The sequence below is a fragment of the Yeosuana marina genome, from assembly GCF_011762485.1.
Taxonomy (GTDB): Bacteria; Bacteroidota; Bacteroidia; order Flavobacteriales; family Flavobacteriaceae; genus Yeosuana; species Yeosuana marina.
Window position 1 is genome coordinate 57,672 of record NZ_JAAKGI010000039.1, and the last position, 57,671, is coordinate 115,342.

Sequence of the window (57,671 nt, forward strand, 5' to 3'; positions counted from 1 at the left end):
GTGTCAAATGCTTTATAAACAATGTCCAGATCATCAGGATGCGTAAATTCATGTCCAAAATGGCCAATTATTTCATTTTCTGAATACCCAAAATGGCGGAACGCATTTGGACTTGCATAAATTAACCTACCATCTATGTCATTAATTGCAACGCCATCAGGAGCATTTTCTAATAAAAATTTAAATCGCTTTTTACTCTCCGCTTCTTTTTCTTTGGCTATTTTTAAAGTTTGCTCATCTATTTTTTTCTGTATGACAAGTCCTGCTTGTTTTACAAATACTTCAATAAAGTTGCCATCTGAAATAACCTGTTCGTTGAAAGTAAAGAAATGAATGACCGCTAATAATTCATCATCTTTATTTATACCAATGGTATAAATTTTATGCAGACTAATTAATTTTTCAATGGAATTTGCAGCGAATGCAGGAAGTTCTGAGGCCGAAAATTCGGCCAAACCACCATCAAATTCTATAAAATTACCAGATTTGAAAAAATCATTGTGAATCTCGGTGAGTTTGTACGTTCTGCCAACGGGGTTAAATCCTAAAACTTTAATAGCTTTCTTTAAAAGGCTGTTGTTTAAACCCGAAATATTTTCAAGCCTCGACTCATGGTTAGATTCGTCAACAGAGCTAGTAAGGATAATAGTATTTGGATAATGTTTCTGTAAATTTTCGGCAATAAACTTATAAATACTCTCTATATCTGGCAGCAAAAGCATTTCAGAAGTTAAACGATTAAGGAGTTTGAATTTTTCTTCCTTTTCTTCTGCTTTTTCTTTGGCTTTGTGTAGTTCAATTTCAGCTAATTTACGTGAAGTAATGTTACTGCCGAAACATGAGCCTCCAATAACTTTTCCATTTTTTATAATGGGATTAAATACAACTTCAATATATAATGTTCCGTTTTCGGTTGGAACGGCATCTTCTATTTTATATTGCTCGTTATTTAAAACCCTGTCGTATCTTGGTATCCAAAAGGGTTGCAATGGTTTTGGAAGTGCTTCTACTAGATTCATTCCGGGTTTAAGGAGAACATCAAAGGATTTAAAAAACTCTTGTTGAAATGTGTTATTAATATATAATAGCTCGTAGTTATGATTAAATGCCCAAATACTATCACTAGTGCCCTCAATTATGGCCGTAATATTTGCTTTACTTTCTTCGGCTTTTTCTTTGGCTTTGATTAATTCGAATTCAATTTTCTTGGGTTCAGAGATATCGACAATTATCCCTCTTAGACCGATACTTTTGCCGTCTTTGTTAATTGGAGTTGAATAAATTAAAACAGGAAATGTGGAACCATCTTTCCTAACCAACTTATATTGATTAGTTACATTTTTTTGATCGCCATTTAATTTACGGGATATGTTTTCTATTGCTTTTTGTTTGCTTTCAGGAGTAAAAAAATCAAGTGGACTTTTATCTAATATTGAATAATCTTTAGGATATCCAAGTAAATTAAAAGCATTTTCATTCACATACGTTAAATTCCCATTTAAATCGGATTCGAAAATTATCTGAGGCATCAAATTAGCTGTTTCCTTAAATTTTTCTTCGCTTTCTTTTAAGGCATCTTCCGCTTTCTTGCGTTCTGTGATGTCTGTATGAAAGGCGATAAACTGGTTATCTGTAAGAGGGACAGCATCTATTCTTGCAATAATAATTGTTCCATCCTTTTTCTTTAATTTAATTTCATTACTTAATTTTCCTTCGTTCTTTAACTTTTTAAAGCTATCGATATTCTTTTCATTAGCTAAAACATCAGGAATTGAAAGTTTTAATAATTCATTTCGTGTATATCCAAGCAATTCTGCTGCTCCCAGATTAGCATCAATGTATTCGCCTTTATCATTTGCAATAAAAATTCCAAATGGTGCATGCTCAATATACGTTCTGTGTTTTATTTCAGAATCCTGAAGAGCTTTTTCAGCATTATATCGTCTCAGTGAAACCGATATTAAGTGGGCATAAGACTCGAGCAGCTCGATTGATGGAGAAGTCTGCCCCTTTTTAAAGCCAAGCATGGTAGTGCCGTATAACTCACCTTCTATAACATGTGCTATAGGATACAAACGGTCGATACCGGTTGTTATACGTATTGCCTTGTCAATAAGTTTAGGAATGGCACCAAATGTAACTTCGGTAAACGTATTGTATGTTCCAACCAGGCTTTTTATAATCAATGCATAGGTCTCATCATCAACTGGTGATGCAGTTTTGGCTATTTTGTTTCCTACAGTTTTCAGCACGGTTTTTAAAACACCATGTTCTGCTTCAATATGGAGAAGTTGTAATTCTTTTTTGTTGGGTAAATACAAGCTAAAAGTTGCCAGATTAGCTCCTGTATAATCTTTTACAGCCTTAAGTAAAACCTTAGTAAATTCACCAACGGTAGATTTATCCGCCGAAGGAATGGCCATTGAATTTATAAATTTTAAAATTGAACTCTGTTGATTGACTATATCTTCGGCTGATTGTAATTCCTTAATGATATTATTAGATTTGATTAAATCCTGCTCGAGTTTCGCAATTTTCGATACTAATTCATCCTTATTTAATTTATCATACCTCATAATAAGTTAATTTAAGGTTAGAAACATTAACATTGTTTTCTTGTGAAGGATAAGATAAAATTCGATTTTGAGAATTTTTGAACAGACAGTAATGACGCGCAGTATCTACTAATAATTGCTGTATTATTTTTTGCAGAAATGTCATCTTTTTCTAGTTGGAGCTAACAATTGAATATAGACAACTGTCCATATTTAGCTGATAGTTACCCAAATATAGGTTATGGATTAAATTTATTTTATGATAAAAGTCACTTAATATGATGATTTTCTTTTTCTTATAAAAACTAATCATTGCAGCGTGCCTTGAGAATTAAAATTTTTAGCCAAGCTTAGGCAGCAAAGTTATTCAAGGTAGCATTTGAATCTATAAAAATTATTTGATTGTGATATTTAAACGAATTAATTACATTTTAAATAAAATGGATACAATTTCTTGATAAAATCAAACTGTTCGAACAAAAAAAATGTTGTGCTGGCTATGATTTAACAAAGCTTTGGGATGTTTGTTTTTCATTCCGAAATCTAAAGACAGGAAAGTTAAAAGTATGACTCTATTTTATGGTGATGCCTAAAATAACCCAAGAGAAGGTTTATTATGAACGCTGGTTTAATATTTTTTAATAAAAATCTATTAATTTATTTTGTTATGAACGTAAGTTCATTATCTTTATGCAAAATTTTAATTATGGATAGTTCAGTACTTTTAAAATACGTCTTTTTAATACCTTTATTATTGTTTGTTGATTATCTCCTTATGATTCTGTTTGGTTGCGCAACATGGTTTCTTGGATGTGGTAACGATTTCTATTGTGGCACCTACTGTCTGGTAGGAAAAATAGTTTTAGGAACAACAGCAGTTCTTATTATATTTCTTATTTTCACAGATATAAAATCAGTACTTAAAAAGTTATAAATGCCACGTCCTAAAAAAAAGAGAAAAGTTAATAATCCACCCAAAATGCTGGGTTTTAAACCCTTTGGTATTGCATTCTGTGAAACCGAAAATATCATGATGCAATACGATGAATATGAAACGGTTAAACTAGTTATCTATGATGATATGCCGCAAGATGAAGCAGCTGATAAGATGGAGGTTTCAAGACCAACGCTTACCAGGATTTACAATAGCGCCTTAAAAAAAATAGCACAAGCGTTTGTGGAAGGTAAATCTATTATGATTAAAGGTGGGAATTTCGAATTTGAAGATGATTGGTATAAATGTAAAAAATGTTTCAAATTAATTATGGGAATTGAAAATCACACGAAATGTGGAGATTGTCCTTCTTATAACGATGATGAATTAGTGAATCTAAATAAGTAATTGAACAGTTTTTTGAATGGAGGCGGAATTAAAAAAACATCAAAATAATATTGTAAGATTTAATTTGTATAATCATGAAAAAAATAGCAGTTCCAATAACAAGTAACAATACAATTGAGGAACATTTTGGGCATTCTCAGTTTTATGAAATCTATACATTTTCTAGTACAAATGAAATTTTGGACTTACAATTATTAACCTCAAAAAAAGGTTGTGCTTTTAAAACGAATCTTGTTAATCTTTTAGCAATTAGAGGGGTTTCATTTATGTTATCTGATAACATTGGAGATAAGGCAGTTAATAAATTAAATAGTGCTGGTATTGATGTGGTACGAGGGTGTTCTGGTGATTCTGCAGATGTTATTTTGCAGTTTATTGAAGGTAAAATTTCAGATAATGGTATAAGTTGTTCGCAGCATAACCAAAACCACAATAACGAGTATGATCATGGATGTATTCATTAGTCTAAATTCATGAGATGAGCATTTCTAACAGCTATATGTTTGGGTTTTATGTCATGAATTTAATCATAAAATTAGAAAATAAAGATAAAATAACATTTATTGTTTCTATTCTATTGGTATCAGAGTATTTAAAGCGCTTATTAATAAAGTTTAATCATTTTTAGTGGTCTCGCGTTAAATAGAAAGTAAAATTTTAAATAATGAAGAATAGAGATATTGATATCCTACCTGGAGAAAGAGTTAAACTTCCAACTAAATATGGTCATTTTGAACTGATTCCCTTTCAAGAAAAATCTAGTGGTCTTGAGCATATGGCACTTATTAAAGGAGATTTTACATCTAATGATATAGTTCTAACACGAATTCACTCTGCATGTGCCACAGGAGATTTATTTGGATCATTAAAATGTGATTGTGGAGAACAATTAATTCAAGCTATGAAAATGATTGAGTATAACGGAAATGGAGTAATTGTTTATTTGCAGCAAGAAGGAAGAGGAATAGGTCTTATGAATAAGATAAAGGCTTACAAACTGCAAGAGGAAGGTATGGATACTATAGAGGCAAATGTGCATTTAGGTTTTGCTTCAGATGAGAGAGAATATCAAATAGGAGCAGGAATTCTTAGTTTTTTAGGTATAAATAAAGTGAAGTTACTGACTAATAATCCAGACAAAATTCTAGGATTGGAAGAGCATAACATACAGGTTGTTAAACGTATTCCGCTTATTATACAATCAAACCCATTCAATAAACACTATTTAGATACTAAGGAAATCCGAATGGGACACCAGCTTAGTGAAGAGAAATCAAAAATTTGAGGCTATGATAACAGACATATTTGAATTAAGGCCTCGTTACGGAGAGGTTGACCAAATGGGATATGTGTATCATGCCAATTACCTTACCTATTGTCATCAAGCTCGTAACGAATTGTTACGTAAAATGAACATAGATGAGATTAATCTTGAAAAGAACAACATAATATTACCCGTAATTTCTTTTGAAATTAATTACAAGAAGCCTGCTCATTACGATGAGCTTATTACAATAAAAACAACAATTAGAGAACAACCAAAAGTTAGGTTTAGTTTTGAATTTGAAATAAGAAATCAAGAAAAAATGCTTTTAAGTGAGGCTAAATCGACTGTTGTTTTTGCAGATAGTGAGTCACGTTTGCCAATGAGCACTCCTCATTTTATTGAAGATATACTTAAAGATAAGTTTAAAAGTGATATTTCATGTGGTGCCGAAGGCTCTTCTTCTCCTAGTGTTCGTGAAAATTTTAATACCGGACCATTAAAATTAGGTACTATTTAAATTTTTTAAAATGGAATCTAAACAAATAATCATAAACACAATTGGTATAATTCACACACCGTTTAACAGTATTAAAGGAATGCCCATTCAACCTTTTGCCGCAGAGGGAGTTAAAGGTCATATTGAGATATTTCCAGAATACACAGAAGGTCTAACCGATTTAGAAGGATTTTCGCATATTACGCTAGTGTATCATTTGCATGAAATAAATGGCTACGACTTAATGGTAAAACCTTTCATGGATAATAAAGAACATGGTATATTTGCTACAAAATCACCTAAAAGACCAAATGCAATAGGAATTTCTACGGTTAAAATTTTAGAAATTAAACATAATGTTATTCATATTGAAATGGCCGATATGTTAAATGGAACACCCTTGATTGATATAAAACCGTTTTTCTCAAAGTTTGACAATAGAACAGACACTAAATCTGGATGGTTAGATAATCAAGGAGATATTCCTATTACAAAACTTCGTTCTGATGAACGTTTTAAATTATAATACCTATGACAAATAATATTCTTATAGAAGATCAGTACAAAAGAACAAGTTTATTTGAAAAAGAAAATGTGAATTATCTGGTTCGTGTTTTAAAAAGATTTAATACAGTACCAAAAATAAATAACATAAATATTATTACGTCTACTAGTGTTCCAGATGTATTTAAAATTGTGCCAAATAAATCGATTATAATTGGTTCACTATTTTTAAACGAACCTGTTTTAGCTTTAGTTTATTTAAGATATGGTATTGAATGGCAACTTTGGTATAAAGCCTTGAGTGATGAAAAAGATGACACCGTTTTATGCGATATAGCTGCACTTGAAGTCACTCGAATATTTTATAAATTATTACCTAAAGATGATAGAGAAAAACTAAAAGACCTTGATTATTTTTTAATTAATTTGATTAAAAACGATAAGGATTTGGATACTGAATCGTTATTAAAACATGAAGAGTTACAAGCTTTTCATGGATTAAATAGTGCAAACAAAGTATTTCAAGAATCATGGAAACCTATTGTTGAAAATCTAGCAAAACCAACTGAATATTTATTAATGTCTGGTGGCGATCTTAGATTGAATATAGATGAAATTGATTTGTTAAATAAATATGGATGCAGACCATTTCCAAGACCCGATGCATTTACTTTTGCCTCATCGACAGCAACAAGTGTGTCAAATTTTGCTTTTGATAAAACAGATAAAGTTAGAAGCATATTAATTAAGAATAGCTTGAAAAATGGTTTCAAAAAGGCTACTATTGAGTTTTCTGAATTGCTAAAAAATAACCTTAAAAAAATATTTAAGCTAAATGATGAATGCGAAATAATTTTTTCACCATCGGGTACAGATTCTTCCCTTCAAATAGCAGCTATTACTCAAATTATTTCTGACAAGGATATAACACATATTTTAGTAGCTTCTGATGAAACTGGTAGTGGTGTGCCTTCAGCATTAAAAGGATGTCATTTTGAAAATACAACAGCGCTCAATTACCCAGTTAAAAAAGGAGATAAGATTGAAGGGTTTAGAGATATCGATTTGATTAAAATTCCTTTTAGAGATGAAAATGGACAATTAAAATCATCTTTACAACTAGATAACGAAGTGTTTAATGCTATTTCAAAAACTAACGAACTAGGACGGCATGTTGTATTGCACATTATGGATCAATCAAAATTAGGCTATCAATCACCTAGTGAAAAAACCATAGAAAATTTAAATTCTCTAGAAAATCTGTCTATGCAAATAATTGTCGATGGTTCGCAACTTAGATTAGATCCTAAAGAAATACAAAATTATTTAAATAAAGGATATATTGTTACCATAACAGGAAGTAAATACTTTACAGGTCCTCCTTATTCAGGAGCATTAATTCTGCCTAAAAATGTGAGTCAATTAATCCATTCTGTAAAAAATAAGTTACCTGAAGGACTAACCAAATATTACAATCATTCAGATTGGCCAAAGTCGTGGTGCTGTTCTAATGATTTATCCGATGGATACAATTATGGCTCCTACATGCGTTGGAATGCTGCTATAGTTGAAATGGATAGGTATTACAAAACACCAATTCTATATAGAAATATGGGTATTGAGATGTTTTGCAATTTTGTTGAAGATTCTATACATGAAGCCGCTTTTTTAGAACCTATTTATGGTGATGAAACAAAAACCAATAGTTATAATAGTAAAGAATTTGGAATAAGAAATATCCGTACAATATTTCCTTTTTTTATTCTTAAAGACAATAAAGTTTTATCTGTTGATCATGTAAAAAAACTCTATGTTTTGTTAAATTCAGACTTATCCAATCATTTTGAAGATTCACCTTTAGAAATTATTAGACTTGCTGCTCAAAAATGTCATATAGGACAAGCCGTTAATGTAAAATATGGGAATGATTTTCAAAGTGCTGTTTTAAGAATTAGTTTGGGTGCACGTGTTATCTCAGAAAGTTGGATTAACAGAGATATAAGTATTTATTTTAGAAATATAGAAACACAAATGAATCAAATTACGGTCATTATAAAGAAAATAGATTTGATACTAAATCATCCTGAATTGTTGAACGAATAGAAGACAATAACAAGAGCATTGATAAAAGACTTTTCTTTATTTAAGAAAGGTCTTTTTTGTTGGAAGAGTGTCTCACTATTAAATCCGCATTTAAAATTATTTTGTTTAATGTTTGTGAAGTCGACTTCTTTTTAACATGGGCTAAAAAGGTTTTTGCAGCTTGTTTTCCAATTTCAGAACTGTGTTGGTCAATACTGGTAATTGTTGGAGTTACCATATCTGTAAAGGGTTCATTTCCAAAACCAACTAAGGCTATATCTTTAGGGATGTTAATATGTTGTTCGTTAAGCACTTGTAATGCTCCTAGAGCAGCATAATCGCCGGCAACATAAACTGCATCAGGCCTGTTTTTTAAAGCTAATAACTGTGTCATTTTTAATCTACCATCTTCAATAGTTAGATTACTTTCTATTAAAAGCTCATTATCTAAAGGTAAGTTGTGTTTTTTTAAAGCATCAATATAGCCTCTAATTCTGTTGTTAAAAATACGAGTGCGCTTGTATCCCCCAATATGAGCAATTCTTTTACACCCTTGTTCTACAAGATGTTCAACAATCATGTGGCTACTATCATAATCATTAATACCTATATAATCTACATTTAAATCATTTTCTCCACGATCGAATAAAATTAAAGGAATACCCTTAGATTTAATTTTTTCATAATAGTCTAAATTAACAGTTTCATTTGCCATAGAGGCAATAATACCATCAACTTGAGTAAATAATAAGGTGTCTATATTGTCACATTCTTTTTTGTAAGATTCATTAGATTGAGTTATTATTATATGATAACCTTCTTTGTTTAAAACAGCTTCAATATTTTCAATAACAGAAGAAAAAAAGTTACTATTTGTTCTTGGAACAATAACACCAACCAAGTTACTTTTTCCTTTACGCAAAGCACTAGCTAGATGATTAGGTTGGTAATTAAGGTCTTTTGCAACTTTTTTAACAGCATCCTTTGTTTTTTTGCTAATACGAGAATCATCGTGCAACGCTTTAGACACTGCCGCTGGTGATATATTGAGTGCGCTAGCAATATCTTTTATGGTTGTTTTTTTTTTGGTATTCAAATTTTTTATATATTTGCTTAAACGTTTAAGCAAATATATTGTAATAGTTATTATAATCAAAACAAGACATATAAAATATGTAGTTTTGATTTTATTTTAAAAACTAGGTTAAACGTTTAAGCAATATTGAAATTAACTTTAAATAATAGTACAAAGTATGAGTAGAGTAGTGACATTTGGAGAGATCATGTTAAGGTTAGCTCCACAAGGTTTTTTAAGATTTTCACAAGCTGATAATTTTGATGTCGTTTATGGAGGAGGAGAGTCGAATGTAGCCGTATCCTTAGCAAATTATGGTATATCGGTTGATTTCGTAACGCGATTACCAAAAAATGATATAGGGCAATGTGCCATGATGGAAATGCGCAAACGAGGCGTTAATGTAGATAAAATTGTTTGGGGAGGGGATCGTTTAGGGATTTACTTTTTAGAAACAGGAGCGGTAAGTAGAGGCAGTAAAGTGGTCTATGACAGAGCACATTCAGCCATAGCAGAGATTAAGTCAGGTATGATTGATTGGGATGCCGTTTTTGAAGGTGTTGAGTGGTTTCATTGGACAGGTATTACCCCGGCCATATCACAAGGGGCGGCAGATGTTTGTTTAGAAGCCGTTAAAGCTGCCAGTGCTAAAGGAATTACTATTTCTACAGATTTAAATTATAGAGCTAAACTTTGGCAGTATTGTGATGCAGCACACAGAGAATCAGTTATGACAGAGTTAACATCGTATTGCGATATTATATTAGGAAATGAGGAAGATGCAGAAATGCACTTTGGAATTAAACCAGAGGGTATCAGTGTGCAAACACAAGGGCACGATGTAAAAGCAGAAGCCTTTTTATCCGTATGTCAACAAATGATGGAAAAATTTCCAAGAGCCAAAAAGGTGATTACAACGCTAAGAGGTTCTATTTCAGCATCACATAACACCTGGGCAGGCGTCTTGTATGATGGAACGAAAATGTATGAAACACGTCAGTATCAAATCACTGATATTGTTGACAGAGTAGGTGGAGGTGATAGTTTTATGGGAGGTTTAATCTATGGATTATTAACCTATCCAGAAGATGATCAAAACGCATTAGACTTTGCAGTAGCGGCATCCTGTTTAAAACACACCATCAAAGGAGATGCAAACTTAGTGACAGTAGATGAAGTTAAGAAGCTAATGGGAGGCGATGCTTCAGGTAGAGTAGCAAGATAAAAATTTGATTAATTAGTTTGAGTTTAGTAGTTATAATAACTGGGGCTAGTATTTTGAGTTCTAGCCCTTAGTTTTCATTAAACCAAAAAATAGAAAAATAGAATGGCACAATTTACAAGAATAGAAGTAGCAAACGCTATGAAAGAAACAGGAATGATTCCTTTGTTTTTTCATAATGATATTGAATTAAGTAAGCACATTTTGAAAGCCTGTTATGATGGTGGTGCAAGATTGATGGAATTTACTGCAAGAGGTGATTTCGCTCATGAGGTTTTTGGAGAACTTACTAAATATGCAGTTAAAGAACTTCCAGGAATGATTATGGGAGTAGGCTCTGTAACCGATGCAGCAGCAGCATCGTTATATATGGCATTGGGAGCAAATTTTATAGTGACTCCAGTACTTAGAGAAGACATAGCCATTGTGTGTAACCGACGTAAAGTTTTATGGTCTCCAGGTTGTGGAACCTTGACAGAAATAGCCAAAGCAGAAGAATTAGGATGTGAAATCGTTAAACTTTTTCCAGGTGATATCTATGGTCCACAGTTTGTGAAAGGGATTAAAGGTCCACAACCATGGACGAGTGTAATGCCAACTGGTGGTGTATCTCCAACAGAGGAAAACTTAAAAGGATGGTTTGATGCTGGAGTAACCTGTGTTGGTATGGGATCGCAATTGATTTCAAAAGATATCATAGCCAATAAGGATTATTCAAAACTTAAACAGAAAGTAAAAGAAGCTTTAGAGATTATAAAGACAGTAAGAAAGTAAATTAATCTTTTTCCAAGAGTAAAAGCCGCATCATTTATTTTAAATGATGCGGCTTTAGTTTTATAGTCGTGATTTCTTGCATATACTTCTGATTAAAGAAATATATTTTTTTTGTGTTCTAAATATTATAAAAGAAGTTTACTTATTGTTATCCATAACATAATCTAGCACTTTTGTCATTAAATGTACTCTGTCTACACCTATAACATTGTGAGGATGCATTGGGTAGGTGAAAAAATCAACTTGTTTTTTGCTTTTTATAAAGGCATCAAGTAAAGTCATGGTATGTTGTGGCACAACAGTAGGGTCTACACTTCCAATAATTTCTAGAAGTTTACCATCAAGATTTTGTACATAATTATGAACTTTAGATTTTTCAAATCCTGCTTCATTTTCTTGCCATCTATCCATATAACGTTCGCCATACATAATTTCATACCACTTCCAGTTAGTCACGGGGCCTCCAGCAACGGCAGTTGTAAAAACACCTGGGTGACGCAACATGAGTGAATTAGTCATAAATCCACCATAACTCCAGCCATGAATTGCTAATCTGTTACCATCAACAAATGGTAACGATTTTAAATAATCTACTCCCAATAACTGGTCTTTCATTTCATATTCGCCCACTTGTCTGTGGATAACACTTTCAAAATCAAAACCACGAGACGCCGACCCGTGATTATCTAATGTGAAAATAATATAATCTTTTTCGGCAGCCATCCATTGCATCCATAATCGTGAGCCTCCTAACCAAGAATTTGTGACTAGTTGTGCATGTGGTCCGCCATAAACATATATTAAAACAGGATATTTTTTTGATGCATCAAAATTTGCAGGCTTAATAATTCTTCCGTATAAATTCGTCCCGTTTTCATCTTTAAGAGTAACAAACTCTGTATTCCCTAGTTGATACTCTCTTAACGGATTATCTGCTGAAAAAGCAATGTACTCTTTCTTTTTATTAATGGCTTTTATCTTTGTAATACTAGGGATATTAATACTTGAATATGAGTCAATAAGGTAATTTCCATGAGGGCTTAGAGCCAACCTGTGTGTGCCGTCTTCAGAAGTTAATTCATCTGTTTTCCCATTTTTAAGAGACACTTTAAAGGCTTTGTTTTCACGAGGATCGTTTCCTGTTCCAGAAATTATCACGTGTTTATTACTATCATCAAATCCAATAATGCTTTTAATAACCCATTTGTAGTTTGTTAATTGCTTAATAAAACCCTTGTTTGTATCATATACATATAGATTCATATAGCCATCGCGCTCGCTTAGCCACAAAAATTCTGAATTACTTTTTGGTAAGAAAACAGCCGTATGTTCTGGTTCTACCCATTTATCATTTTTTTCTTCAAATATTGTTTTGACTTTTTTACCAGTAGATACATCATACATGTTAAACCACATGTGATTTTGGTCGCGATTAAGTTCAGCTAAAAACACGAAGGCATTATCAGGCGACCATGATAGGTTAGTAAGATAATGCTCATCAGAAGTATCGATATCCAGATAAATAACTTTTTGTGCATTTAAATTGTAGATGCCAACTTTAGGAATCTCACTATCCATACCATTCATAGGATATTTTATATTATCTAAAGAGGCAGGAGTAGTTGTTATATCTACTAATGGGTAGTTAGTAACCTTGGTTTCATCTTTTTGATAGAAAGCTAAAGATGCTCCGTTTGGACTCCAAAAAGTGCCTTTTGTAATTCCAAATTCTGAGCGGGCAATAGCTTGTCCAGAAACAATGTTTTTATCTTGATAGTTGGTAATAGCTATTTTAGGATTACTGGTGGTTGCCAGAAATAAATTATTTTCGATGGTATATGCAACAGCCTGTGCATCATCATTAAAATCAGTGTTTTTAGATTCAGTAGGATATTCAATTGTTTTTGAAATAGCTTTGTTTTTATAATTATAACTTACAATTTTATTGTTATGATTAAAAGTCACTTCTTCTGGAGTAATCTTTAAAAAAGTATTTGGAAGTCTTTTTAAATCAGGTAACACGTTTTGAAGTTCATGCATTTGAAGCACTGGCATTTTTTTTCCAGAAACAAAACTTGATTCAACAAATAAAGTATCATTTTCATTATAAGCAAAGGAGTCTGTATTAGAAACCCATTGCATATTCAATTGTTTTGGATAAAGCCCTTTATAATAACCTAAAACAGCATTTTCTAATGTTAAATGTTTAGATTGTTGAGCGGTTAAAATGGATGTAAATAAAAATAAAAATACGATTATTAATTTTTTCATGATAAGGTTTAAATTATACTCAAATTTAAGAAATTCGTTGCTCATTTTCGATTGAAAGTAAGATTGAATTTAAAAAATAAAACCCGCTTAATATGGCGGGTTTTATTTTTTTGATATTAAACAGTTTCTGCTACTCTCCTAAAAACGGATATCTGTAATCTGTTGGTGTTACAAAGGTTTCTTTAATTAATCTTGTTGAGACCCAACGCATTAAATTTTGAGCACTACCTGCCTTATCATTCGTTCCTGATGATCTTGCTCCACCAAAAGGTTGTTGGCCAACGACGGCTCCAGTAGGTTTGTCATTTATATAAAAGTTGCCTGCACTATTTTGAAGCGCAGTAGTAGCTTTAGTGATAGCGGTTCTGTCTGTTGCTAAAATAGCTCCTGTTAAGGCATATTCACTGGTTTCGTCTACAAGTTTTAAAGTTTCAGAGTAAGTATCATCCTCATAGATGTAGATAGTTATTATAGGTCCAAACAACTCGGTGTACATAGTCTTGTATTGTGGATTTGTAGTCACTATCACCGTTGGTTCAATAAAATAGCCTTTACTCTTATCATAACCACCACCTACAATAATTTCAGCATCACTGTCAGCTTTTGCCTGATCGATGTATTTAGCTAATTTATCAAAAGAGCCTTCATGAATCACAGCAGTAATAAAGTTACTCATGTCTTCGGGAGATCCCATTTTAAAAGACTTAACATCTTCAATCACATATTTTTTAACATCACTCCACAGACTTTTTGGAATATACGCTCTTGAAGCAGCACTACATTTTTGTCCTTGAAACTCAAAAGCACCCCTAACAATGGCTGTTGCAACCTGTTTTGGATTCGCTGTTTTGTGGGCAACTATAAAATCTTTACCACCAGTTTCTCCAACAATTCTTGGATAGGTTTTGTAATTGTGTATGTTCATGCCTATTTGTTTCCATAATTCTTTAAAAACAAATGTAGAACCTGTAAAGTGTAAACCAGAAAAATCTGGACTTGATAATACTGTTTCTGTTATCATAACTGGATCGCCAAAAACGACATTAATAACCCCTGCAGGTACGCCAGCTTCTTTAAACACATCCATAATTACTTTAGCAGAATATACTTGACTATCACTTGGTTTCCAAATGACAACGTTGCCCATTAATGCCATACAAGCAGGTAAGTTTCCTGCGATGGCAGTAAAGTTAAACGGTGTAACGGCATATGTAAAACCTTCAAGAGGTCTGTACTCAACTCGGTTCCATGCATCATTCGTGCTTTCTGGTTGTTCCATGTAAATATCAGCCATGTATTGCACATTAAAGCGCAAGAAGTCAATCAATTCGCATGCGGCATCAATTTCAGCTTGATAAATATTTTTTGATTGCGCTATCATAGTAGCTGCATTTATTTTGTCTCTATAAGGACCAGCAATCAATTCAGCAGCTTTTAAAAAGATAGCCGCTCGTTGTTCCCATGGTAATTGTGACCAGCTTTTTCTTGCTTCTAAAGCGGTTGCTATAGCCTCTTCAACATGACTTTTGTCAGCTAAATGGTAGGTACCAACTTCATGTTTGTGGTCATGTGGAGGCGACATGGTTCTGGTATTTCCGGTTACAACATCTCTACCATTAATATATAAAGGAACATCTATCTTGCTATTGTACATACTTTTGTATGCTTTAAGAACAGCATCACGTTCTGGTGATCCTGGAGCATATCCTTTAACAGGTTCGTTTACCGCAATTGGTACATTAAAAAATCCTTTTCCCATGTCTTAGTTTTTTATTAAAAATTGAATTGTAAAATTACAAATTTTTTAACGATCCTTAAAGCGGACTCGTATTAAATACGCGTTAAAATTTGTTTATTTTTTGTAAGTTGGCATGTTGTTTACAGACTATGTTTTTATGTGTACAGTTACAATTATTCCAAAGGGAGATAAAGATTTTGTTTTGACGTCAAATCGTGATGAAGCACCAAGCAGAATAGCACTTGCTCCAGATTTCTATACTATAGAGCACTCAAAACTATTATATCCTAAAGATAAGCGTTCTGGAGGCACATGGATAGGTTTAAGTGATAAGAATAGATTGGTTTGTTTGCTTAACGGCGGTTTTGAATTGCATCAGCGCAAAGAAACCTACAGATTAAGTAGAGGTGTTGTAGTTAAAGATTTTTTGATTTCCGGTACCATTACAACGGTCATGCAGTCCTATAATTTAGAAGATATTGAACCTTTTACAATGGTAATTGTAGATTGGAATTCTGAATTAAAATTTTATGAATTGATTTGGGATGGTAGTGAAAAGTATATTTCAAAACTACCCTTAGAACCAAAACTATGGTCGTCTTCAACATTGTACAGTCAGCCTATGAAGATTGAACGTAAAGCGTGGTTTGAGAGCTATAAAAAAGACCATGAGTTAAATGCCAAATCGTTAATGCAATTTCATAAAACAGCTGGAAAAAATAATGATGAGTATGGTGTTATTATGAATAGAGGTTTTGTTAAAACAATGAGTATTACCCAAGTTGAAAAAACTGGAGAAGATATTAAAATGACATATGAAAATTTATCAACCAACATAGTAACTACAAAACAGTTTAAAACACCTCAAATTATTAATGAATAATACAGGAATCATTCTTACTTTGGCATATCCAGAGACCATTGTTATGGTTTCCAAGGAATGGTTTTCTCCTTTTTTGAGGTTTTTTGGTATTGGAAAAAAGAATTATGTTAAGGCCGGACATGCAGGTTTAGTATTGATAAATAAAAAGACAGGAGTTTTAGAATACCATGATTTTGGAAGATACATTACACCAGAACCTTTTGGAAGAGTTAGAGGTGGTGATACCGATAACGAACTAAAATTTCCTTTGAAAGCAGATATTGTAGAAGGAACTATTATTAACTTAAATGAAATTTTACAATTTCTGGCAACTCATCCTAAACTAACACATGGTGATGGTAAGCTGGTAGCCTCAGTTTGTAGCTCTATAAACTATGAAAAGGCTAGAGCACATATCACCATGATGCAGGAAAAAAATTTTATAAGATATGCCGCATTTATTAAAGGGGCTTGTAATTGTGCTCGTTTTGTAACCGATGCTTTAATTGCTTCTGTCACAGATGTTGCAATCAAAAATAAGCTAATTAAATCTAAATGGTTTACACCAAGTACGGTTGGTAATGTCCTTTTGTCTAGTACTGAAAAACAAATTTTAGAGGTGTCTGAAACAGGTATTATTTCAGAATTTAAAGGAACTCAAATGAGCGAAAATAAGCGTTGTTTTTTAGATACTCTTAAGCATCATAAACCAATTTCAATAGGAACATTACAACCTAAACCAGTAGATAATTTACACACAAAAGCACAATGGTTATCTGGTATTGCGGCTGGAGCTTGGTTTGAATTGCAACATATTGGACATCATATAGAATATCAATTTAAAAGAATTTCACCCCATGGGAATATTGATGTTCACGATGTTTTTATTCTAGAAGACGAAGGTTTTAATTATCATGAGCACTTTGAATTTATACATTATTCCAATTGCAGCTTTTTTCATATAGAGCAAGCCGGAAAACGCTATAAATTTTATAGAAAAAATTCAGCTAATTAATAGCAAAAGTGGCGCTTAATTTAAAAGTAGGGATAATCACTTTAAAGCTTTTGGTAGTGGTAAGGTTTATCATATCATAATGACCTTCCATAGCTCCAAAAGGCGATGTTAATAAGCAGCCAGACGAATATGTGTGTGATTCACCAGGTTTTAAAACAGGCTTTCTACCAATAACACCTTCGCCAGAAACTGTTTCAATATTATTTAAGGCATCGTATATTTCCCAGTGGCGCGCATTAAGCTGAACAGAGTCTTTACTTTGGTTCTCAATAGTTACTGTGTATCCAAAAGCGTAGTGTATTTTATAATTTTTATAAAACGAGCCTTCGAAGGTAGTATCTACCGAAATTTTTATGCCTCTTGTTACTTGTTGAACCATGGTATCTATTGATATACAATGTATTTAAGATGCAAAAATAAGGTTTTTTTTTAACTCAATTTAATAATACTAGATTATTCCGATTAATTGGAGATATTTATCGAGGATCCCTGACCAAAACCAATTATTCTATCATATCGCTTGCCTAAATCACGATAATAAGCAATTACTTTATAGTTGTTCTCTGTTTGATAAAAATTGCCACTTACTGCGCCTTCGTTAAGAGTTCCGTCTTTTTCAACGACTACATATTTATAATTATAGAATCCTTGTTTTAATAAGAGTGCGCATTTGTAAACATTGTCGTAATCGTCATAGGTCATTTTATTGCTATCACTTAAAGCATAATTGTTGTAATTACCATAAACATAAATAGACTTTCCTTTAAAGGTAGGTTCTGGAAGCAAAGAAAAATGAACCCAAACATAATCAGCTTCAATATCAGGATTATCAGCATCGATATTTGTAACCAAAAAGTTACCATTAATGTCGGGATTATAGGTGTAAGGGCGATTGGCTCTTGAATAATTTGTAAATAAATAATTATGATATAAGTCTTTTAAGTCTATATATTGTATGCCTGTATTTGCAGCTCTTATATCTTTATTTTCGAAGAATAAGTACTCATTTCCAGCCCAAAAACTCGATTCAGAATCATACCTATAGATTAGTTGATTGCCAATAGTGTATTGAGGAATTAAGTTGGATATTGCAGTGTTTAAATTGTTATTTTGAACTACCAATAGTTTCACATTTTGTTTTGGATTATTAAAATGAGAACTTTTTGGTGTAACCGTAATGTCTACTTTTTGTTTCGATTGGATGAAAGAAATATCTCGGGTTCGCTTGATGCTGACTCCAATAGTGGACATATCTTCATAAATCATAAATTTTCTTGAAAAAACGAGTTCATTGTCATTATTGAAAATATTAATCATATAATTTCCAGAAACTTTTAGGCGTTTTGTTTGCTCATTCGGAATAGTAAGTTTGTAGTGTGAATAGATTTGATAGGTGTTAAAAGAGTTTTCGTATGTTCTGATACGTTGATTGTCAATACCGTCAAGATACTCCGATTTCATTAGCTCAGATGGGGTCCAATCAAAATTAAAATAGTCAATGGTATAATAATAATCGTCTTCATTACCATTTAAAGCATCAAACTCTAAATCTATGTAATCACCAAGTTTTAAAACAGGGAGTTGACTTTCGGGAGTATTGCTTTTAAAACCAATTGTTTTTATGTAATTGGGTGGATTTATTTCTTTAACTTGGCTATAAATTAAGCTTGAAATAAAGATTAATAGAAGTGTAAAAATAAATTTAATGTGCATTTTATGCGCTTTTTTTGTAAATATAATCAATTTTTATACCCAAAAATGAACTTATAGAAATGGGAGTAAATTTCTATGTTAATATTATGAAATCTGTATTATTAATTTGTAAATTTGCACCGTTTTTAGACAACTAATCTCAATAAATAAAATATGTCAAACGACATTCGTATCAAAAAAGGTCTAGACATTAAACTTAAAGGTGAAGCGGAAAAAACCACGGAAAAGGCCATTTTCAGCAACTTTTACACGTTAAGACCAGAAGATTTTCACGGCGTTATACCTAAACTAATTTCTAGAGTTGGAACAAAATTAAAAGCAGGCGAACCTGTATTTTATGACAAGTCCAATGAAGACGTAAAATTTGTTTCTCCAGTTTCTGGTGAAATTATAGAGATTGAGCGAGGCGAAAAACGCAAGATATTATCTATTAAAATTCAAGCTGATAAAACAGAGTCTTATCTGGAGCATGATATTTTAAATTTGGAAAAAGCTAATCCAGAAGATGTAAAAACACTTCTTTTAGCCTCTGGATGCTGGCCTTTTATAAAACAACGCCCATATGACGTTATAGCCAAGCCTGATAAGGAACCAAAGGCAATTTTTATTTCAGCGCATGCATCTGCGCCTTTAGTGGCTAATTTAAACTATACGCTACAAGGTAAAGAAAAGGAATTGCAAGCAGCTGTAACAGCTTTAGGTAAATTAACTAAAGGTAAAGTTCATGTATCTGTAGGGAAACATGGTAAGTCGCCAATGGAAGGTTTGTCGGGGATTACCTTGCATAAAGTGTCTGGTCCACATCCGTCAGGAAACGTGGGTACACAAATCAACAAAATAGATCCTATTAACAAAGGAGAGATTGTTTGGACTGTAAGTCCGCAGGATCTTGTTATTATGGGAGAGTTATTGTTAACAGGTAAGTTTAACGCAGAACGACTTGTTGCTTTGGTGGGTTCTTCTGTAGAAAAACCAAGATATTTTGTCACTAAATTAGGTTGTGAATTAGCTACTATGATTTATGATCACGGTATCAAAAAAGACGCACATGTTAGGATTATTTCTGGAAATATTTTATCTGGTAAGACAGTAAAACCAGATGGCTATTTAGATTATTACAGTAATACAATTACAGTAATACCTGAAGGCGATGATTACGAACTTTTTGGTTGGACAACCCCAGTTTTTAACAAAGTTTCAACGACTAGAGCTTTAACTTTTTCATGGTTGTTTCCAAACAAAAAATACGATTTAAATACCAATACAAACGGAGAACACAGAGCGTTTGTAGTAACAGGTAATTACGAAGAGGTTTTCCCATTGGATATCTATCCTATGCAAATATTAAAATCTTGTATGTACCAAGATTTGGACGAAATGGAAGCTTTAGGAATGTATGAAGTTGCACCTGAAGATTTTGCTTTAACCGAGTTTGTTTGTGTTTCAAAGCAACCACATCAAGATATTATTAGAAAAGGATTAGACTTAATGCTTAAAGAAATAGGATAATGAGTTTAAAAAATAACTTAGATAAATTAAAACAAAAGTATAAAGGCACCAAAATGGCTACGGCTTTTGGTGCGTTTCATACGTTTTTATATACGCCAAATGATACTACCCATAACGGGACTCATATAAAAGCAGCGGATGATTTAAAGCGAACCATGAACACGGTTATTTTAGCTTTAATCCCATGTTTAATATTTGGGATGTTCAATGCAGGTTATCAACACTATTTGGCGGCAGGAGATATTGATGCTGCAACAGGTGGGTTTTTTAGTAGCCAATTCTGGACGCTTGATAATTTTTCACTAGGCTTTTGGAAAATAATTCCATTAGTTATTGTGTCGTATGGAGTTGGTTTAGGAATAGAGTTTTTATTCGCAACTATTAAAAACCACGAAGTAGAAGAAGGATACTTAGTAACAGGTATGCTTGTGCCACTTATTGTGCCAGTTGATATTCCTTTATGGATGCTGGCAGTTGCCGTAGCATTTGGAGTTGTTATTGGTAAAGAAGTCTTTGGAGGAACAGGAATGAATATATTAAATCCTGCTTTAACCATAAGAGCCTTTTTGTTTTTTGCTTATCCAACATGGATGAGTGGCGATAAGGTTTGGGTTCAAGGAGCTGTTGAAAGTATAGGTAAAGTTGATGCAATTTCAGGCGAAACTATGTTAGGAAGTTTAGCTCAAGGCAGACATTTAGGGTATTCGGTTTGGGATATGTTCTATGGTTTCATACCTGGTTCAATTGGAGAAACATCGACCTTGTTGATTATTTTAGGTGGATTGTTCTTAATTTTTACAAAAATTGGAAGTTGGAGAATTATGTTGTCTTCTGTAGTTGGAGCATTAATCATGGGACTCATTTTTAATTACCTTGTTGATGTAAATGTTATTTCAGAAGGTAGCAAGTTTTATGGATTAATGAGTACTCCTTTTTGGGAACACTTAATAATTGGAGGATTTGCTTTTGGTACAGTATATATGGCGACAGATCCTGTTACTGCATCGCAAACCAATAAAGGAAAGTGGATTTATGGCTTTTTTGTTGGTTTCCTTTCTATCTTAATTCGGGTATTCAATCCAGCTTATCCAGAAGGTGTAATGTTAGCAATATTGTTAATGAATGTTTTTGCACCAACCATTGATCATTACGTGGTTAAAGGGAATATAAAACAGAGACTAAAGCGTTTAAAAGTTAAAACTGCTTAATGATGGAAAATAGAACAGATAAAAATTCTTATACAATATTATTTGCCATAGGTATGGTATTGGTTGTTGGTGCCTTGTTAGCTTATGCATCTGAAGCCTTGAAACCAAAAATTACTGAAAATAAACGCCTGGAAATACAACAGAACATATTATATGCTATGGGTGTTAATGATAATGAAGATGGAAGTGTAAACTTTATTCCAACTAACAAAGTGGCTAGTGTGTTTTCAAAATATATCAAAAAGCAATTAGTTATAGAAGGCGATAAGGTTATTGAAGATGATAATGCCTATTTGATTGATTTGAAAAAAGAAGAAGCAAAGGCTGCAGATCCAAATTACACAAGAAGATTGCCATTATTTGTAGGAGAGAAAGACGGACAAACATTCTATATTATACCTATGAGAGGAAAAGGATTATGGGATGCTATTTGGGGCTATATGGCTGTTGATAAAAACTTAATTGTAGATGGTGTGTATTTTGATCATAAAGGAGAAACGCCTGGATTAGGAGCCAATATCAATCAGCGATTTTTTATGGACGATTTCAAAGGGGAAGAAATTATGAACGGAAATTCTTTTGTAGGAATAGACGTTACAAAAGGTAATAACGATCCTAAAAACGATGATAAAGACGACCATGAAATAGACGCGTTGGCTGGAGCTACAATAACGAGTAATGGAGTAACCGCAATGATTAAAAAAGGAGTAGGTATGTATATTCCTTATCTTAAAACATTAAAGAATTAGAATATGGGACTTTTATCAAAAAAAGACAGTAAATTAATATTAGATCCATTAGCAGATAACAACCCAATTACCATTCAAGTGTTGGGAATTTGTTCTGCCTTGGCAATTACAGCTGAGCTAAAAGCGTCTATCGTAATGGGGCTTTCGGTTATGGCAGTATTAGCTATTGGTAATGTGGTTATCTCATTAATGAGAAACATCATTCCTTCAAAAATCAGAATTATTGTTCAATTAGTAGTTGTAGCTGCACTTGTAATTATAGTTGACTTAGTTTTAAAGGCGTATTCGTATCAGTTAAGTAAAACCTTATCCGTTTTTGTAGGGTTAATTATTACAAACTGTATTATTATGGGACGTTTTGAAGCGTTTGCTTTGGCAAATGGGCCTTGGCGATCATTCCTTGACGGAATAGGAAATGCTGCTGGTTATGCTTTAATATTAGTAATCGTTGGTTTTTTTAGAGAGTTATTAGGCTCAGGAACCTTGTTAGGATTTAAAGTATTAGGAGATCCTATTGAAAAAACAGGATTATATGCTTTAGGTTATGAGAATAACGGATTTATGTTATTATCGCCAATGGCGTTGATAGTTGTAGGAATCATTATTTGGGTGCAACGCAGCAGAAATAAAGCATTAATTGAAGATCATTAAAAATTAGTAACCACCAGTTGACAGATTCATTATACTAGTAATGATTACTGAAAACTAAATACTGAATACTAGAAAAAATGGAATATTTAGAATTATTTTTAAAATCAATATTTATAGATAACATGGTGTTTGCCACATTCTTAGGGATGTGTTCTTTCCTTGCTGTATCTAAAAAAGTGTCAACTGCTGTTGGTCTTGGAGCTGCTGTTATCTTTGTAATGCTAATTACAGTGCCTTTAAACTGGTTGTTAGATCATTACTTATTACAACCTGGTGCTTTATCATGGTTAGGAGAAGGATATGCTGATTATGATTTGAGTTTCTTATCATTTATCATGTTTATCGCTACAATAGCTACTATGGTGCAATTAGTTGAAATTGTAGTTGAAAAATTTTCACCTTCGTTATATAATTCATTGGGTATATTTTTGCCACTTATTGCAGTTAACTGTGCTATTTTGGGAGGGTCATTGTTTATGCAATCGCGAGAGATTCCTACGTTAGGTTTAGCAACTGTTTATGGTATAGGGTCAGGGATAGGATGGTTTTTAGCTATTCTTTCTATTGCTGCTATTCGTGAGAAAATTAGATATTCAAATGTACCTGCTCCACTAAGAGGTTTAGGAATCACATTTATTATTACTGGGTTAATGGCTATTGGGTTTATGAGTTTTGGAGGTATGTTAACTGGAGGTGATGAAAAGCCTAAAGAAGAACAAAAAACTGCCATGCAAATAGAAGAATCTAACACAGCAACACCTAGCGGTATTGAGAGTTCAGATAAGAATGCAAAAGAAAAAGTGTTAGCTAACAACTTAAAAGTAAATGAGTAACATGATTTTAGCCGTAAGTACATTAGGAACCATAGTAGCAACAGTAGCTACTTTTTTAATCATTACATTGTTATTGGTTATTTTACTATTGGTTGTAAAACAAAAATTATCACCATCTGGTCCTGTTAAAATAACAATTAATGGTGAAAAAGAAATCGAAGTAGCCTCAGGCGGATCGTTGTTATCAACCTTAGGGAATAAAAAAATATTTTTGCCATCAGCATGTGGTGGTGGTGGAACATGTATTCAATGTGAATGTCATGTATTATCCGGTGGTGGTGAAGCGCTGCCTACAGAAACTCCTCATTTTACAAGAAAAGAATTGCAACATGGAGCTCGTTTAGCATGCCAGGTTAAAGTAAAACAAGACATGAATATCACCATTCCCGAGGAAGTGTTTGGTATAAAAAAATGGGAAGCGACGGTTGTTAGAAACTATAATGTAGCATCTTTTATTAAAGAGTTTGTTGTTGAAATTCCCGAGGATATGAATTATAAGGCTGGTGGCTATATTCAAATTGAAATTCCAGAATGTGAAGTTAAGTATTCTGATATTGATATTACAGCACATCCAGAAGAACACGAAACACCAGATAAATTTCAAGATGAGTGGGATAAATTTAAATTATGGCCATTAGTAATGAAGAATAACGAAACGGTTGAGCGTGCATATTCTATGGCTTCTTATCCAGCTGAAGGTAGAGAAATTATGTTGAATGTACGTATTGCAACACCTCCTTTTGATCGAGCAAAAGGTGGTTGGATGGATGTAAATCCAGGGATAGCATCGTCTTATATTTTCTCAAGAAAAAAAGGAGATAAAGTAACTATTTCTGGTCCTTACGGTGAATTCTTTATTAATGAGTCAGATGCAGAAATGTTATATGTTGGTGGTGGAGCAGGTATGGCACCAATGCGTTCGCACTTATATCATTTGTTCAAAACTTTGAAGACAGGTAGAAAAGTAACCTATTGGTATGGTGGACGTTCTAAGCGTGAATTGTTTTACTTAGAACATTTCCGTGAATTGGAAAAAGAGTTTTCAAACTTTAAATTCTACTTAGCCTTGTCAGAGCCATTGCCAGAAGATAACTGGAAAGTAAAAGAAAATATTGATGCTCCAGGAGATGGTTTTGTTGGATTTATACATAATTGTGTAATTGATAATTATTTAAATCATCATGAAACACCAGAAGACATCGAATTGTACTTCTGTGGTCCTCCGTTAATGAACCAAGCCGTTCAAAAAATGGGCGAAGATTTTGGGATTCCAGATGAAAATATTCGTTTTGACGATTTTGGTGGATAATCAAAATATAAGTAATAAAAAAAGCCAACTTTTAAAGTTGGCTTTTTTTATAGTTTCAAATAATAGCTTTTACTTTATTCAGGCTACAGCTACCAATTCCTTTTTCTGCTCTTCGTATTCAAACAATTTTGTGTAATCCTCTAAAGCATCGGGGATGTTGTCAAGCTCACAAAGAAACTTTACTACAGCACACAAGCCATAAAATAAAACCTCTTTATCGGTCGGGTTTTCTGGTTTTTTGTTTTTATGATGAAGCGGTAACGTATAACCACAAGCTTTTAAAAAAGTAGCTTCAATTTTCAATAATTCGAGCGGAGAATAGCCATTAAACTTGCGTCCAATACTTTGGTGTACGTTTCCAATATAATTTAATTCGACAGAACCATGATGGTCTGAAAGGTGTTTCCAGCTATCAGTATTATCCAAGATATTGCCAACAGCACATTGATTGCAGCATTCAGGATGTAATTGGTTTTCGTGAAATGCGACATATAGCTTTTTTAATGCCGCGTCTATTCTATTTGCATTTCTCATGACTTAGAATTTTTATTTCTAAGATATTAAAAATATTTAACTTTTTAAAAGTAGAAATACTTATCCTATTTTTCCTAATAGATGTTTTTTTATGTTTTATTCAATGAAAACAAATTATTTCACCATTCCTGGTGGATATTTTTTCATGATTTCTGCAACAAATTCTTTAATACGCTCTTCTTTTTTATCTATGTTTCTTGATAGGTAACCAGTTCCCATTCCTTGCCAAACAAGTTCTTTTTTATTAGCGTCAATAAGATCGATGTATAAAGTACCTTCGGTAGATGTAGAAACATTAGGCTGATTCCAACCCCAGCCCCAGCCTGGTCCAAATCCTCCCCAGCCTGGTCCAAATCCTCCCCAGCCCCAGCCGCCATAACCCCAATAGTTGTTATAGACGTCTACACGTTGATTTGATTTTGTAAAAAGACTTACTAATAAATCTGGTTTATCAGATTTAGTATATCCTTTTGCTAATAATTCAGATTCAATTGCGCGAAGGATTCTTCGTTTATCTAAGTCGCTTATTTCTGCCTTATCTATACCTGTTTTAAAGAAGGCAAACGTTTTGTAGTCGTTAAAGTTTGCATTTCTGTCATAATCAGCTGCAACTCTCACAGAGGTGCAGGATGTTACCACTAATAGTATCACTAAAAGGGGTGCTAAATTTAAGAGTCTTTTCATTTTCATTTTTTTTAATAGTTATAACTAATTTAAGAAATTATAGTTTAATATTCCTCTAAGTCGGATTCTAAATATGTCACTTTCTTTAAGGTTGAAAAATAATATTAAATCAATGCTTTATGCTATTTTAAGCATCAAGAATCATACCAAATAACAGGTTATTTAGCCTTGTAATATATTACTCTTAATTAAGTTATAAAAACTAGGTTTGTCTTTAATTAGTCAATAATTTTTTCCTTTTTTAACATTGTAACCATAAGGGCAATGCCTACAATTACTTTCGCAACAATAGCCACGTTTTAAGTGGTATTGTTCAGTAAAACAACGATAACCTTCGGGCGTTAGGTAATAATCACCTTCTTCAATGGGGATAATTTTCTTCATAGATAAACAAAGATAGTGTAATTTGGATTGATTTTTGAGTGCTTATTGCTATGATTATATGTTATAAATATGCAGTTCCAAAGGGATATATTGGTTTAACTATATTTCCTTTTATATTCTTAAAGCACAAAAAATTTAGGAAGAATAACGCACTGATAAATCATGAACGTATTCATTTGAAACAGCAGTTAGAACTTTTTATTTTGCCCTTCTTTATTTGGTATGGAATTGAATTTTTAATTCGATTGCTTTATTATAAAAAATGGAATATGGCGTATAGTAATATATCTTTTGAGCGAGAAGCATATCATAATGAATCTAACTTAAACTACTTGAATGAAAAAGGATTTTGGAAATTTTTAAAGTATCTTCGCAACTATGATTTTCAAGCTAAATAGAAGTATTAACCAGACTATTAGTTTACCTAAGAAATACGGTGTTGAGTTGCTTTTAAAGCGAGAAGATGAGATTCACCCATTTATTTCTGGTAATAAATACAGAAAGTTAAAATATAATATTGAAGAAGCTAGAAAATTAAATTATAAAACCTTGTTAACCTTTGGAGGCGCCTATTCCAATCATATTGCAGCAGCAGCATTTGCAGGCAAAGAATTTGGATTTAAAACTATTGGAATCATAAGAGGCGATGAATTGCGAGATAAGATTAATGAAAATCCTACGTTATCATTTGCAGAGGCTTGTGGGATGCAATTTAAGTTTGTATCAAGAGAGTTATTTAGAACAAAACATACAAAAGAATTTATTGAAAAATTAAAGGAAGAGTTTGGTGATTTTTATTTGTTGCCAGAAGGCGGAACGAATGTCTTAGCTATTAGAGGATGTGAAGAAATATTAACTGATGAGGATGCTTCTGTTGATTATGTATGTTGTGCTATAGGAACAGGTGGTACCATTTCCGGACTTATAAATAGTTCGCAACCTGATCAACAAGTATTAGGATTTCCTGCTTTAAAAGGTTCTTTTTTAAAAGAAGATATTAGTAAATTTGTAAGCAAGCAAAATTGGAGTCTTATTACAGAGTATCATTTTGGAGGTTATGCAAAAATAAATACAGAATTGATTGATTTTATAAATCAGTTTAAACAAGAAAATAACATTCAGTTAGACCCGGTATATACAGGAAAGATGATGTTTGGTATTTTTGATTTATTAGAAAAAGGTTATTTTTCCAAAGGATCAAAAATTTTAGCGATCCATACAGGAGGCTTGCAGGGAATAGCCGGAATGAACAATATTTTAAAACAAAAAAAATTACCAATAATTGAATAGAATAATTAAAAGAATAGTCCTGATATTGTTTTTGAGCAGTTTGGTTTTTAACTGCGGATCAAGAAAATCAACAGCTAGAAAACGTCATTCTAAGACAGAACATGTTGTAATTGGTCAAAAACCAATAGAGTCACCAAGCATAACTAAAGGAAAGTCTAATACAATAGAACCTGCAAAGATTACGTCAACAGAGCAATACCTTGCTACGTATAGTGCTATAGCACAGCAAGAAATGCGATTATATAAAATACCGGCCAGTATAACATTAGCGCAAGGTATATTAGAGTCTAATTCAGGCAGAGGACGACTTTCGGTTGAAGCTAATAATCATTTTGGAATAAAATGTCATGATTGGACAGGAGCAAAAGTGTATCATGATGATGACACTGCTCAAGAATGTTTTAGAAAATATAATGATGCTAAATATTCGTATAGAGACCATTCGTTGTTTTTAACTACACGGAAACGTTATGCAAACTTATTTAAGTTAGATATTGACGATTATAAAGGTTGGGCTAGAGAATTAAAAGCAGCAGGCTATGCGACTGATAGAAAATATCCAGATAAATTGATAACATTGATTCAGCGGTATGAATTATATAAACTTGATGATGAAGTTCTAGATCATAAAAATAAAAACGATACAAATGTGTCAGCAGTCGTTGAAAATAATGATGCCACCGATGAGACAGAGATAATTTCTCCTGAAAAGAATACCACGGTTAATGTAATCAAGTCACCAGAAAAGCGAGACACAGCGGATTCAATGATTGTTTCCTCAAATGAACAAGGACCTAGTCAAGTATCTACTAGTAATTCCTACACTGTAGAACAAGGAGATACTCTGTTTTCAATTGCGAAAAAATATAATATTTCAATAGAGAAACTACAAGAGTTAAATGGTTTAACGAATACAGAAATTAGTATTGGTCAAAAATTGCTAGTAAAATCTTATGATGGTTCAGGTCGTAATTCTAGTCAGGAATTGCAAAAGAAAGTTGAAGTAGCAACTAATACTTATATCGTTGAACAAGGAGACACCTTATACTCCATTTCAAAAAAGTATAACATATCTTTAGATGACCTTCAAGAGTTAAATGGTTTAACCGATAACACCATTAGCCTTGGTCAAGAGCTGCGTATAAAGTCTTTAGATGAACAAGAACAATAATAGTCAAGAACTGAAAGATAATGCTGATGTTGCAGTAAACAACACTTACATAGTAGAACAAGGAGATACGTTATATTCTATTTCAAAAAAGTATCATACTACGGTAGAAGCATTACAAGCGCTTAATAATTTAAACGACACGACTGTTAGCATTGGACAGGAATTGATAATAAAATAATTAAAAATATACGATTAGAATGATTTATAAAAGAAGTAGTGCCTTGTTTGCACAAGCAGAAAAAGTTATTCCAGGAGGTGTTAATTCGCCAGTAAGAGCTTTTAAAGCTGTGGGCGGAACACCAATTTTTGTAAAAGAAGCAAAAGGAGCATATTTATATGATGAAGACGGCAACAGACTTATTGATTATATAAATTCTTGGGGACCTATGATTCTTGGTCATGCCTATGAGCCAGTAGTAAATGCCGTTGTTGAAAGAGCCAAAAAAGGAACTTCTTTTGGAATGCCAACAGAGATAGAAACTCAAATTGCTGAACTAGCCGTTTCCATGGTTCCGGGTATCGATAAAATTCGTTTTGTAAATTCAGGAACCGAGGCTTGTATGAGTGCCGTAAGGTTAGCCAGAGGGTTTTCAGGTAAAGATAAAATCATCAAGTTTGCAGGTTGCTATCACGGACATAGTGATTCGTTTTTAATACAAGCAGGTAGTGGTGCCACTACGTTTGGAACACCTAATAGTCCCGGAGTTACAGCAGGAACTGCTAAAGACACCTTGCTTGCAACCTATAACGACATTGACAATGTTAAAGAACTTGTTGAAGCTAATAAAGGAGAAATTGCTTGTATTATAATTGAACCCGTAGCGGGTAACATGGGATGTATTCCGCCAAAGGACGGTTTTTTGCAAGCTTTAAGAACGCTTTGTGATACACATGGTATTTTACTAATTTTTGATGAGGTTATGACCGGTTTTAGATTGGCCAAAGGAGGTGCTCAAGAACTTTTTAACATTAATGCTGATATTGTTTGCTTTGGGAAAGTTATTGGAGGCGGATTGCCCGTTGGAGCATTTGCAGCCAGAGAGGAAATAATGAATCATTTAGCGCCACTAGGACCTGTGTATCAAGCTGGAACTTTAAGTGGAAATCCATTAGCTATGGCAGCTGGCTTAGCTATGTTGGAAGCTTTGAATACAGATTCAGAAATTTTTACAAGATTGGCAGAGAAAACCGAATATCTTCATAAAGGATTTGCCAAAGTTTTAGACGACAATAATATTGCGCATACCATAAATAGAGTAGGGTCTATGATTTCGATTCATTTTGCAAAAGATGAGGTTGTAGATTTTAAAACATCAGCGAATGGTAATAATGAAACGTTTAAAAAATTCTTTCATGGCATGCTTAATGAGGGCATTTATATCGCGCCTAGTGCTTTTGAAACATGGTTTATTACAGATGCGTTGACTTACTCAGACTTAGATGAAACTATCGCTGCTGTAAACAAAGTAGCTATGACCTTATAAATAAAAACGCATTCCCAAAATTTGGAAATGCGTTTTACAATCAATCTAAAATCAATCAACTAACTAAACTAAACTATTTTTTATTATTTTTTTGTTTTCCTTTCATGCCGTTTTGCATGGCCATTTTTTTGTGTCTTCCTTCCATTTTTTCTTGAGATTGTTCCCATTTGGCATATTGGTCGGCGTTTAAAATATCTTTCATTTTTGCTTTCATGGCAATTTTATGATCAAGTACCTCATTCATCATTTTTAAACGTTCTTCTTTTGAAGGTTTTTCCATATTCCCACTTTCTCTTTGGGCTTTACGAGCTTCCATTCTGGCTTTTCTTTCAGTGGCATTTTGTAAGTTCAATTGCTGAACAGCACGTTGTTGAGATTCATTCAAATCTAAATGTAAAGTCATTTTTTTTGTTTGCAGCGTTGCTATTTCTTCTGGAGTCATATCACTAAATTGTTCCGCTCTATTTCCGCGTTCTTTATTAGGACGTTGATTCGCATTTTGCGAAGTTGCTTGAATAGCTATAAATGCTACTGCTATAAATACTAATTTTTTCATTTTGAATATTATTTAAAGTTGTAAGTAGGACATGTATATTTTAAAAAGGTTTAAATGAGATAGTTGTTTTAACTAAATATTATGATATGAAGGAGATTGAATAAGGTGAATTGGTTTTTATCAAAACAGTTCTATTTAAGAACATAACTAGACAAAAGGTCTTAAAAATTTAACATAATAGAATGCATATCTTAAAGAAGATATAAAGTTTTAAATTTTGGTGTTAAACATTTCTAAATGGCATTAATTGTTTCGAGATTTTGTTGTCTATTTGTACAAGAAATTAATTGATAAATCATCATGACGTTATTTATAAAAAGTTTTTTAGGAGCAATTAAAGAGGTTATTGTAACAACTATTTTTTTTGATTTATCACATTTTAATTCTGTTTATGGAAGACCTATTGTACTTCCGTTAAAAATAAATGTAGATACAGCAGAACACTATAGTTCAATTAAAAGATAAGTAAAATTTTTTTCATAAGTTAGTTTAGTTAGTTTAGTTTGAAAAAGCCAGTGATGTTAAATTGCTGGCTTTTTCATTTGGTTAATCGTTTTATAGATTATGATTTAGTACTTTTATAGAAACAATTAAACGTCATGAAAAAAATAACTTTTATGTTGACATTTTTAGTGTTAACAGTCTCTTGTAAAAAGGAAAAAAAAGAAATTTCTAATAACGAAGTAGCTTTAACTACTATGCAAAAAAATATTAATGAATATGTGCCTGTTACGTTGACGTCTGATTTAAGTAAGCTTACAGATAATCAACGTAAAATGATTCCTATTTTAATTAAGGCTTCCGATATAATGAACGGTTTATTTTGGTATGAAACTTATGGTGATAAAGATGCCTTGTTAAATAGCATTGATGATAACGACACAAAGAGATTTGTAGAAATTAATTATGGTCCATGGGATAGATTAAAAGCAGATAAGCCTTTTGTTAAAGGTGTAGGTGAGAAACCAGCTGGAGCTAACTTTTATCCTGGAGACATGACTAAAGAAGAATTTAATGCTGCAAGTTTTGAAGGTAAATCGAGTCTTTACACTTTTGTTCGTCGAGATGACAATGGAAATTTATATGCTATACCATATCACAAACAATTTGAGAAAGAAATTACAGAAGTGTCTCAGTTGCTTTTAGAAGCGTCAAAATTAGCCGATAATGAAGACTTGAAAACATATCTAGAATTAAGAGCTCAAGCTGTATTAAATGATGAGTATCAAGCAAGCGATTTAGCTTGGATGAATATGAAAACTAATGTGCTAGATATTGTTATTGGCCCTATAGAAACTTACGAAGATCAACTTTTTGGCAATAAAGCCGCTCATGAAGCTTATGTGTTAATCAAGGATCAAGAATGGAGTGCGCGTTTAGCTCATTTTACATCATATTTACCAGAACTTCAAAAAGGACTTCCTGTTGATGATGCATATAAACAAGAAACTCCAGGAACAGATAGTGATTTAAACGCATACGATGTGGTTTATTATGCAGGCGAAGCTAACTCTGGAGGTAAAACAATCGCTATTAATTTACCTAATGATGAAGAAGTACAACTTCAAAAAGGAACACGTCGAGTTCAGCTTAAAAATGCTATGAAGGCGAAATTCGATAAAATAATGGTTCCAATAGCCGATGTTTTAATAGATTCAAGTCAACTTAAACACATTACATTCGATGCCTTTTTTGCAAACACGATGTTTCATGAGGTTGCTCATGGTTTAGGGATAAAAAACACTATCAATGGTAAAGGAACCGTAAGAACAGCACTTCAACAATATGCAAGTGCGTTAGAGGAAGGAAAAGCTGATATTTTAGGATTATATATGGTTCAACAACTTCATCTAAAAGGAGAATTAACCAATGATTTTAAAGATAATATGGTGACGTTTATGGCGGGTATTTTTCGTTCGGTTCGTTTTGGAGCATCAGATGCCCATGGAATCGCGAATATGATTCGATTTAATTATTTTAAAGAGGAAGGTGCGTTTACAAGAAATGAAGATGGAACTTTTAAAGTGAATTTTGATAAAATGGAAGTCGCCATGAGAGATTTATCTAATCTTATTTTAACGCTTCAGGGTAATGGAGATTATGAAGGTGTTGCTAAATTAGTCGCTGAAAAAGGAATTGTTACTAAATCATTACAAGCGGATCTCGACAGGTTAAGATTAGCCAACATTCCTGTTGATGTTGTTTTTAATCAAGGTGTTGATGTTTTAGGACTTTAATATTTCATAATCATTTTAAGATAGGCACTGTTAAACCAAAACCAGTTTGAAAATCTGGAGCATTATTTATACGAAAATCTTCTTTGAAATACAGTGATACTTTGAATTTGGGTTGCGCATAAGTATATATAAATGTCCAAAATGAAAGGGCTTTGTAAAGTGTTGAAATACCATGTTGCCAGCCAGCATGAATTTCTTCTATGTTATCAATAAAATTATAATAGTTAACCTCTTTTAATTTATTATAACGCGACTGTATACCATAATTAATTCCTAGTGAATGATAGTTTTTATTTTTAGTATACTTTGTAAATTCAATCTCGGTTTCAATACTCGCTAAGAATTGGTTATTACCTAAATCAACCACATCTTTAAAGTTGATAACATTTTTACGCAAAACACTTGCTCCAAAAGCAAAATTAAATTCGTTTTTGTTTTTAAGTGTAAGCCTTTTAACAGCATTGGCAGAAAAACCTAGATCTAGTGACGAGTTAAATTTTGAAGTATTGATACCTAAATGTGTTCCGAAGTTGAAAAATAGATTGTTGTTTTTATTAATTAAAAACGACGGGTAAAAAAAATGATTCAATTCAATACCACTAATAAAAAAATCTTTGTTATTCAGTTCAAGAATCTTTCCATTTCTATCGGCATATTTAAAATTCACCTCATTTAAACCGAAATATTTCCGACCATAAAGGTCTTCGCCTCCGGCAATATTACTATGAAACCATTCAATAGTTTCGTCACTTGTAAAGAATGAAAACGGATCATTTCCTTTAGTAATTAAATAAGAACGAAGCGAAATATTAAGTTCATTTTGCTTATTTATTGGAAGACTTACCTGAAATCTAAATTCTTTAATAACGGCATCAATCACAATGTTTATGTAATCAGCAGGTGTTGTTTCTTGATCAATAAATTGAAAGTTTCTTTGATACCAGCTTAAATGACTTTGCTCTTCCTGCACCACAGGGTCTTTTGGAATATAAGTTTCAACAAAAGGCTGAAAATTATTGCCACTCGCATAATTTAATGAGAACGTGCAATTCGGTGAAGCTGATATTTTAAAATTTTGATTAATCCTTGAGCTAAAAATACCAAAATGATGAGTTGTTAAAATACTTGGTTTGTCAATACCATTTTTAAAAGACAGGCTATCCTTTTGTTGGGCTGAAACAACAAAAGGAAGACCTAAAATAATAAAGAATAAACATCTTTTTAACATCAGTCAAATATATAAAGTTTATAGACTAATTATTAGATAGATTTTGTCTTAATGCTAAATAAAAAAAGAACCTTCTAAAGGTTCTTTTTAATATTAATAGAAAAATTGATAACACTTACAGCATTTCAACAATTAAATCATCCTCAATTTTTTCAACCTTAGCCAATTTATGTTTCGTTAAGCCTTTAATACCTTTGTCCCAAGCTTTATTGCTTAATTCTGATTTTGCCTTAAGATCGTTAAGATTCATGCTTTTTTGGGTCTTTAGAATATTGAGAATAACTTTTTCATTCTCACTTAAATCTATAGCTTTTTTCTCTGGTCTCATTTGTGGAAAAAATAATACTTCTTGTATCGATTGATTGTTAGTTAAAAACATAATCAATCTATCCATACCTATTCCCATACCAGATGTTGGAGGCATTCCGTATTCTAAAGCGCGTAAAAAGTCTTCATCAATAAATTCAGTCGCTTCATCATCTCCTTTTTCGGCAAGTTTTAGTTGATGTTCAAAACGTTCTCGTTGGTCAATAGGATCATTTAGCTCAGAATATGCATTAGCTATTTCTTTACCGCATACCATTAATTCAAAACGTTCGGTTAATTCAGGATTATCTCTGTGTTCTTTACATAATGGACTCATCTCTTTTGGATAGTCGGTAATAAATGTTGGCTGGATATAATTACCCTCACATTTTTCACCAAATATTTCGTCAATAAGTTTTCCTTTACCCATGGTATCATCTACTTCAATACCTAATTGTTTTGCTGCTTGTCTAATTTCATCTTCAGTTTTGCCAGTAATATCAAATCCTGTAAAGTGTTTGATAGAGTCTGCCATAGTAACTCTTGCATACGGTGCTTTAAAATCTATATCATGACTTCCAAATGTTGCTTTTGTGGTTCCGTTAACAGCAATAGCGCAATGTTCTAATAGGCGTTCACAAAAATCCATCATCCAGTTATAATCCTTATAGGCTACATAAATTTCCATGGCTGTAAACTCAGGATTGTGGGTTCTGTCCATACCTTCATTTCTGAAGTTTTTTGAAAACTCATAAACACCATCAAAACCACCAACAATTAATCTTTTTAAATATAACTCGTTAGCAATTCGCATATAAAGTGGAATATCTAAAGCATTATGATGGGTAATAAATGGTCTCGCGGCTGCGCCCCCTGGAATAGGTTGTAAAACCGGTGTTTCAACTTCAAAATAACCAGCATCATTAAAAAATGAACGCATAGCATTAAAAAGCTTCGTACGTTTTATAAATACGTTCTTTACTTTAGGATTTACAACTAAATCAGCATAGCGTTGTCTGTAACGTTGTTCTGGGTCAGTAAAGGCATCAAACACAACACCATCTTTTTCTTTAGGTAATGGTAATGGTTTTAGCGCTTTGCTTAGCAATGTGAAATCTTTAACTTTTACTGTTTTTTCTCCAACTTGAGTTGTGAATAATTCACCTTCAACGCCAATAAAATCACCAAAATCTAAAAGTTTTTTAAAGACATCATTATATTTAGATTTATCCTCATCTGGACAAATTTCATCTCTGTTAAAATAAACTTGTATTTTACCTGCTGCATCTTGAAGTTGTGCAAAAGAAGCTTTACCTTGAAGTTTAATAGCCATAAGTCTTCCAGCGATAGTTACTTTTTTCCCTTCTTCAAATTCTTCCTTTATTTGTTTTGAAGAATGGTCTATTGAGTATAAATCTGCTGGATAAGGATTAATACCTAGCTGACGTAATTTTAATAATTTTTCTCGTCTTACTAATTCTTGTTCAGAAAGCTGCATCTTATTTTTGTTTTTAAAACGTCAAAATTAAACTATTTAAAAGGATAGAAAAACATCTTTTTAAACATTCTGTTCAATAGTTGCAAAAAATCATTCTTTATAAACGGTTTTTCTTATTATTTATGTGTTTTAGTATGACATAAGTCATGCTTTAAGTTTACAGAAAGCGTTTACTTTATAGTAAGTTTTTTTCTTGTTAATTAGAATTAAACTAAACGCTTAATACTAAACTAAATTAAATTTAAAATGAGAAAATTAATTCTAAGTTTAACTTCCCTATTTTTTGTTACTTTTTATTCTTACGGGCAGGATTTGTCTCCTTATGTTAAGGTAGGTAAATCGTCAGAATCTATAGAAGTTGTTGCAGAAAAAGCAGTAACTAGTTTAAATGATAATGGTTTTACGGTATTGGGTTCTTACAATCCCTCAGGAAAATCTACTTTAAAGGTTATTGCTTTCACAAGAAATGATATCAAATCAACAGTTATAAAAGTTGATAATCGAGGAGCTTTGGCAGCTGTTTTTAAAATAGGTCTTGAAAATAAAAATGGAGAGATTATTATTTCCTATACAAATCCAGACTATTTGCTCAGAGCTTATTTGATGGATGATTATGAACGATTTAAAGGAGTTTTTGAAAAATTTAGTAAAGATTTAAAAATAGCTTTATCTCCTTTGGGTAATGAGTTTTCGCCTTTTGGGGGAACTGTAGATGCTGAAAAGCTAAAAAAGTACCACTACAAAATTATGATGCCTTATTTTACAGATCCTGTTGAATTGGCAGAATTTAATTCTTTTAAAGAAGGAGTTGCGTTAATTGAAGAAAACTTAAAAGCTAAAAAAGGACAAACAACACTAGTCTATAAACTTATTTATCCAAAAGAGCAAGTTGCAGTATTTGGTATTGGATTACAAAATACAGAAGAAGGTGAGTCTAATTTTCTTCCCAAAATAGGTGAAGCGCATTTAGCAGCACTGCCTTATGAAATTATTTTACAAGGTAAAGAAGCGACAATGTTACATGGGAAATATAGAATTGCACTATTTTGGCCAGAACTAACTATGGGAACTTTTATGAAAATTATGAGTACACCCGGAGATATTGAAGATGCGCTTGAAGCAGTTTGTCAATAAACTTAAAGATTTATTTAGTTCCACTTTTTTATAAAATTTTAAAGCCCCATTCCATTTTAATGGAATGGGGCTTTAAAGTAGATTTTAAATGTAAAATATCTTTAATGCAGTATTATTTATCTGCTGGTTTTGGTTTTACTTCTCCTTTAATATGAAGTAATTTGCTTGGTTCACTAGCGTTTGACATAACTGTGATTGTTTTATTAAAAACACCAAGTCTGTTTGTTGCGTATTTAACTTTAATTTCACTTGTTTCACCAGGTAAAACAGGCTCATTTTTAGAATACGAAGGAACAGTACAACCACAAGATGTTCTTACTTGAGATATTATAATAGGTGCGTCTCCAGTATTTTTAAATTTAAAGGTACGCTCACCGTTATCATTTTGTTGAATAGTTCCATAGTCTATTTCTGTGGTATCAAATGATAAAACACCGGCAGTTTTTTTTGCAGCAGCGTCTTGTGAAAAGCCAAAAGAGAACGTAAGTAAACATAATGCTAAAAAGCAAATGCTCTTAAAGCTAAGTGATTGTTTCATTGGGTGTGTCATAATTATAAGTTTTTTAAGTTACTAAGGTACAAACATCATTGTTTTTTTGCAATAATCTAAAAATTTATGGGTTGAAATGAGTACTAGTACCTAGTTTAATTTTTAAAACTAACTGTTAAACAGAGATTTAACCTCATCTCTTGATTGTGCCTGTAATTTTTTAAAGATGTTGTTTACATGGGTTTTTACGGTACTTATACTAACAAATAAGGCATCTGCAATTTCCTTATTGGTTTTATCTTCTAATATAAGATTAAGAATATTTTGTTCTTGTTTGGTGAGTTGATCTTTTATAAAAGCAGCAGACTTCTTTTTTTTGAAAGTGAACCAAAAATAGATGTTTGTAATTAAAGATAAAATAAGAAGTGAAACAATAATATACAACCACGGAATACGACTGGTTTCTGTTGTTTGTGAGAGTATATATTGGTCTGAAGTTAACTCAGTTTTATACTGTTTGGTGTAAGACGCATTTGGATATTTTTTAACAAGCCTATCCAGTAAATCATCATAGTAAGGATTTGTTTGTAAATCTTCAAGATAATAGGTGTGAAAATCGCTTTTACGGTCAGATAAAAATGCATAAATATACAGTTCGGCAATAGGTTCGTTAAGTTGTTTACCAAAGGTTTGTAAAGTTTTAAACCATTTTTTGTTGTTTAGCTTTCTATTGGCTTCACTTCTAAACTCACTAAAGGCAAACTTCATTTCATCTTTTAAAGAGTCTATTTTAATCAATGCATTTGCTTTTTGATTGTTGGATTGTATATCGCAAAACATTTCGTTTTCAAATGAAAACGGAAATGCAATAGTGTCTGTGTTCTTAGCTATAAACACTATTTCTTTGCTTTTATCACAATGCCCATTAAAATGATTGGCATTTTCCTCATCAAAACAATTATCAACGTGAATTCTGTAGATTCTATTGTCATTTTCAATCTCATCACCAGAAAACATAAAATAGCCTAAACTATCAGTTTTTACGCGTGCAATAATTTGTTCAGAATAGACACCTGTAATTTTTCTGTAATCATCTATGATTGATAGATATACATAGTTATTCCATTGTTTATTATCTATATGTCCAGTAAATTTATACTGTGCTTTTACAGATAACGAAAAGAGTAATAGAAAAGGTAAAATGTATTTGAACCTCATGCTGCGAATCTACTATATTTTATTCAAAAATAATTAAAAGACCTGTTTAAAACAGCATTTTTTGTTGATTAAAAGGAATGAATAAAATAAAATTAATTGTAACATCTCTTTTTAAAAAGCGTCATATAAGAAATCATCAATTAAAAATTATCAAAAATGAGTTTCTGGAGAGTTTTACTATCTATCCTTTGTCCGCCTTTAGCTGTATTAGATAAAGGTTGCGGCTCTATATTTATTGTCTTTCTATTATGGCTTTGTGGATGGGTTCCGGGCGTTATTGCTGCGCTCGTTATTCTTAATAATCCGAAGCGTTAACATTTAAAATTATTGTAATTTTGCAGTCTATGAATAAGCAAATAGAACTGCAAGATTTAGGCTCTAAAGACTACAAGCAAACTTGGGATTATCAAGAACAATTATTTAAAGGAATTGTTGAAACCAAGATTAAAAATAGAAAAGAGGAGTCTCTACTTCCAACAAATAATTATTTTTTATTTGTTGAACACCCGCATGTATATACCTTGGGTAAGAGTGGCGATATGTCAAATTTACTTTTAAATGAAAGTCAGCTAAAAGATAAAGGAGCAACGTTTTATAAGATTAATAGAGGCGGTGATATTACCTATCATGGCCCGGGACAAATAGTAGGATATCCTATTTTAGACTTAGAAAATTTCTTTACAGACATTCATAAGTATCTTCGTTTTTTAGAAGAAATGATTATTCTCACGCTTGCTGAATACGACTTGAAAGCAGAGCGTAGCAAAGGCGAAACAGGTGTTTGGTTAGATGTAGGAACACCTTTTGCTAGAAAAATTTGTGCCATGGGCGTTCGTGCCAGTCGTTGGGTTACCATGCATGGTTTTGCATTGAATGTCAATGCTAATTTAGGTTATTTTGATAATATTATTCCTTGCGGAATTCGTGGAAAAGCGGTAACATCACTTCATGTGGAATTAGGCGTTAAAGAAGTTTCAATTGAAGACGTAAAAGAAAAGTTACTCAAGCATTTTTCTGAGCTTTTTGAAGCTCATTTTTTTAATTGCAGATAAAATTTTCTGGTTTTCAAATGATAACATCCTTTTCAAGAATAGTTGAATCAAAAGTGTCATCTCCTATATAGCCAATTGATTCACCTTTGCAATTATATATAGGAACAATAGTATTACATACTGCACAACAATTACCCATAATAAAAATAGTATTACCATTATAATTAGCTTGTGATATATAGATTTCTCCAGATTCATATAAACTTGTTTGTTCAAGTTCTAGAATTTTATCTTTTAACCAAGACAAATCTTCAATAGGGTTGGAAACATTACATGTGTTATTATAATCATCTTTATCACTGTAATTACAAGATGTCATTATGAATAATAAAAAGGCTGATGTTAAGAGTGTCTTTGTCATTGTAATTAATATGTTTTTTTATTAGATGCTATACTAAAGAGAAGGTTGCGCCTATTTTTAATTCTATAAGCTATTTGAGTCCATGTTTAAAAAATGAACAGGCTTACATAGTAAAGTCCTGTTATAATAAAAACAACACCAGCTACATATCGCATTACTTTCTCAATTTTTGTAATTCTTGAGTAGAATACACCAACACTGGTTGCAGCAAATGCCAAAAGATAGGTGAATAAAATCACAGGAATTCCTGTTCCGAAGGCAAAAATAATGGGTAAATACAGTCCGTCTGGACTTGTTATCGTTAATGGAATAAGCATCCCGAAAAATAAGGCGCCACTGTAAGGACAAAAGGCTAACGCAAATATTACTCCAATTAAAAAAGAACCTAGTAATCCCTTATTTTTAAATTTTTCGGATAATCTATTTGAGAAATTAGAAGTTCCTAAAAAGTTAAGCTTAATAATATTCAGCATAATTAGTCCGATAATAATTAAAAGCGGACCTAAATATTTTTCGCCATTTTGATTGAAAAAGCGCGCTATATGGAATTTGCTGGCACCAAAATATAAGATGAGTCCGATAGCTGTATAACTAAAAGCCCTACCTAAGGAATATAATAAACCACTTAAAAGCACCTTCTTTTTACTCGATATACTTTTCGATATAAATGCCGTTGCGGTAATATTAGTTGCTAAAGGACATGGACTAATCGAAGTCATAAGTCCTAATAAAAAAGCAGATAAAAACGGTAAATTAGTGGTTTCTAATAAAGTTTTTAAATACTCCATTAAAGCGTTTTTAGCTCGTTTTCAATTTTGTCTTTAAGTTGTTTTGAAAAAACGTCTTGATCATTTCCTTCCATAAAGGCAAATTCTGTTAAATCGATATGTCTTTCTTTTCCGTCTTTTATAACATTTAAAAATAAAGCTGTTCCTGAAGCTTGAAACTTTTCAGCTAGTTTTTCATTCTCTTTTTCATCTACATTGATAACTTGAAATGTGATGTTTCCATCTTTCAAATCCTTTTTAAAATAGGTGTCTAGTGTAAATTTTGTATTGGCCTCAATAGCATTACAAGTCATACATCTATGGGTAGAATGAAAATCGATGACCTCTATTTTAGATATGGTTTCATTTGTTGATAAATTTTGACTGGTTTCTTTGTCCTTGCAAGACGTTAAAAATAGTAAGGTAATTGCTAAAATTGAAGTGAATTTAAATTGTTTCATAAGTGTGTATTTATAGTTATAAAATGAGATTAAAAAGATATCCAGATAGAATGATACAAAGCGCAACAACGCCAAAGAAAATGCCTATTAGTTTTAGCGACATGACCTTCTTCAAGAGCATGGCCTCGGGTAAAGAGAGTGCGACAACACCCATCATAAAGGCAATAGCAGTTCCTAAAGGAATTCCTTTTGCTACCAAAACTTGAACAACTGGCAATATACCCGATGCGTTCGAATACATAGGAACGGCTAAAATTGTGGCAATTGGTACCGCAAAAAGGTTGTCTTTATTCATATATTGTTCAAAAAAACCTTCTGGAATATAGCCGTGCATCAATCCGCCAATAGCAATACCAATAATAACATAAGGGATAATACCTTTTAGAATTTTAACCACTTCTGCCCAAATTATTGGTAATCGTTGTTGAAAGGAACTTTTTTCTATTTGAAATGTATCCTGTTCTCTTTGTGCATTTGCTAAAACTTCTTTTACCCAAGGTGTTAAAAAGCGTTCTAATTTTAATTTTTGAAGAATTATTCCCGAGATGGTTCCTAATAAGATACCACTAACCACATATATTAAGGTAGTTTGTATTCCGAATAAACCAATAAAAAGTCCAATGGCAACTTCGTTAACTAACGGTGATGTTATTAAAAACGCAAAGGTTACGCCTAACGGAATGCCGCCTCTTACAAACCCAATAAATAAAGGAACAGACGAGCACGAACAAAAGGGTGTAACCACGCCAAAAAGGCTCGCCATAAGGTATTCCAATCCGTATAATTTGTTTCGGGATAGGTAGTTTTTAACCTTATCTACAGGAAAGTAACTGTTGACGATACCCATTATGAAAATAACAACCACAAGAAGAATTAAAATCTTTGTTGTGTCGTAAATAAAGAAATTTAAAGCCTCTGCTAAATGATTTCCTTTTTCTAAATGAAGTGTGTCAAATACAAACCAATCGGCAATATGCTGAATCCAGTCAAACATATTTTATCCTAGCAGCAACTATCAGAAGCGCAGCAGTTTTCATCTGAATTGTTCGCTGGTTTATTTTCGCGCAATAGTTCTAAAACTTCTGCTTTCGAAGGAATTCTTCCTTTTATGGTAACAACATCATTAATAACTAACGCTGGCGTTGTCATAACGTTAAACTTCATAATGTCCATAATATCTTCAACTTTTTCAATGGATGCATCAATATTATTTTCATTAACAACGGCTTCAACTAGAGAAGTCAAGGTTTTACACTTTGGACAACCAGTGCCTAAGACTTTAATAGAAATACTCATAATTTATTGTTTGTTTATCGCCATTAGACGATAGGTTTATTAAAAAAATATCAATCGAAAAAAGCAGAAAATAATGATTTGGCAATCTTCCAATTCTCTTGATTAATACAATATTTTATTTTTGGTGGTTTTAATTCTCCTTGAATTAAACCAGCATCTTTTAATTCTTTTAAGTGCTGAGAGATTGTTGATTGTGCTAATGGAAACACATCAACCAAATCACCAGTAAAACAGCATGATTGATTTTCTAAATGTTTTAAAATAGCAATACGAGTAGGATGGCCCAATGCTTTTGCAAATCGGGCTAAAACTTCTGTCCCCTCTTCGTACTTAATATGTTCTAAACTTCTTTTCATATTTATTATCGCAAATATACGATTGGTTTTATTTTGGATATATGATTTTTATCATATTGACCTTTTATGATACATAATATTTTTTTCGAAGCCAAAAAGATACCTTAACTAACAAAATTAACGCAGGAACTTCAACTAAAGGACCAATAACACCAGCAAACGCCTGACCGGAGTTCAATCCAAAAACAGCAATAGCAACGGCAATAGCTAATTCAAAGTTATTACCTGCTGCGGTAAAAGCTACTGAAGCAGTTTTGTCGTATTCTGCTCCTGTTGCTTTGGTAACAAAAAATCCAATAACAAACATGACTGTAAAATAGATAAGTAAAGGAACTGCAATGATTAAAACATCCATTGGGATTTGTACAATCAACTCACCTTTTAATGAGAACATAATAATGATTGTAAATAATAAAGCAATTAATGTTATTGGTGAAATGTTAGGAATAAATGTGTTTGTATACCATTCTTCACCTTTAAGTCTTACTAAAATAAGTCTGCTCAAGATTCCCATTATAAAAGGAATACCGAGATAAATTGCTACACTTTCTGCAATGGTACCTATTGAAATATCTACAATCGCACCTTCAAATCCAAAATAGGGCGGAAGAACGGTTATAAAAATCCAGGCATAAAAACTATAGGCAAATACTTGGAAAATACTATTTAATGCTACTAATCCAGCACCATATTCGCTGCTACCTTCGGCAAGATCATTCCAAACTAAAACCATAGCAATACATCTTGCTAAACCAATTAAAATAAGTCCAACCATATATTCTGGATAGTCACGTAAAAATGTGATTGCTAAAACAAACATTAAAACGGGACCAATTACCCAATTCAGAATAAGAGAAATAGAAAGAATCTTTGTGTTTTTGAAAACTTTTGGCAATAGCGAATAATTAACTTTTGCTAAAGGCGGATACATCATTAATATTAAACCGATTGCAATTGGAATATTCGTAGTTCCGCTACTAAACGAATTAATGATATTGGGAAATGTCGGGATAAAATACCCAATACCAACACCTAAAACCATGGCGGTAAAAATCCAAAGCGTTAAATAGCTGTCCAAAAAACTTAACTTTTTCTTAGTCATAACACATTATTTTATTTGTGAAAATACATAGCACAATTCCGTTGCTATTTGCAGACTTCGTTCGTGGTATTTCTCTTTTTGAAGCGGCGTGTTATCAAATGCTTTTGGATCTTCAAACGTAATTGGAATTCGTTTTTCGGCACCAGCAATAAACGGACAGCCAGCATCAGCATTCGAGCAGGTCATGATAGCCGCAAATTCAGATGTTGGATTAAAGGCAGCATCATAGGTTTTTGAAAAACAAATTATAGGATGCTCGTTTTCTGAAAATTTAACAGCGTAAACTGGATTTTTTCCTTCTGAAAGTGCACTGATTTTAAACCCAATATTACTTAATGTTTCACCAATCATAGGAAACATGGCCGTCGCTTCGGTGCCACCAGAATAACTAAACACGTTTTTTATATTAAAATAGTCTGCCAACGTTTGGGCCCAAATTTGCGATAAATGACTACGACGCGAATTATGCGTGCAAATAAAATTCAGCCTAACATCTTCTTTGTTGTCCTTTTTCTGCTGAATAAAATCTATTAAGGGTTGAAGTATAGATTTTCGTTCATTAGATAAATTCTCAATATTTAAATTAGAAATTGCCTCGTTAATATCTTTATACATATTATTGCTTAGCTAAATTTTAACAACAACCACTTTTAGGAGTGCAACAAGAGCCTGTATTTTCTTGAATTTCTGATAGTGTAACCTTTGGTTTTTCTACTTTGTTTCCTGGTTTTTCGGCATACACAGTAATGCTGAATATACCAATACTACTGCTGTTAAAATCACGAATCATATCATCACTCATGTATTTGCTAAGAATATCGTCGGGGATGGTAATGGGTTTTTCTTTCTGAATCGTTACATTCGAAAATCCTGCATCTGAAATATGTTTAAGATAGTCTGTTTTTTGAATGGCGCCTGCAACACAACCAGCATACATTTCGGCATCTTCTTTTAACGCGTCCGGTAAATTACCAACTAAAACAATATCTGAGATACTAAAATGACCTCCAGGTTTTAAAACTCTGTAAATTTCTTTAATCACTTTTTCTTTACTAGGCACCAAATTTAAAACGCAATTACTTACAATAACGTCGGCCACATTATCGCTTATAGGTATCATCTATATCTCCTTCGCGAAATTCTACATTATTATAGCCTAGTTTCTCAGCATTAATGCGTGCCTTTTTGATCATGATAGGAGTAAAATCAATACCAATCACTTTTCCTTCGGTCCCAGTTTCATGTCTTGCCACAAAACAATCATTACCAGCACCCGAGCCTAAATCAATAACCGTATCACCTTTTTTAATTTTAGCGAAATGTGTTGGAAGTCCGCAACCTAAACCTAAATCGGCTTCATCTACATAACCTTCAGTATTTGTATAATCATCCATCATGATGTTATATACTTTATTTGTTGGCGTTGTGGCACCACAGCAAGACGAGGCGTTTTCTGTTTTGCCTTGTTCGGCAATTTTAGTGTATCTTGTTTTTACGATGTCTTTTAATTCTTGTTCAGTTTTCATAAAAAGTTTTATTAATTGGTGAAATACTAATTTTATTTAACAACAACTGGTCGTGTTGTTCGTGTTTTGATTTAAAAATGAAGCGAATAGTGTTGTAATATATTCCCATTTTTCTTGATTTATACAATAGCAAACACTGGTGCCTTCAATATTTCCTTGAATAATGCCAATGTTTTTTAACTCTTTTAAATGTTGTGAAATAGTAGGTTGTGCTAATCCAATTTCATCAACCAAATCTCCGCAAATACAACTGTTTATTTTTATAAGGTGTTGTAAAATGGCAATGCGTGCTGGATGACCAAGAACTTTTGCTATTTGAGCAATGTTATTTTGAGCATCGGTAAATTTTTCGGTTTTTGTTAATCCCATTATTGTATTATTATATTGCAATATTACGATTAATAAATTAAATAGGAAATTTTTTTTTTGAGTTTTATTGGTGTTGTTTAATTTTTTGTGCAATGAGTAAGGAGTTACCAGCGATTTACCCAATATATTTTTCCAAATACCCGCTTTCTTTTAAAAACTTATCAAAATCTTTGATATTTAGAATATGTTTTACCGCTAATTTTTTATTTTCGGCTTTATCAAAATAAGCTTTTACAATTTCATAACCAATCCAATAACCAATGTCGTTTGGTCTATCATCTTTTCCACTCGTTTCATAAAGCCAATCCTGCATATCGTTTCCATTCATTTTTTCTATAAACTCATAGCATAACTTTTCTTTGTGCTCGTTTCCGTAGTTGATTGCTTCTTTATTACCCTTTTGTCCTGTAACTAGTTCAGCGATAAAGTCTGCCGCACCTTCAAGTATAGACAGTTGCAGTAAATTTGTCTCTCCACCTTTGGGCCATTTTTGTTGGAAATGGACAGATTCGTGAATTACCAATCCAGGCAGATGGTCTAAACTTTTAAGTTTTTCGGCTCCAATTATTAATCCGTCTTGAGATCTAGTACCCGAACTATTAAAGCGACCAATAACAAAATAAACAGGAGGGAAAACAGCATCTGGATACCAATATTTTAATGCATAAAAGTATGGTTTAATCTTTTTCTCCTCTTCCTTGATTTTTACCTTAATTCCTCTGATTTTTTCATAATCCAGTCTACGTCTATCTACCATAGTTAGTAAAGAATCAGCACTAATTATTCTATAGGGAATAAAATCTTGAAGTCCGATTGTTCCGTTTTTAATATAAGTCTCGAAAGGATTTACATCAGAGTTTTCTATCGTATCAAATGCTTTCCAAAAATTTTGAATATCGGAAGTCTTAAATATAACTTCTTGTGGATTCTTTGGGAAATTTTTCTCTTGTCCAACTACTTTTGTAAGACTTAATACTGTGAAAAGTGATATTATTGTTTTATACATTGCGATTGTGTTTTCAGTTTACCTGCAATGGTTTCATATTGTCTTTTTTATTTGATTATATCCAATGTAAACGAATTTTATATAAATTTCTTATAAAACAAATTTATCCTTCTGCATTAAAAAACACTTTATAATAATGCATTTTTTTCTCGTTGTCATAACCACGTTCCAAATATTCGCTGGCAGCTTCAGGAGCATCAATATCCAATTTAATTTGTATGTTGGTGTCTAACTTGATATCGGTTTTAATTTTTTTCTTTTCTTTAGTTACCACGCGTTCGGCAACGTCAAACTGATTTCTAATAACAAGATTTTGTTCGCCTTCAAAAGTTTTTTTGTAATCATCAAACAAGGTTTTGTGCTTGTCTTCTTCAAAAATCTCATCTTTAAAACGTTCTACATTCACAATTTCATTCTCTTTAAAGAAATCGATGGTTTTCGCTAAAAAGGTGTTTTGTTCTTGGGCTCCATAACTGGTTTTTAAAATTTCGGTTGAAAACTCCTTACAAAGCTCGATATATTGTTGGGTGTGGCTGTTGGCATCATCGGCATATTTAATATTCAGAAAGTGATTAATCCAATATTGGGCGTCGTAACTATTATTATCAACACTTAAAATAATATTGCCTTCGGTATCAGATTGGTTTAAAATCAAGCAACCTTTATCTACTTTTTTAGAGCTTATTCCTTTTTGAACCAGCACATCGTAACTGTTGTTTTCTAAATAGGTCTGAAAGAAATTAACTTTATTTTCTATTTTAAAAATCCCTACGGCATTGGTAGTTATTTCGTTAAATTCTATGCCTTCAAACATAACAACCAATACATCGCCGGTTTTTATTTGTGATGAATTGGATTGCTCGTACAAATGGGTGACGATATGTTTTGAAACTTCTATAAACGCATCATCTTCATTAAATAATTGATTAGAGTAGGTGTTGATTTCGTTGAGCGAAATATTGGAATGATGATTAAAACGGTAACTCTGCACTACCGAAGCAAACGGCCTTAATAAAAACGGTAGCATTAAATCGTAACTGGCTTCATCAAAATCAACTAATTTTTCTGAAAAAGCATTTTTGGTGTCGTTAAACTTGTTGCCAACTTTATGAATGATGAATTTTGAAATGGAGGCGTTTTTTCTTGAAATCATAAGGTAATTGCGTGTTAGTTTTATGGACGCAATACTACATAATTTTAAAAGGAATTAAAACAAAAAAGGAAACCAACTCTTTTATGATTGGCTTCCATAAAAAAAACTGATTAATAGCTTCTTATATATTATTCTTTAATAATTTTTTTTGTGATGACTCCTTCGTAAAATATGCTTTAACTAAAAAGATTCCTGTTGGTAAGGTTTTTATTTGTTTAGTATCTGTTGTTTTTAAAACCTGTATCCCTAATAAATCATAGATTTCAATCATTTTAAAATTCATTTTTTAGTTAGGAAGAATTAAAATCTCAACCCTTCTGTTTAGTGCCCTGTTTTCTTCGGAATTATTTTCTACTAAAGGTTTTGTTTCTCCATAACCCATTTCTTTCCATTTAAAAGCTGTGTTTGGAATTGATTTTTTGAGTTCGGCAGAAACACTTTTCGCTCTGGCTAAAGACAGACTTTTATTAGTTGCTTCGCTTCCTACATCATCGGTATGGCCTTCAACAATAACATTTCCTTTTTGAAGTATTTTAATGCTATTTACCAATTTGTTAATGGCTGGTTTTCCTTCTGGTTTCAATTCAGATTTACCAGTATCAAAAAGCACCTGACTATCTAAATTCAAGCGCACTGCAGATCCTATGGCTGCTATGGCATCAACATCGGCTCCAGGAATACCACTTTTAGTGTCTAAATCAGTTAATCGCACATAATAATAAAGTTCATCAGGTTTAACAAAATCATGAATATCTACCTCGGCAACTCCTCCAGAGATTTTCCCAACAGAAATCCATTTTTTACCATCTTTTGAAATTTCAAGATTGGTAGGCTCGATTTGGCCTAACTCAAATACATATAAATCAGGTCCGTTTACATTAACTAAGGCATTGTCTTCAAACTTAACTATTAGAATACCTTTTAAACCCATGCTGTGCACATTCATTACCGAATTAATCCCAGTGGTATAGGCATCGGGCTCACCCAAACTATAATTGGCGGTTTTTTTGTTTTCGGGATGATTAACTTCAACAACCCGATCGGCAAAAGAAAGTTTGCCTAGGGGCAGATACACGGCTTTTCCCTTGTTGCCGAAATACGTAAAACCGGACTCCTCTCCAAAATAAAGATTAGGATTCAACTTTTTAAAGGTCTGTTGTGCTTTAGTCACTTCCTTTTTTTTTGATGCCAGGCGTTTTAATATCCTTTCAAATTCATTACCCTGCATTTGGGCATATCTTTCCGTGATCTTATTTTCCGCTGCCATTTTTTCGAGATCGGTACTTGCAATCATCTGTTGCAGCTTGTCCAGTTCCGCCGTGTTATGCAGATTGCTGTTTGCCCTTGTAAAGGCCCGCATCATGTCCATTTCATCATCGGTCATTTTGTCTTTTGGAGCCGTTTCTTTATTTGTAGATTCAGCTGCACTTTTAGTTTTTTCAGACATTTTGTGGATGGTTTCCTGATCCATATCCAGTACTTGAAAACTATTCTGTCCGGTGATGGAATCTACTTTCTTAAGTTTGCCGATGGTAGCATCTACACCAGATTCCGCATTCAGCTTTTCAAAAGCAGCGGTTAGGTCGTCCATGCTGCCGCTTTGTCTTTTTTGCTGCTTTTTCGTTCGGTTTCCTTCGCCCTGTTCGCGTTGAACAGCCTCTGCCATTAAGGCTTCTAGCATTTGCACCATTTCGACGGAATCAGCAGGCATACTTTCTAGTTCTTTTAATTTTTGCAGGTATTCCGCTTTTGCCTCGGCATCGGCACCAATCGATTCCAGGAATGCCTCGGTGGTTTCGCCAAAGGTTTTTTGATTCCCATTTTGGTTGCCACTTGTTTCCTTTGTGGCTTTTTGTTCTATACTAGTTTGATTGCTTTTTTCTTTGGGTTCGTTTTTGCATGCATACAAAATACAGACAAACATACATAGTGTAACGATGATTATTTTCATAATAGTCCTATTATTATATTATTAATAAATAATTAATTTGGCTGAGTTTTTTACTAATATGAGCACTTCTAGTATATATTATTTGTAACTAGTTAATAGCCCCTTAGTGCAATGCAGCAATTTGCTCATTGGTTAATACATAAGATCTAAATAGAGCTCTAATTTGGTCTAAGTCTGCTGGAGGAAAAACGACGATGATTTCGGCAGGATCATCTGGATTAAGCTCAAGAGTCTCTTCCTCTTCTCTTTGTTGTAACTCTTGTAACTCTTCTTTACATCTTTGAAAGCCTTGTAAAATCACTTCTAATCTATCCATGAATTCTAAAGATTTTTGACTATACACTCTTGCCCAACCCAGTCGTTGCTCTTGAAGTTTTTTCAATACCGGGGTCCATCCCAAAGAGAGGCCTGGTACGGAGTTCGCCCATGAATTACCCCATTCGATTTTATTTTTCAATGTTATCTCAGCTTGGGAGTAATGCGAATTTAGAATTGTAAATTTACCTTGCAAAGCAGCTAGTTCATTATACTGGGTTTGGAAGCATTCAGCGCAGTCCGTAATATCCTGACAATAAATCGTAATATGCCATCCTGGATCAGGAGGAGGCAATTGGTTTCGATCCTGTTGGGTCAGTATTTCTACTTGTCTTTCAAGCGTTTGAAGGCGCCTGCTCATTCTTTCCATTTCCTCTTCGTTGCTATCTATGCGTAATGTATTACGGCCCTGTTTATCTGTGATACCAGCCATATATTCTTTAATGAGATTATTAAACCCTACGTACTCTTCGCGCATTCGTATTAAATTCATAAAAATCATATTGTCCCACTCGCCCTGAGAAACTGGTACCCCACCTGTTTCTATAGGTATTGGGTCTTGCGGATACCACGGCTCACCATCATATTCTACAATTGGAACCGGCTCGGTGGTCGTAGGGGAAGTTCTATCCAAACCCTCTAAAATTTTATCGATATCTTCCATTAACATTTGCGTTGGGGAATCTGATTGCCCCAATAAGGGATTGACAACTAACATGAAAATGATGATTGAAATAACTTTTTTGTTGCCTTTATTCTTGAGCAAAAGGAGAATAAGTACAGCCGCTATTAATACTAACAGTCCAATTATTGCGTATAGCAGGGTATTACTGTCTTTTTTGACTTTTATTTCATTCGCCGAGTTCATGGAGGAAGGACCATCACCTGAAGACGGTATTAAAGAAGTTTCTTCAGTATTTTGTTGGTTAATCTTACTTTTGGATACTTTTGGATCATTTGTGAGCCTTATAAGGGGTTTTTTAGAAACTGGAAATTTTTTCCCTACTGTCACCAATATTATATAGTGTATGCCCTCTGCTTTTGAAGTAATCCCCAGTTCCTGAGATTTGACAGTTCGGAATATTTTTTGCCCAATTTTTTTTCCGTTAGAAGAAATTCTTGCGACCGGAGATTCGCCGAGGTTATCGTAAAAATCTAAATTTACTTCATTACCCATTGAAAATGAAGTTAAGACTACTTGAACAGGATCTAAAATGTCGATATCATTGATAATAAATTTTTGTACAGAGTCTTTTAATGACGTTTGCCAATACATAGCACCAACTCTTGTATTATCATCACGTTTTTCAAGCTTGATTTCATGAATCGGAATTTTTTTAGCATTCTTTGAGGGTTGTGTATAGGCATATTGTCCTAACAACAAAAAGGCTGAAAAAAGGGCTAGTTTAATAATTATAGTTTTCATGATTTTATATTTAGTGGTCTATCTTTTTATCAATTTTTTAAAATCGTCTGTATCGGAATAGGACACCCCTGAAAACTTTAAATCAGAAATGGTAATGAGCAGGTCTGAAGTATTACCGAGTTTATCCTTTTCATAGTCGTTCTGTACCGTGAAAACGGCAGTACCGGCAGCGACCCGTGCATCTTCGTTCAAGGAAACGGTACCAGACATGCTAGCTTCGGGATTTCGATCTAATTGGTTTGCCGATTGGTTGTAGAAGTTGGTAAATAAATTACCCTCCTTATCTGGCCGTTTTAACTCTGCCAAAACACGGGTAAGGGTATTTTTATCTACATCGTATTCGAGCTGCACCTCCTCACTACCTTTATCTAGTTTTTTTGTAAATGTGATCGTAGCTGTACGAACATTAGTTGAGCTGTTGCGTGACACTAGGCCATCTGCCTTGGTATACCCCCATTCTTCACCGTTGATTTTGCACAACAGGGTGGTATTACTTGTGCTTTCTATTTTATTTTTTACAGTTGTAGTTGTTTTAGTTTCCGGGGCAGACATTGAATTCTGTTCTTTCTTGTCGGTATTTCCACAAGATAGCATGATTGCAGATACTGTTAAAATGGCTATTATTTTTTTCATGATATTAGTGGTTTTTACATTAATTTTTTATAGTCACTGGTATGGATATTTAGCTTCAATTTTTCTAAAGCAATACAGGTCATGTTTATGTTTTGAGGTTTACGGTTTGAGGTATCTACCATATCCATTTGAAGGGTCAGTCCATTTATCATTTTCATCCAAGATTGATCCATCCCTTTTTTTGCTTTTATATTGTAAAACGATTTTGAGAAACTGATATCTGCATTTGGAGCTACCCAAATGGTGCCATTCAAATCGTTGCCAACCACTTTATATTCTTCACATTTATAACCAAGTATGGTTTTTGTTTTGCCAGTGGGTGTTACCTTAACGTTTGTTTCTTCGTGAGCATCATCTGCTATTTCTTCTAAATCTAAACTCATAGACATTTGGCTTTTATCGCCTTTATTCTCCATAAACATATACATAGTCTTACGGCTTAAATCCATAACCGTTATTACATCTTCGTTACCGTTTTTATCGGGAACTGAAGAAGCTAGGTAATCACCCGAATTGGTGAGATAGTAATTAAGAATGGTCTCATTTTTATCACTTTTAACTTGCATGACATATTTGTGTGAAAAATTATAGTTAGCAGCGGGTGCTGCCTTTGAAGCAGAGATATTAAACGAACTACTTTTGTCATTTTTAGTTTGTTTTTGATTATTAAAAGTTGAATCGAAGGCTTTTTCTGTTTCTGTTTCTGTTTTTTCTTCAACCTTACGTTCCAGAGTACGCTCAGAGGCTTCTGTAGCTTTTTTCATTAATTTTTTTAATAATTGTGCATTGGTATTGGGTGCTATAAAGATTACTAGTATGAATAGTATAGCTTTTAAGGTTTTCATGATTCTATTTTTTAAAGGTTGTTTTTTTTATGACTTTGTTTTTATGCATAATTTTCAATGTGTAAATACCCTTTTCTAAATGATTCACATTTAGGTATATTTTATAACTATGGAGATTGTCCAGTTTACCTATAAAGGTTTTTTTTACATCTGCCATTTTTCCTCCTTAAGTGTCTTGCTATTAACTATTTGTAAAAGTATATTGGAGATAAAACACAGCCTGTTAAGCATGTAACAAATGCTATAACATTTGTAACATGGCCTAAAAAAAGAAGTTTTGCGATGTGTTAAATTAGGGGAGCTTCAAAGATAAGCTGCATGAAATTAACTGAAGTTTGTTGACACAGTAACAAAAAAGAATTTGTGTTACCTATCAAGATTTTTTAGCATACTCTGTTGGAGTACATTTGTAAATATCTTTAAAACACTTACTGAAGTAGGCATGATCGTTAAAACCAACCGAGTAGCCAACTTGAGAAATATTTATATCTGAATTTTTAAGTAGTTGCGCAGCAAGTTTTAAACGCTGTGACCTAATAAACTCGGATGCTGATAAACCTGTTAATGCCTTTATTTTTCGATGCAATTGCATGCGGCTCATGCCTACGGCTTTACTAAAATCTTCTACATTAAAAGAAGATTCTACCAATTGGTTATCGAGTACTATTTGTACTTTATTAAGAAATATTTCATCTAAATTAGTAAAGGCAATGTCTTTGGGTTTTAAAATAATTTCTTGACTGTAGCGAGATTGCAGTTTTCTTCTGGATTCTATTAATTTTTCAACTTTAAGTACCAATAATTTTTTATCAAAAGGTTTTGTGATATAATCATCGGCTCCAGTGTCAATACCAGTAAATTTGCTTTCAACATCTGCTTTTGCGGTAAGAAGTATAATGGGAATGTGTGCAGAACGCTCATCATTTTTTAAAGCATTAGTAAGCTCAACCCCATCTTTTTCTGGCATTATAATATCAGAAATTATAAGGTCTGGAATATGCTCTAAAGCCAGTTCAACACCAATCTTTCCATTAGGTGCAGTAATTACATTATAGTTAGTTTCAAACGTTTGTTTTAATAAATTTTTTAAGTCATTATTGTCTTCAGCAATCAATAAAATTGGCAATTCACTATCTGCAAATTCATCCTCGTCTTCAATTTGCGGGCTTGTGAAAAACGGAACTTCTGTTTTAATATTAGTGTTTGCAGCAGTTAAAATAATATCGTTTTTAAAACTATTTTTATCTACAGAGAGCATTACTTTAAATGATGTCCATTCGTTTGGTGTGCTAATTACTTCAATAGTGCCTTTATGTAATTCAACCAATTCTTTAACGAGCGCTAAGCCAATACCTGTACCTTGATTTTGTTCATTGGTTTGGTAAAATCGATCGAATATATGATTCGATTCCTCATAAGTTAATCCTGTTCCCGTGTTATTTACCTGTAAAACTAATTTGTTATTCTCTACAGATGCTTGGCAAACAACCGATCCGTTTTCTGGGGTATATTTTAAAGCGTTTGATAATAGATTAACCGTTATTTTCTCAACAGCATCTTTATCAAACCAAACGTTTTCGTCACTTTGTTTTATGTTGAGGTTTAGATTAATATTTTTTTGTGTTGCAGAATAAGTAAATGATTGGCTCAAGGCGGAAATAAGTTGAAGCACATTACCTTGCTGCAGATGTAATTTTAATTGTCCTGCATCAATTTTTGAAAGGTCTAATAATTGATTGACGAGTGATAAAAGACGTTCTGAATTTTGTTTGGCAACAGAAAACTGTTCTCGTTTTTTTTCTGAAATAGAACTGTCAGTCAAAACATCATCAATTGGACTTGAAATTAAGGTTAAAGGCGTTCGGAACTCGTGAGAAATATTAGCAAAAAAGTTTGATTTGAGGGTATCTAATTCTTTTAATTTGTTATTGGTTTTTTGGCGGTTTCTATATAATACAAATAGAAACAATCCTGCAATTGAGGTTATGCCTAAACCACCCAAAAGTAAATTACGTTGATTTTTTTGTTTTTGTGCCGCTACTTCTTTTTCTGATTTTAATAAGGCGATTTCTTGTTCTTTTTTTTCGGTTTGGTATTTGGTTTCTAGTTCTTTAGATATTTCTAAATTGTTTTTCTTATAAATGCTATCATTAATATTTAAACTGATTTGAGAAAACTCAAATGCATTTTTATAATCTTTTGTATTATAATAAGCATTGGACAAACCTTTACTAATCTCTCTTTTGGAAGTTAATGAGAAATCCACGTTGTTTTCATGAATTATTAAATTTGCTTTATTTAAATAAATAATGGCTTGATTATAAATTTTTTGATCTAGAAAATATTGACCAGCATTCATATAAAGTTCAAGGAGATTTGATTTATCATTTAAATTCTTAATTAAAACTTCAGATTTCAATAAATAACTAGATGCTTTGTTTGCAGATCCAATTTGTGAATAACAGTTAATAAGTCTTCCATATACTTCATTAAGTCTATATGCACTACCATAATTAATATAAAAATCTAATGCTTTTTCAAAATTAACTACAGCATTTTTATAATCACCAACAGCTTGATAATAAGTACCCTTTAAAGTATTGTTATAGTTTAGACCTTCTAAATCTTGTAATTTTTCATATAAATTCCTACCTTTTTTAATATACAGTAATGCCTTACTTTCTTTAAGTTCTATATAAATGCTCGCCAAGTTGTCATATAACAATGCTGTATTTCTGTCTTCATATTTGTTCGCTTTATAAATTGAATCAGCTGTTAAATAAAATTTTATGGCTAAATCAAAGTCATTTCTTTTAAAATATTGATTGCCCAGCATTGTGCTAGCTGAAGCAATGTGCTCCCAGTCTCCTGCTAATTTTGCAGTTTTAAGAGCTAATTTTCCATATTGAGTAGCTTTTTCATAATCAAATTTTCTACTACTCAAAATCGCCATTTTTCTATAAAAATCTGATTGTAATTTTTGATCTTTAAGCTCTACAGCTATTTTAAGAGATTTTTCAGCATAGCATAAAGAACTATCCAAATCATATTTATAATAAAAATACTTAGATGAATGACCATAGTCCGTTATCAATTCTTTTTTATTCTTTTTTGGAATAGAGATAATTTCATTTCTATAAACATTGGCAGAATCAAGATTTATAAAAAGGTAAGTTTCAAAAATATTTGTTAGAACTTTTAATCTTTCAGAATCGGTTTTTACTCTTTTTAATTCCTTTTTTAAAGAATCAATTTCTTTAGTTTGCCCAAAAGAGAACCATGACATAAAAAAGAAAAGCAAAGTAAATTTTAACCTCATATCAAATCTTTATTTTGATTTCTAAATATAAACAAATAATTGATAGACAATTTATTATATTTAATTTTCACATAATTTTGCTTCTATTAAGATAAAAAAAGAGCGCCAAAACAATTGTTTTGGCGCTCAAGATTTGAGGACTTGCGATTTGGTTATCGTTATGTATTCAATAAGTTAATATTTCTGAATTAAATACATGTTCTTTTAATGGTTATAAATTTATTTTTAGATTAAGAATAAAACTAAATCCAAAAAGAAAATTAAACGTGTTTTTTAAGGAAAAATTGTTATTGTAATTTATTGATTAATAGCAGCGCTAAAGGTATAAATTAGTTTTTTACTTA

The 57,671-nt window shown here is 32.5% G+C and carries 57 protein-coding genes and 1 pseudogene (1 of these 58 only partly in view); 26 read left to right on the top strand and 32 right to left on the bottom strand.

From position 1 onward, the window contains the following. Positions 1–2,576, bottom strand: the 5' portion of a protein-coding gene (locus G5V56_RS17145) for a PAS domain-containing hybrid sensor histidine kinase/response regulator (protein WP_166967415.1). Its footprint begins 1,315 nt before the window's first position; 2,576 of the gene's 3,891 nt are visible here — the first part of the coding sequence; its start codon is at positions 2,574–2,576; the stop codon falls past the left edge of the window. Positions 2,577–3,261: 685 nt separating this feature from the next. On the opposite strand from G5V56_RS17145, the gene G5V56_RS17150 reads away from it, so the two are divergent. From G5V56_RS17150 to G5V56_RS17180, 7 genes are all read left to right on the top strand, one after another. Then, complete coding sequence (locus tag G5V56_RS17150) at positions 3,262–3,489, top strand: hypothetical protein (protein WP_166967417.1); 228 nt, start codon at positions 3,262–3,264, stop codon at positions 3,487–3,489. Beyond that, positions 3,490–3,897 (top strand): DUF134 domain-containing protein, encoded by a 408-nt coding sequence (locus tag G5V56_RS17155; protein WP_166967419.1) that lies wholly within the window; start codon positions 3,490–3,492, stop codon positions 3,895–3,897. Positions 3,898–3,971: 74 nt separating this feature from the next. Continuing rightward, a complete protein-coding gene (locus G5V56_RS17160; protein WP_166967421.1) occupies positions 3,972–4,361 on the top strand; it encodes a NifB/NifX family molybdenum-iron cluster-binding protein in 390 nt (129 codons plus the stop codon). A 200-nt stretch (positions 4,362–4,561) separates the two neighbouring features. Further along, positions 4,562–5,182, top strand: coding sequence for a GTP cyclohydrolase II (gene ribA / locus G5V56_RS17165; protein ID WP_166967423.1), 621 nt, complete (start codon positions 4,562–4,564; stop codon positions 5,180–5,182). 4 nt (positions 5,183–5,186) lie between these two features. Then, on the top strand, positions 5,187–5,681 hold the full coding sequence (locus G5V56_RS17170; protein WP_166967425.1) for an acyl-CoA thioesterase: 495 nt from the start codon (positions 5,187–5,189) through the stop codon (positions 5,679–5,681). Between the two features lie 10 nt (positions 5,682–5,691). Then, on the top strand, positions 5,692–6,186 hold the full coding sequence (gene tsaA, locus G5V56_RS17175; RefSeq protein ID WP_166967427.1) for a tRNA (N6-threonylcarbamoyladenosine(37)-N6)-methyltransferase TrmO: 495 nt from the start codon (positions 5,692–5,694) through the stop codon (positions 6,184–6,186). 5 nt (positions 6,187–6,191) lie between these two features. Continuing rightward, positions 6,192–8,267: a hypothetical protein gene (locus G5V56_RS17180; protein ID WP_166967429.1), complete on the top strand. Its 2,076-nt coding sequence runs from the start codon at positions 6,192–6,194 to the stop codon at positions 8,265–8,267. Positions 8,268–8,307: 40 nt separating this feature from the next. On the opposite strand, the gene G5V56_RS17185 is transcribed toward G5V56_RS17180, so the two are convergent. Beyond that, positions 8,308–9,342 carry a LacI family DNA-binding transcriptional regulator gene (locus G5V56_RS17185; RefSeq protein WP_166967431.1) on the bottom strand — a complete coding sequence of 345 codons (1,035 nt, stop codon included), beginning with the start codon at positions 9,340–9,342 and terminating at the stop codon, positions 8,308–8,310. A gap of 157 nt (positions 9,343–9,499) precedes the next feature. On the opposite strand from G5V56_RS17185, the gene G5V56_RS17190 reads away from it, so the two are divergent. Beyond that, positions 9,500–10,546 carry a sugar kinase gene (locus G5V56_RS17190; RefSeq protein ID WP_166967433.1) on the top strand — a complete coding sequence of 349 codons (1,047 nt, stop codon included), beginning with the start codon at positions 9,500–9,502 and terminating at the stop codon, positions 10,544–10,546. A gap of 102 nt (positions 10,547–10,648) precedes the next feature. Further along, the gene (locus G5V56_RS17195) at positions 10,649–11,317 is read left to right on the top strand and encodes a bifunctional 4-hydroxy-2-oxoglutarate aldolase/2-dehydro-3-deoxy-phosphogluconate aldolase (protein ID WP_166967435.1); all 669 of its coding nucleotides are present in this window, start codon (positions 10,649–10,651) and stop codon (positions 11,315–11,317) included. Between the two features lie 138 nt (positions 11,318–11,455). Here G5V56_RS17195 and G5V56_RS17200 read toward each other — a convergent pair whose 3' ends face one another. Both G5V56_RS17200 and pruA read right to left on the bottom strand, forming a co-directional pair. Continuing rightward, on the bottom strand, positions 11,456–13,588 hold the full coding sequence (locus G5V56_RS17200; RefSeq protein WP_166967437.1) for a S9 family peptidase: 2,133 nt from the start codon (positions 13,586–13,588) through the stop codon (positions 11,456–11,458). Between the two features lie 130 nt (positions 13,589–13,718). Continuing rightward, positions 13,719–15,347 (bottom strand): L-glutamate gamma-semialdehyde dehydrogenase, encoded by a 1,629-nt coding sequence (pruA, locus tag G5V56_RS17205; protein ID WP_166967439.1) that lies wholly within the window; start codon positions 15,345–15,347, stop codon positions 13,719–13,721. Positions 15,348–15,483: 136 nt separating this feature from the next. On the opposite strand from pruA, the gene G5V56_RS17210 reads away from it, so the two are divergent. Together G5V56_RS17210 and G5V56_RS17215 are read left to right on the top strand one after the other, a co-directional pair. After that, positions 15,484–16,209, top strand: a complete 726-nt coding sequence (locus tag G5V56_RS17210; RefSeq protein ID WP_166967441.1) for an NRDE family protein — start codon at positions 15,484–15,486, stop codon at positions 16,207–16,209. Next, positions 16,202–17,203, top strand: a complete 1,002-nt coding sequence (locus G5V56_RS17215) for a DUF6695 family protein (protein WP_166967444.1) — start codon at positions 16,202–16,204, stop codon at positions 17,201–17,203. Before G5V56_RS17210 ends, G5V56_RS17215 begins: the two co-directional genes overlap by 8 nt. Here G5V56_RS17215 and apaG read toward each other — a convergent pair. Beyond that, a complete protein-coding gene (gene apaG, locus G5V56_RS17220) occupies positions 17,196–17,582 on the bottom strand; it encodes a Co2+/Mg2+ efflux protein ApaG (protein WP_166967446.1) in 387 nt (128 codons plus the stop codon). The genes G5V56_RS17215 and apaG overlap by 8 nt on opposite strands. Positions 17,583–17,665: 83 nt before the next feature. Beyond that, entirely contained in the window at positions 17,666–18,916 is a 1,251-nt protein-coding gene (locus tag G5V56_RS17225; protein WP_166967448.1) for a type IX secretion system plug protein, read from the bottom strand. A 153-nt stretch (positions 18,917–19,069) separates the two neighbouring features. On the opposite strand from G5V56_RS17225, the gene G5V56_RS17230 reads away from it, so the two are divergent. The 6 genes from G5V56_RS17230 to nqrF all read left to right on the top strand — a co-directional run bounded on the left by G5V56_RS17230 (position 19,070) and on the right by nqrF (position 25,175). Continuing rightward, positions 19,070–20,425 carry a Na(+)-translocating NADH-quinone reductase subunit A gene (locus tag G5V56_RS17230; RefSeq protein WP_166967450.1) on the top strand — a complete coding sequence of 452 codons (1,356 nt, stop codon included), beginning with the start codon at positions 19,070–19,072 and terminating at the stop codon, positions 20,423–20,425. Further along, entirely contained in the window at positions 20,425–21,633 is a 1,209-nt protein-coding gene (locus G5V56_RS17235) for an NADH:ubiquinone reductase (Na(+)-transporting) subunit B (protein ID WP_166967452.1), read from the top strand. Before G5V56_RS17230 ends, G5V56_RS17235 begins: the two co-directional genes overlap by 1 nt. A 2-nt stretch (positions 21,634–21,635) precedes the next feature. Next, the gene (locus G5V56_RS17240) at positions 21,636–22,382 is read left to right on the top strand and encodes a Na(+)-translocating NADH-quinone reductase subunit C (RefSeq protein WP_166967454.1); all 747 of its coding nucleotides are present in this window, start codon (positions 21,636–21,638) and stop codon (positions 22,380–22,382) included. Positions 22,383–22,385: 3 nt separating this feature from the next. Then, complete coding sequence (locus G5V56_RS17245) at positions 22,386–23,033, top strand: NADH:ubiquinone reductase (Na(+)-transporting) subunit D (RefSeq protein WP_166967456.1); 648 nt, start codon at positions 22,386–22,388, stop codon at positions 23,031–23,033. Positions 23,034–23,110: 77 nt separating this feature from the next. Continuing rightward, positions 23,111–23,866 carry an NADH:ubiquinone reductase (Na(+)-transporting) subunit E gene (gene nqrE, locus G5V56_RS17250; protein ID WP_166967458.1) on the top strand — a complete coding sequence of 252 codons (756 nt, stop codon included), beginning with the start codon at positions 23,111–23,113 and terminating at the stop codon, positions 23,864–23,866. A gap of 1 nt (position 23,867) precedes the next feature. Next, entirely contained in the window at positions 23,868–25,175 is a 1,308-nt protein-coding gene (gene nqrF, locus G5V56_RS17255; protein ID WP_166967552.1) for an NADH:ubiquinone reductase (Na(+)-transporting) subunit F, read from the top strand. A gap of 78 nt (positions 25,176–25,253) precedes the next feature. Here nqrF and G5V56_RS17260 read toward each other — a convergent pair whose 3' ends face one another. The 3 genes from G5V56_RS17260 to G5V56_RS17270 form a co-directional block, all read right to left on the bottom strand. Continuing rightward, positions 25,254–25,709, bottom strand: coding sequence for a Na(+)-translocating NADH-quinone reductase subunit F (locus tag G5V56_RS17260; protein WP_166967460.1), 456 nt, complete (start codon positions 25,707–25,709; stop codon positions 25,254–25,256). 114 nt (positions 25,710–25,823) lie between these two features. Further along, on the bottom strand, positions 25,824–26,393 hold the full coding sequence (locus G5V56_RS17265) for a DUF4136 domain-containing protein (protein WP_166967462.1): 570 nt from the start codon (positions 26,391–26,393) through the stop codon (positions 25,824–25,826). A gap of 222 nt (positions 26,394–26,615) precedes the next feature. After that, the gene (locus G5V56_RS17270) at positions 26,616–26,777 is read right to left on the bottom strand and encodes a DUF5522 domain-containing protein (RefSeq protein ID WP_166967464.1); all 162 of its coding nucleotides are present in this window, start codon (positions 26,775–26,777) and stop codon (positions 26,616–26,618) included. A gap of 378 nt (positions 26,778–27,155) precedes the next feature. On the opposite strand from G5V56_RS17270, the gene G5V56_RS17275 reads away from it, so the two are divergent. Genes G5V56_RS17275 through hemL form a run of 4 tightly spaced genes read left to right on the top strand, consistent with a single transcriptional unit; the run spans position 27,156 to position 30,722 of the window. Further along, positions 27,156–28,067, top strand: coding sequence for a 1-aminocyclopropane-1-carboxylate deaminase/D-cysteine desulfhydrase (locus tag G5V56_RS17275; RefSeq protein ID WP_166967466.1), 912 nt, complete (start codon positions 27,156–27,158; stop codon positions 28,065–28,067). Continuing rightward, the gene (locus G5V56_RS17280) at positions 28,060–29,238 is read left to right on the top strand and encodes a glucosaminidase domain-containing protein (RefSeq protein ID WP_455433276.1); all 1,179 of its coding nucleotides are present in this window, start codon (positions 28,060–28,062) and stop codon (positions 29,236–29,238) included. Before G5V56_RS17275 ends, G5V56_RS17280 begins: the two co-directional genes overlap by 8 nt. After that, positions 29,222–29,416 carry a LysM peptidoglycan-binding domain-containing protein gene (locus G5V56_RS17290; protein WP_166967468.1) on the top strand — a complete coding sequence of 65 codons (195 nt, stop codon included), beginning with the start codon at positions 29,222–29,224 and terminating at the stop codon, positions 29,414–29,416. Before G5V56_RS17280 ends, G5V56_RS17290 begins: the two co-directional genes overlap by 17 nt. A gap of 19 nt (positions 29,417–29,435) precedes the next feature. Then, the gene (hemL, locus tag G5V56_RS17295; protein ID WP_166967470.1) at positions 29,436–30,722 is read left to right on the top strand and encodes a glutamate-1-semialdehyde 2,1-aminomutase; all 1,287 of its coding nucleotides are present in this window, start codon (positions 29,436–29,438) and stop codon (positions 30,720–30,722) included. A gap of 73 nt (positions 30,723–30,795) precedes the next feature. Here the strand turns inward: hemL and G5V56_RS17300 are convergent, their stop codons facing one another. Further along, complete coding sequence (locus tag G5V56_RS17300) at positions 30,796–31,278, bottom strand: DUF4890 domain-containing protein (RefSeq protein WP_166967472.1); 483 nt, start codon at positions 31,276–31,278, stop codon at positions 30,796–30,798. A 300-nt stretch (positions 31,279–31,578) separates the two neighbouring features. Between G5V56_RS17300 and G5V56_RS17305 the strand changes: the two genes are divergently transcribed. Both G5V56_RS17305 and G5V56_RS17310 read left to right on the top strand, forming a co-directional pair. Continuing rightward, on the top strand, positions 31,579–31,743 hold the full coding sequence (locus G5V56_RS17305) for a hypothetical protein (protein ID WP_166967474.1): 165 nt from the start codon (positions 31,579–31,581) through the stop codon (positions 31,741–31,743). 152 nt (positions 31,744–31,895) lie between these two features. Beyond that, a complete protein-coding gene (locus G5V56_RS17310) occupies positions 31,896–33,515 on the top strand; it encodes a dipeptidyl-peptidase 3 family protein (protein ID WP_240911411.1) in 1,620 nt (539 codons plus the stop codon). 10 nt (positions 33,516–33,525) lie between these two features. Here the strand turns inward: G5V56_RS17310 and G5V56_RS17315 are convergent, their stop codons facing one another. Both G5V56_RS17315 and lysS read right to left on the bottom strand, forming a co-directional pair. Further along, on the bottom strand, positions 33,526–34,743 hold the full coding sequence (locus tag G5V56_RS17315; RefSeq protein ID WP_166967478.1) for a hypothetical protein: 1,218 nt from the start codon (positions 34,741–34,743) through the stop codon (positions 33,526–33,528). Between the two features lie 115 nt (positions 34,744–34,858). Continuing rightward, the gene (gene lysS, locus G5V56_RS17320; protein WP_166967480.1) at positions 34,859–36,547 is read right to left on the bottom strand and encodes a lysine--tRNA ligase; all 1,689 of its coding nucleotides are present in this window, start codon (positions 36,545–36,547) and stop codon (positions 34,859–34,861) included. A 246-nt stretch (positions 36,548–36,793) separates the two neighbouring features. Between lysS and G5V56_RS17325 the strand changes: the two genes are divergently transcribed. After that, positions 36,794–37,681 (top strand): hypothetical protein, encoded by an 888-nt coding sequence (locus tag G5V56_RS17325; protein WP_166967482.1) that lies wholly within the window; start codon positions 36,794–36,796, stop codon positions 37,679–37,681. Positions 37,682–37,793: 112 nt separating this feature from the next. Here G5V56_RS17325 and G5V56_RS17330 read toward each other — a convergent pair whose 3' ends face one another. Both G5V56_RS17330 and G5V56_RS19180 read right to left on the bottom strand, forming a co-directional pair. After that, positions 37,794–38,231: a DUF1573 domain-containing protein gene (locus tag G5V56_RS17330; protein WP_240911414.1), complete on the bottom strand. Its 438-nt coding sequence runs from the start codon at positions 38,229–38,231 to the stop codon at positions 37,794–37,796. A 108-nt stretch (positions 38,232–38,339) separates the two neighbouring features. Next, positions 38,340–39,389 carry a helix-turn-helix domain-containing protein gene (locus G5V56_RS19180; RefSeq protein WP_166967483.1) on the bottom strand — a complete coding sequence of 350 codons (1,050 nt, stop codon included), beginning with the start codon at positions 39,387–39,389 and terminating at the stop codon, positions 38,340–38,342. Positions 39,390–39,545: 156 nt separating this feature from the next. Between G5V56_RS19180 and G5V56_RS17340 the strand changes: the two genes are divergently transcribed. Beyond that, entirely contained in the window at positions 39,546–39,704 is a 159-nt protein-coding gene (locus G5V56_RS17340; protein WP_166967486.1) for a YqaE/Pmp3 family membrane protein, read from the top strand. A 29-nt stretch (positions 39,705–39,733) separates the two neighbouring features. Next, a complete protein-coding gene (gene lipB, locus G5V56_RS17345; RefSeq protein ID WP_166967490.1) occupies positions 39,734–40,441 on the top strand; it encodes a lipoyl(octanoyl) transferase LipB in 708 nt (235 codons plus the stop codon). 13 nt (positions 40,442–40,454) lie between these two features. On the opposite strand, the gene G5V56_RS17350 is transcribed toward lipB, so the two are convergent. The 18 genes and pseudogenes from G5V56_RS17350 to G5V56_RS17435 form a co-directional block, all read right to left on the bottom strand. Then, complete coding sequence (locus G5V56_RS17350; RefSeq protein ID WP_166967493.1) at positions 40,455–40,802, bottom strand: hypothetical protein; 348 nt, start codon at positions 40,800–40,802, stop codon at positions 40,455–40,457. Positions 40,803–40,888: 86 nt separating this feature from the next. Then, entirely contained in the window at positions 40,889–41,590 is a 702-nt protein-coding gene (locus G5V56_RS17355) for an aromatic aminobenezylarsenical efflux permease ArsG family transporter (RefSeq protein ID WP_166967495.1), read from the bottom strand. After that, entirely contained in the window at positions 41,590–42,030 is a 441-nt protein-coding gene (locus G5V56_RS17360; protein WP_166967497.1) for a nitrophenyl compound nitroreductase subunit ArsF family protein, read from the bottom strand. The genes G5V56_RS17355 and G5V56_RS17360 overlap by 1 nt, the downstream gene beginning before the upstream one ends. 16 nt (positions 42,031–42,046) lie before the next feature. After that, complete coding sequence (locus G5V56_RS17365; protein WP_166967499.1) at positions 42,047–43,024, bottom strand: permease; 978 nt, start codon at positions 43,022–43,024, stop codon at positions 42,047–42,049. A gap of 8 nt (positions 43,025–43,032) precedes the next feature. Continuing rightward, positions 43,033–43,326, bottom strand: coding sequence for a thioredoxin family protein (locus G5V56_RS17370; RefSeq protein ID WP_240911416.1), 294 nt, complete (start codon positions 43,324–43,326; stop codon positions 43,033–43,035). Positions 43,327–43,376: 50 nt separating this feature from the next. Next, positions 43,377–43,682 carry an ArsR/SmtB family transcription factor gene (locus G5V56_RS17375; protein WP_166967501.1) on the bottom strand — a complete coding sequence of 102 codons (306 nt, stop codon included), beginning with the start codon at positions 43,680–43,682 and terminating at the stop codon, positions 43,377–43,379. 64 nt (positions 43,683–43,746) lie between these two features. Beyond that, positions 43,747–44,784: an ACR3 family arsenite efflux transporter gene (gene arsB / locus G5V56_RS17380; RefSeq protein WP_166967503.1), complete on the bottom strand. Its 1,038-nt coding sequence runs from the start codon at positions 44,782–44,784 to the stop codon at positions 43,747–43,749. 6 nt (positions 44,785–44,790) lie between these two features. Then, positions 44,791–45,399 (bottom strand): arsenate-mycothiol transferase ArsC, encoded by a 609-nt coding sequence (locus G5V56_RS17385; protein ID WP_166967505.1) that lies wholly within the window; start codon positions 45,397–45,399, stop codon positions 44,791–44,793. Between the two features lie 19 nt (positions 45,400–45,418). Next, positions 45,419–46,049 (bottom strand): annotated as a pseudogene (locus G5V56_RS17390) (methyltransferase domain-containing protein); the annotation flags it as partial. A 297-nt stretch (positions 46,050–46,346) separates the two neighbouring features. Further along, positions 46,347–46,679 carry an ArsR/SmtB family transcription factor gene (locus G5V56_RS17395; protein ID WP_166967507.1) on the bottom strand — a complete coding sequence of 111 codons (333 nt, stop codon included), beginning with the start codon at positions 46,677–46,679 and terminating at the stop codon, positions 46,347–46,349. A gap of 115 nt (positions 46,680–46,794) precedes the next feature. Beyond that, on the bottom strand, positions 46,795–47,685 hold the full coding sequence (locus G5V56_RS17400) for a gliding motility protein GldB-related protein (protein WP_166967509.1): 891 nt from the start codon (positions 47,683–47,685) through the stop codon (positions 46,795–46,797). A gap of 103 nt (positions 47,686–47,788) precedes the next feature. Further along, positions 47,789–48,838, bottom strand: coding sequence for a nucleoid-associated protein (locus G5V56_RS17405; RefSeq protein ID WP_166967511.1), 1,050 nt, complete (start codon positions 48,836–48,838; stop codon positions 47,789–47,791). A gap of 121 nt (positions 48,839–48,959) precedes the next feature. Then, positions 48,960–49,109 carry a T9SS type A sorting domain-containing protein gene (locus G5V56_RS17410; RefSeq protein WP_166967513.1) on the bottom strand — a complete coding sequence of 50 codons (150 nt, stop codon included), beginning with the start codon at positions 49,107–49,109 and terminating at the stop codon, positions 48,960–48,962. 15 nt (positions 49,110–49,124) lie between these two features. Continuing rightward, positions 49,125–50,549, bottom strand: coding sequence for an OmpA family protein (locus G5V56_RS17415; protein ID WP_166967515.1), 1,425 nt, complete (start codon positions 50,547–50,549; stop codon positions 49,125–49,127). Positions 50,550–50,892: 343 nt separating this feature from the next. Further along, entirely contained in the window at positions 50,893–52,530 is a 1,638-nt protein-coding gene (locus tag G5V56_RS17420) for a hypothetical protein (RefSeq protein ID WP_166967517.1), read from the bottom strand. Between the two features lie 18 nt (positions 52,531–52,548). Next, on the bottom strand, positions 52,549–53,163 hold the full coding sequence (locus G5V56_RS17425; protein WP_166967521.1) for a hypothetical protein: 615 nt from the start codon (positions 53,161–53,163) through the stop codon (positions 52,549–52,551). Between the two features lie 14 nt (positions 53,164–53,177). Further along, a complete protein-coding gene (locus tag G5V56_RS17430; RefSeq protein WP_166967524.1) occupies positions 53,178–54,008 on the bottom strand; it encodes a DUF4412 domain-containing protein in 831 nt (276 codons plus the stop codon). A gap of 373 nt (positions 54,009–54,381) precedes the next feature. Beyond that, positions 54,382–57,327 (bottom strand): response regulator, encoded by a 2,946-nt coding sequence (locus G5V56_RS17435; protein WP_166967528.1) that lies wholly within the window; start codon positions 57,325–57,327, stop codon positions 54,382–54,384. Between the last annotated feature and the right edge of the window lie 344 nt (positions 57,328–57,671).

Coding starts and splice junctions, on each gene's coding strand:
- tsaA (WP_166967427.1), top strand. CDS start 5,692: ATGGAATCTAAACAAATAATCATAAACACAATTGGTATAATTCACACA.
- G5V56_RS17385 (WP_166967505.1), bottom strand. CDS start 45,399: ATGTATAAAGATATTAACGAGGCAATTTCTAATTTAAATATTGAGAAT.
- ribA (WP_166967423.1), top strand. CDS start 4,562: ATGAAGAATAGAGATATTGATATCCTACCTGGAGAAAGAGTTAAACTT.
- G5V56_RS17235 (WP_166967452.1), top strand. CDS start 20,425: ATGAGTTTAAAAAATAACTTAGATAAATTAAAACAAAAGTATAAAGGC.
- G5V56_RS17290 (WP_166967468.1), top strand. CDS start 29,222: ATGAACAAGAACAATAATAGTCAAGAACTGAAAGATAATGCTGATGTT.
- G5V56_RS17370 (WP_240911416.1), bottom strand. CDS start 43,326: ATGAGTATTTCTATTAAAGTCTTAGGCACTGGTTGTCCAAAGTGTAAA.
- G5V56_RS17240 (WP_166967454.1), top strand. CDS start 21,636: ATGGAAAATAGAACAGATAAAAATTCTTATACAATATTATTTGCCATA.
- G5V56_RS17400 (WP_166967509.1), bottom strand. CDS start 47,685: ATGTATAAAACAATAATATCACTTTTCACAGTATTAAGTCTTACAAAA.
- G5V56_RS17150 (WP_166967417.1), top strand. CDS start 3,262: ATGGATAGTTCAGTACTTTTAAAATACGTCTTTTTAATACCTTTATTA.
- G5V56_RS17410 (WP_166967513.1), bottom strand. CDS start 49,109: ATGATTGAAATCTATGATTTATTAGGGATACAGGTTTTAAAAACAACA.
- G5V56_RS17265 (WP_166967462.1), bottom strand. CDS start 26,393: ATGAAAAGACTCTTAAATTTAGCACCCCTTTTAGTGATACTATTAGTG.
- G5V56_RS17435 (WP_166967528.1), bottom strand. CDS start 57,327: ATGAGGTTAAAATTTACTTTGCTTTTCTTTTTTATGTCATGGTTCTCT.
- G5V56_RS17340 (WP_166967486.1), top strand. CDS start 39,546: ATGAGTTTCTGGAGAGTTTTACTATCTATCCTTTGTCCGCCTTTAGCT.
- G5V56_RS17430 (WP_166967524.1), bottom strand. CDS start 54,008: ATGAAAACCTTAAAAGCTATACTATTCATACTAGTAATCTTTATAGCA.
- G5V56_RS17200 (WP_166967437.1), bottom strand. CDS start 13,588: ATGAAAAAATTAATAATCGTATTTTTATTTTTATTTACATCCATTTTA.
- G5V56_RS17170 (WP_166967425.1), top strand. CDS start 5,187: ATGATAACAGACATATTTGAATTAAGGCCTCGTTACGGAGAGGTTGAC.
- G5V56_RS17215 (WP_166967444.1), top strand. CDS start 16,202: ATGAATAATACAGGAATCATTCTTACTTTGGCATATCCAGAGACCATT.
- nqrE (WP_166967458.1), top strand. CDS start 23,111: ATGGAATATTTAGAATTATTTTTAAAATCAATATTTATAGATAACATG.
- lipB (WP_166967490.1), top strand. CDS start 39,734: ATGAATAAGCAAATAGAACTGCAAGATTTAGGCTCTAAAGACTACAAG.
- G5V56_RS17160 (WP_166967421.1), top strand. CDS start 3,972: ATGAAAAAAATAGCAGTTCCAATAACAAGTAACAATACAATTGAGGAA.
- G5V56_RS17310 (WP_240911411.1), top strand. CDS start 31,896: ATGTTGACATTTTTAGTGTTAACAGTCTCTTGTAAAAAGGAAAAAAAA.
- G5V56_RS17315 (WP_166967478.1), bottom strand. CDS start 34,743: ATGTTAAAAAGATGTTTATTCTTTATTATTTTAGGTCTTCCTTTTGTT.
- G5V56_RS17180 (WP_166967429.1), top strand. CDS start 6,192: ATGACAAATAATATTCTTATAGAAGATCAGTACAAAAGAACAAGTTTA.
- G5V56_RS17195 (WP_166967435.1), top strand. CDS start 10,649: ATGGCACAATTTACAAGAATAGAAGTAGCAAACGCTATGAAAGAAACA.
- arsB (WP_166967503.1), bottom strand. CDS start 44,784: ATGACTAAGAAAAAGTTAAGTTTTTTGGACAGCTATTTAACGCTTTGG.
- hemL (WP_166967470.1), top strand. CDS start 29,436: ATGATTTATAAAAGAAGTAGTGCCTTGTTTGCACAAGCAGAAAAAGTT.
- G5V56_RS17305 (WP_166967474.1), top strand. CDS start 31,579: ATGACGTTATTTATAAAAAGTTTTTTAGGAGCAATTAAAGAGGTTATT.
- G5V56_RS17360 (WP_166967497.1), bottom strand. CDS start 42,030: ATGAAACAATTTAAATTCACTTCAATTTTAGCAATTACCTTACTATTT.
- G5V56_RS17365 (WP_166967499.1), bottom strand. CDS start 43,024: ATGTTTGACTGGATTCAGCATATTGCCGATTGGTTTGTATTTGACACA.
- G5V56_RS17260 (WP_166967460.1), bottom strand. CDS start 25,709: ATGAGAAATGCAAATAGAATAGACGCGGCATTAAAAAAGCTATATGTC.
- G5V56_RS17325 (WP_166967482.1), top strand. CDS start 36,794: ATGAGAAAATTAATTCTAAGTTTAACTTCCCTATTTTTTGTTACTTTT.
- pruA (WP_166967439.1), bottom strand. CDS start 15,347: ATGGGAAAAGGATTTTTTAATGTACCAATTGCGGTAAACGAACCTGTT.
- G5V56_RS17415 (WP_166967515.1), bottom strand. CDS start 50,549: ATGCCTGCTGATTCCGTCGAAATGGTGCAAATGCTAGAAGCCTTAATG.
- G5V56_RS17395 (WP_166967507.1), bottom strand. CDS start 46,679: ATGGGATTAACAAAAACCGAAAAATTTACCGATGCTCAAAATAACATT.
- lysS (WP_166967480.1), bottom strand. CDS start 36,547: ATGCAGCTTTCTGAACAAGAATTAGTAAGACGAGAAAAATTATTAAAA.
- G5V56_RS17225 (WP_166967448.1), bottom strand. CDS start 18,916: ATGCACATTAAATTTATTTTTACACTTCTATTAATCTTTATTTCAAGC.
- G5V56_RS17355 (WP_166967495.1), bottom strand. CDS start 41,590: ATGGAGTATTTAAAAACTTTATTAGAAACCACTAATTTACCGTTTTTA.
- apaG (WP_166967446.1), bottom strand. CDS start 17,582: ATGGTTCAACAAGTAACAAGAGGCATAAAAATTTCGGTAGATACTACC.
- G5V56_RS17210 (WP_166967441.1), top strand. CDS start 15,484: ATGTGTACAGTTACAATTATTCCAAAGGGAGATAAAGATTTTGTTTTG.
- G5V56_RS17350 (WP_166967493.1), bottom strand. CDS start 40,802: ATGACAAAGACACTCTTAACATCAGCCTTTTTATTATTCATAATGACA.
- G5V56_RS17425 (WP_166967521.1), bottom strand. CDS start 53,163: ATGAAAAAAATAATAGCCATTTTAACAGTATCTGCAATCATGCTATCT.
- G5V56_RS17375 (WP_166967501.1), bottom strand. CDS start 43,682: ATGAAAAGAAGTTTAGAACATATTAAGTACGAAGAGGGGACAGAAGTT.
- G5V56_RS17275 (WP_166967466.1), top strand. CDS start 27,156: ATGATTTTCAAGCTAAATAGAAGTATTAACCAGACTATTAGTTTACCT.
- G5V56_RS17300 (WP_166967472.1), bottom strand. CDS start 31,278: ATGAAAAAATTAGTATTTATAGCAGTAGCATTTATAGCTATTCAAGCA.
- nqrF (WP_166967552.1), top strand. CDS start 23,868: ATGATTTTAGCCGTAAGTACATTAGGAACCATAGTAGCAACAGTAGCT.
- G5V56_RS17330 (WP_240911414.1), bottom strand. CDS start 38,231: ATGACACACCCAATGAAACAATCACTTAGCTTTAAGAGCATTTGCTTT.
- G5V56_RS17190 (WP_166967433.1), top strand. CDS start 9,500: ATGAGTAGAGTAGTGACATTTGGAGAGATCATGTTAAGGTTAGCTCCA.
- G5V56_RS17230 (WP_166967450.1), top strand. CDS start 19,070: ATGTCAAACGACATTCGTATCAAAAAAGGTCTAGACATTAAACTTAAA.
- G5V56_RS17245 (WP_166967456.1), top strand. CDS start 22,386: ATGGGACTTTTATCAAAAAAAGACAGTAAATTAATATTAGATCCATTA.
- G5V56_RS17420 (WP_166967517.1), bottom strand. CDS start 52,530: ATGAAAACTATAATTATTAAACTAGCCCTTTTTTCAGCCTTTTTGTTG.
- G5V56_RS17405 (WP_166967511.1), bottom strand. CDS start 48,838: ATGATTTCAAGAAAAAACGCCTCCATTTCAAAATTCATCATTCATAAA.
- G5V56_RS17270 (WP_166967464.1), bottom strand. CDS start 26,777: ATGAAGAAAATTATCCCCATTGAAGAAGGTGATTATTACCTAACGCCC.
- G5V56_RS17155 (WP_166967419.1), top strand. CDS start 3,490: ATGCCACGTCCTAAAAAAAAGAGAAAAGTTAATAATCCACCCAAAATG.
- G5V56_RS19180 (WP_166967483.1), bottom strand. CDS start 39,389: ATGAGGTTCAAATACATTTTACCTTTTCTATTACTCTTTTCGTTATCT.